This window comes from Burkholderia sp. Ed8, from assembly GCF_040761425.1.
Taxonomy (GTDB): Bacteria; Pseudomonadota; Gammaproteobacteria; order Burkholderiales; family Burkholderiaceae; genus Burkholderia; species Burkholderia seminalis.
Genome location: NZ_CP142886.1, coordinates 737,734 through 792,898 on the forward strand (window position 1 = coordinate 737,734; position 55,165 = coordinate 792,898).

The window sequence follows — 55,165 nt, forward strand, 5'->3', positions numbered from 1 at the left end:
CAAGCACGACCGCGAGCGTCGTCAGCACGAGCCGGCGCGCGGGCAGCAGCGTCTCGCCGATGATCACGGCGGCCAGCCCGATCACGATCGTGCCGATCCCCATCGAGATGTCCGAGCCGCCCTGCGTCTGCGCGAACAGCGCGCCGGCGAGCGCGACGAGCGCGTTCGACAGCGCCATCCCGGCGAGCGTCGCGCGGCCGGTCGCGATGCCTTGCGCGCGCGCCATCCGCGGGTTCGCGCCGGTCGCGCGCATCGCGAGGCCGAGCTGCGACGAGAAGAACCAGTCGAGGCCGAGCTTCGCGACCACGACGACGATCGCGAGCAGCGCCGGGCGCAGCACGTAGTCGGGCATCCAGTCCGGCTGCAGCACGGTGAACAGCGTCGGCTCGGAGATCAGCGGCACGTTCGGGCGGCCCATGATCCGCAGGTTCACCGAGTAGAGCGCGATCATCATCAGGATGCTGGCGAGCAGATCCATGATCTTCAGGCGCACGTTCAGCCAGCCGGTGACGAAGCCGGCCAGCGCACCCGCGACGATCGCGAGCAGCGTCGACGTGAACGGGTCGTAGCCGGCCGAGATCAGCGTCGCGGCGACGGCGCCGCCGAGCGGAAAGCTGCCGTCGACGGTGAGGTCGGGGAAGTTGAGGATGCGGAACGAGATCAGCACCCCGAGGGCGACGAGGCTGAAGATCAGGCCGATCTCCAGTGCGCCCAGAAACGAGAACAGAGACATGGTGGGGAAATCCTGTTGCTTCCCGGCCGGACGTGTACGGCCGGGCGAAGCGAACGGGCGGCCCCGGGTGGGAGCCGCCCGTCCGGCGATGTCGTCGAGGCCCGGATCGGGCCGGCAAGCGCGGCGCGCGTGCCGCGGCTTACTTGATGACCGTCTTCGCTTCCTTGACGAGATCCGGCGACAGCGTGACGCCCTGCTTCGCGGCCGCGCCCGTGTTCGCGAACAGTTCGAGGTTGCTGCTCGTCTCCGACGCGATCGCGCCCGGCTTCTCGCCCTTCAGGATGCGCGCGACGACCTTGCCCGTCTGCCGGCCGAGATCGCCGTAGTTGATGCCGAGCGCCGCGATGCCGCCGCGCTTCACGCTGTCGGTGTCGCCGGCGACGAGCGGGATCTTCGCTTCGTTCGCGACCTTCACGAGCGCTTCGTACGCGGACACGACGTTGTTGTCGGTATTCGTGTAGATCACGTCGACCTTGCCGACCAGGCTCTTCGCGGCCGGGCCGATGTCGACGGTACGCGGGGCGGCGGCTTCCTTCAGCGCCATCCCCTGCTTCGCGAGGATCTCCTTGAGCGCCTTCACGACGACGACCGAATTCGCCTCGCCCGGGTTGTAGACCATGCCGACCGTCTTCGCATTCGGCACGACGCGCTTGATCAGCGCGACCTGACGATCGAGCGGCAGCTTGTCGGACACGCCCGTCACGTTGGTGCCCGACGGGCCCCAGCCCTTCACGAGCTGCGCGGCGACCGGATCGGTGACGCCCGAATAGACGACCGGCACGCTCTTCGTCGCGGCGACGACCGCCTGCGCGGCCGGCGTCGCGATCGCGACGATCACGTCCGGCTGGTCGCCGACGAACTTGCGCGCGATCTGCGCGGCCGTGCCCGTGTTGCCCTGCGCGCTCTGGTATTCCCACTTGAGCTTGTCGTCGCCGTAACCTTCCGCCTTCAGTTCGGCACGCACGCCGTCGCGGATCGCATCGAGCGCCGGATGATCGACGATCGACAGCACCTTGACGGTCTGCGCATGCGCGGCGCCGGCCAGCGCGAATGCGGCGACGCCGGCCGCGATCGAACGGATCGCGAAAGTCTTGAATCGCTTCATGGGTGAGTCTCCCCCGTATTGTGTCGGTTCTGGATGATGGATTCCCGCCGCCGTCGGGCGGGCGCCGCCGCGCGTACGACACGCCGGCGATCGGCCCGCGCACGCTCCGGGAAAGCGTGCAGCGGCGAACGCACGAGCATACCATTTCCGCAGACCACCGCCTGACTAAGAGCTTTCGCCCGGTACGCCGGATGGCGGCACGCGCCGGAGCCCGAAAATGCGCGCGAAGCCCGGCCGGCGGCGGTGCCGGCCGGTGTCGGCCAACGCGTCAGCCGCGCGCGCGGCTTTACGTTATGCTGTCGGCCGACCCAATCCACGCCATGGAGGGCAGATGAAACGGGGGATCCGAACCATCGCATGCGTGGCCGTCGCGCTGGCGCTGCCCGGTACGGCATGCGCGCTGACCGACGGCAGCGCGCAATACGACGACTGCATGCTCAATGCGCTGCGCGAAAGCCGCAACGGCGCGGCAGCGCAGCTGATCCAGCGCTCGTGCGACGCGCTGTACCGCAACAACGCGATGCTGTTGCCGCGTGAGCGGCGCTTTCACGAGTGCGTCGTGCAGTCGCTGCCGGGCGTGCGCGACAACTACGCGATCCAGCAGATCATGTCGATCTGCTCGCGGCGCGGCGAGATGTGAACGGGCGCCGCGCGCCGGACGCCCATGAAAAAAGGGCCTGCGCGATGCAGGCCCTTTTCGTTCAGCGGTACCGGTGCGCGGCGTTCAGAACGACGCGACCATCGAGCCCTTGAACTGCTTCTTGATGAATTCCCGCACTTCCTGCGACTGGTACGCCTTGACCAGCTTCTTCACCCACGGCTGATCCTTGTCCTTCGCGCGCACGGCGATCAGGTTCGCGTACGGGCTCGTCAGCGATTCGAGCGCGATCGCGTCCTTGGTCGGCTGCAGGTTCGCGGCCAGCGCGTAGTTCGTGTTGATCACGGCGGCATCGACGTCCGACAGCACGCGCGGCAGTTGCGCGGCGTCGAGTTCGGAGATCTTCAGCTTCTTCGGGTTCTCGGCGATGTCGAGCACCGTCGCGTTGTTGCCGCCCGTGCCGGCGCCCGCCTTCAGCTTGATCACGCCTTGCGTCTGCAGCAGCAGCAGCGCGCGGTTCTCGTTCGACGGATCGTTCGGCACCGCGAGCTTCGCGCCTTGCGGCAGGTCCTTCAGCGACTTGTACTTCTTCGAGTACACGCCGATCGGCGAGATGTAGGTCAGGCCCGCGCTGACGATCTTGTAGCCGCGCTGCTTCACCTGGCTGTCGAGGTAGGGCTGGTGCTGGAAGCTGTTCGCGTCGAGGTCGCCCGCGTCGAGCGCCGCGTTCGGCTGCACGTAGTCGTTGAACTCGATGACCTTCACGTTCAGGCCTTCCTTCTCCTTCGCGACCTTCTGCACGACTTGCCACACTTCCGCATCCGGGCCGGCGACCGTGCCGACCTTGATCACCTTGTCGTCGGCGCGCGCGCCTGCCGACAGCGTCAGCGCGGCACCGGTGGCCAGTACGGAAAATACCTTCAGGAGACTGCGACGCTTCATCTGTTTCTCGCTTTCTTGCTTGCTAAAAAATGGGGCGCGATACGGGTAAGCCCCGACTCGCAGGAAGGGGCAAATGGTGTCACAGGATCGGCGGGAAGTGAAATACATCCCGCTCATATGGGTATGCACCGGTACAGTGCCGGCGGCAGGTGCGGGGTTCGGCCGTTAGTTGCGTTCATGACGCATCGCACGTCGGCCGGCACGCTTTACCTCATCGCCGTCTCGCCGGCCGTGTTCGCCCCGAACGCCGGCTCGGCCGCCCGCTCGCCGGCCCGGCGCGGCGCCCGCCCGCCGGCGTCGCCGACCCGGAACGCGCCGACCGCGTCGCGCAGCCGTGCGGCCTGTTCCTGCAGCGACGCGGCAGCCGCGGCGGCTTCCTCGACGAGCGCCGCGTTCTGCTGCGTCACCTGGTCCATCTGCGTGACCGCGCGGCCGACCTGCGTGATGCCGCTCGCCTGCTCCTCGGACGCGGCCGCGATCTCGCCCATGATGTCGGTCACGCGCGCGACGGCCTGCAGGATCTCGCCCATCGTCGTGCCAGCCTGGCCGACCAGCGTCGAGCCGTTGCGTACGCGCTCGACCGAGTCGACGATCAGTTCGCGGATTTCCTTCGCGGCCGTCGCGCTGCGCTGCGCGAGCGAACGCACTTCGCCCGCGACCACCGCGAAACCACGCCCCTGCTCGCCCGCGCGCGCGGCCTCGACCGCCGCGTTCAGCGCGAGGATGTTGGTCTGGAACGCGATGCCCTCGATCACGCCGATGATGTCGGCGATCTTGCGCGAGCTGTCGTCGATCTCGCCCATCGTGCCGATCACGCGGCTCACGACATCGCTCCCGGTGCGCGCGATGTCCGACGCGTTGTTCGCGAGCCCGCTCGCCTGCCGCGCGTTGTCGGCGTTCTGCTTCACCGTCGCGGTGAGCTGCTCCATGCTCGCGGCCGTTTCCTCGAGCGACGCGGCCTGCTCCTCGGTACGCTGCGACAGGTCGTCGTTGCCGGCCGAGATCTGGCGGCTCGCCGACGCGATCGACTCCGCCGACTGGCGGATCCCGCCGAGCGTCGCCTGCAGCCGCGCCTGCATGTCGTGCATCGCGGCCATCATGCTCGTGCGGTCGCCCGCACGCACCGGTACCGGCTGCGTCAGGTCGCCCCGCGCGATGCGCGCCGCGAGCGCGGCCGCTTCGTCGGGCTCGCCGCCCAGGCTGCCGCGCACGTTGCGAATGATCACCAGCATCGCCGCGCTGATCACGAAGCCGATCACGAGCACCACCGCGAGGTGGCCCAGCAGCGTCCGGTAATAGAGGGTGTCGATGTCCTTCAGGAACACCCCGCTCGAGATGTTCCAGTCCCACGGCGCGAACCGCGTGACGTAGCTGATCTTCGGCACGGCCGTCTCGCTGTGCGGCAGCCGCCCGCGATATTCGGCGAAGCCGCTGCCGGTCGCCTTCGCGGCGTTCAGGATCGTCACGAACAGCGGCTTGCCGTCCGGATCGAGATAGTCGCCGACCTGCGTGCCGACGAGCTTCGGCAGCGTCGGATGCATCAGCACGACCGGCTTCGAGTCCATCACGAACACGTAGCCCGAATCGCCGTAGCGCATCGCGGCGAGGCTCGCGAGCGCGTCGCGCTTCGCGTCGGCCTCGGGCAGCGTGCCGCTCTGCGCGAGCGCGTGATACGCGTTCACGATGCCGGCCGCCGAGTCGACGAGATTCGCGATGCCCGCCTTGCGTTCGTCCAGCATCGTCGCGCGCGTCTCGTACGCGCTCCATGCGCCGACGCCCAGCAGACCGACCCATACCAGCGCAAGCGCGAGCCACAGCTTGCGGTTCAAACTCATTCTGCTCATCTGCGTGCCTTTGTCGATGTCGATGCGCCGATGCGCGCGAACGGCCTGTCCCGCGCAAACGGTTGCTCCTTCAATTACGGCAACGAGGCTTACAACTTGAATACGCGCCGGCGCGACAGCCCGCATCCGCTGTGCTACAAAGACCGCCTGACCGGCGCGCAACGCGCCGGCACCATTCCAGGGCCATCCATGTACGTCATCGACATCCACTACACCGCGTCGCTCGAACGCATCGACGACGCGCTCGAACGCCATCGCGCGTATCTGCAGCCGCAATTCGACAAGGGCATCTTCATCGCGGCGGGACCGAAGGTGCCGCGCGAAGGCGGCATGATCCTCGCGGCCCGCATCGATCGCGACGCACTCGACGCGATCCTCGAGACCGATCCGTTCGTCACCGAGGGGCTCGCCACCTATCGCGTGACCGAATTCCGGATCACGCGTGCCGCGTCCGGCTTCAACGTGCCGGCGCTGCCGTAACGCGCGCGCCGCCCGGCGCTCAGCGCAGGCGGACAGCGGGGAAAGAGGAAAAGCGTGACGGCGCGGGACGGCCGTCACGTGATCGCCGGGCAGGACGCCCGGCGGCGGCCGGTCAGTCGACCAGCAGCTTCAGGTCGTGGACCCACGGGCCGGGGCCCTGGCCGTCGCGCACGAACAGGCGCAGCTTGCCGTCGCGGTCGAACACGTAGCTCGCGGCCGTGTGATCCATCGTGTAGCTGCCGGGCGTCTTGCCGGGTACCTTCGCGTAGTACACGCGGAAATCCTTCGTCACCTTCTTCAGCGCCGCTTCGTCGGCCGGCCGCAGGCCGATGAACGACGGATCGAACGCGGGCACGTACTGGCCGAGCAGCGCCGGCGTGTCGCGTTCCGGGTCGACGGTGACGAACAGCACCTGCACGCGCTTCGCGGCATCGGGCCCGAGCTGCTTCAATGCTTCGGACAGCTCGGCCATCGTGGTCGGGCACACGTCCGGGCAATGCGTATAGCCGAAGAACATCACGACGGCCTTGCCCTTGAAATCGGCGAGCGTACGCACCTTGCCGGCCGTATCGGGCAGCGAGAAATCACTGCCGAACTGCGTGTTGCCGGTGATGTCGAGATTCTGGAATTTCGGCGCGTTGTCGCATCCGGCGAGCAGCAGCGCCGCCGCGAATGCGCACGCGAACATCCAGCCTTGGCGCGCGCGGCGCCCGAACCTTGATTGGAGCATTGCGTTCAACCGTGCGGTTACACGCCGAGCAGCGGGCGTGCGTAGTGATCGACGAGCAGCGCGGCGAACAGCAGCGACAGGTAGACGATCGAGTAGCGGAAGGCCTTGCGGGCGAGTTCGTCCGAATAGTCGCGATGGATCTTCCACGCATACGCGAGGAACACCGCGCCGAGCAGCACCGCGCTCGTCAGGTAGACGGCCCCGCTCATCCCGGAGATGAACGGCATCAGCGTGACCGCGAACAGGATCACCGTATACAGCAGGATGTGCAGCCGCGTGAATTTCTCGCCGTGCGTGACCGGCAGCATCGGCAGCCCCGCGTTCTCGTAATCCTTGCGGCGATAGAGCGCGAGCACCCAGAAATGCGGCGGCGTCCATACGAAGATGATCAGCACGAGGATCCACGCGTCGCCCGGCACCGCGCCGGTGACGGCGGCCCAGCCGAGCGCCGGCGGCATCGCGCCCGACGCGCCGCCAATCACGATGTTCTGCGGCGTCATCGGCTTGAGCAGCAGCGTGTAGATCACCGCGTAGCCGACGAACGTCGCGATCGTCAGCCACATCGTCAGCGGGTTCGTGAACGTATAGAGCGTCCATGCGCCGACACTGCCGAGCACGGCCGAGAACAGCAGGATCTGCGGCGTCGTGATCTCGCCGCGCGCGGACGGGCGCCACGCGGTACGGCGCATCATCGCATCGATCTTCTGTTCGACGAGGCAGTTGATCGCGAACGCGGCACCGGCCAGCAGCCAGATGCCGATCGTGCCGCCGATCAGCACATGCCACGGCACCATGCCCGGCGTCGCGAGGAACATGCCGATCACCGCGCAGAACACCGCGAGCTGCGTGACACGCGGCTTCGTCAGCGCCATGTACTGGGAAAAGCGGCTACCGGGCGATTGGGAGAGGGTGCTTTGCATGGGGACGGTCACGCCGGGGCGGCGTCGCGCGCAGGCTGCGCGACACGGCCGGGGCGGCTTGAAAGGATGCGAAAGTTTAACATGACGACGAGCAGCAGCAGGATCGCGGCCCCGCCGTTGTGCGCGACGGCGACCGGCAGCGGCCACTGCAGCACGATGTTGGTCAGGCCCGTCACGAACTGCAGCAGCACGACCAGCAGCACGCCGTTCGCGGGCCGCCGCAGCGACTCGAAGCGGCGCATCTTCAGCGCGAACGCGACGAGGTACGCGACCACGACGAACGCGAACGTGCGGTGCGTCCAGTGGATCGCGACCAGCGCGTCCTGCGTGATCGCCTCGCCGTCCTTCGTCATCCCGAGCGCGCGCCACAGGTGGAAGCCATGCTGGAAGTCCATCGGCGGGATCCACTGGCCGTTGCAGGTCGGGAAGTCGGTGCAGGCGAGCACCGCGTAGTTGGTGCTCACCCAGCCGCCGAGCGCGATCTGCACGACCAGCAACACGAGCGCCGCGAGCGCGGCCGCGCGGTAGCGTCCGGCCTCGGGGTCATACGACGGCAGCGGCGTCTGCCGCGCCGCGAGCCAGCCGAGCGTGCCGAGCAGCGTGAGGCCGAGCAGCAGGTGGATCGTGACGATCACCGGCTGCAGCTTCATCGTGACCGTCCACGCGCCGAACGCGCCCTGCACGAGGATCAGCAGCAGCAGGCTCGTCGGCCACCACGGCGACACGTGCAGCGGGCGGCGGCGCAGCCGCGCGGCCCACGCGATCACGACCTGCGCGATGATCAGCACGCCGATCGCCATCGCGAAATAGCGGTGGATCATCTCGATCCACGCCTTCGTCATGCTGACGGGGCCCGTCGGCATCGCCTGGTGCGCGGCCGTGATCGCGGCGTGCGCGATGAACGGCGACGACGTGCCGTAACAGCCGGGCCAGTCGGGGCAGCCGAGCCCCGAATCGGTCAGCCGCGTGAAGCCGCCGAACATCACGAGGTCGAGCGTCAGGAAGGTGGTGATCCACACGAGCTTGCGGAACTTGTCGTCGTCGGCCTTCACCCACACGTACGACAGCGGCAGCAGCGCGATGCACAAGCCGATCAGGCCGAGTTGCAGTAGATACGACATCGGAATGGTGCCTCGTTCTCTTGCCTTAACCGATGCTCGACCACTTCAGCAGCTTCGTCACGTCCGACTTGATCTTGCTGGGATTCGGGTCCTTCGGGAAACGCATCATCAGGTTGCCGTTCGGGTCGACCAGGTAAATGTGGTCGCTGTCCTTCGTGCCGGCATCGGCCGGCAGCCATGCGGCCACCGCGGCCGGATCGGCGACGAGCCGGCGCGTGTCGGGGTACGCGTCGAGCACCTTCTGCGGCATCGCGCCCGCGTCGCTGCGCAGCCACACCATCGTGATCCGGTGCCGCTCGCCCGCCTGCGTGACGCGGATCTGGCGCATGAAATAAAGCTTCTGCGCGCACGCGTCGTCGCACGCGCTGCGGTCGGTCATCACGAACAGCCACACGCCGCGCAGCGACGCCAGCGGCACGGTCTTGCCGGTTTCGTCGGTCACCTGCAGACCGGCCGGGATCGGGCGCTGCGGCTCGATCAGCGTGCCGTAGTTCGTCGACCCGCCCTTCGGCTTGATCACGTAATAGGTGAAGTACGACGCGATCATCGGCGCGGCGCACACGAGACCCAGCAGCACGAGCATCCAGCGGCCGCGCTTGCGGGCCGCCGGCGAGATCGGCGCGGCGGCCGGACCCTGACGGGAAGATTGCATGGACAAATCAGACCTCTCGAAACGAACCCGCGGCGCCGGCGCCGCGTCCTGGGATGGCGCTCATGCGCCGGCCGACTTCTTCGCCGCACGCCGCGCGGCGTACAGGCCGAAGCCGAGCGCGGCCGCCGCCATCGCCCACCACTGAAACATGTAACCGTAATTGCGCTCGACGCCGGTCGTTGCCGCCGGCCAGTCGCGCACGAGCCTGTCGCCGTCGTCGCTCGTCTGCTGGATCACGAACGGCTGCAGCGGCAGCCCCGTTTCCTTCGCATACTCGGCGACGTCCAGGTTCTGCCGGATCTTCTGGTGCGCGGCCGACCCGCCCTCGCCAAGCTCGAACGCACGCGATGCGTCGGCACGCGCGATGCCGACGATCTCGACGTCGCCCGCCGGCGTCGCGAACGGCTCGATCGCGGTGCGATCGGCGATATTGCGCGGCAGCCAGCCGCGGTTCACGAGCACGACACCGCCGCCCGTGAGTTTAAACGGCATCACGACGTAAAAACCCGGCTGGTCGTTATACGGCCGATTGTCGAGAAACACCGCCTGCTCCGGCAGGAAACGGCCCCTGGCCCGCACGCGATGGAACTCGATCGACGCAAGCGGCATCGGCTGCGCGCCGACGTCGACGGGCGCCGCCTGCTCGTAGCGCGCGATGCTCGCCTGCAGCGCTTCCTTCTGGTGCGCGCGATCGCGCTGCCAGAAACCGAGCCGGATCGTCACGGCGACGACGACGAGGATCAGGAGCGCGGGCAGCCAGCGGATCTTCATCATGCGGCCCGCCGGGCACATGCGCGAAAGCGAAGTGCGATAATTATCCCCTTCCTTTCGAATGGCCGTCGTCCGGTTCGTGTCATGCACATCCTCGTTCCCATCGCCTTCGTCCTCATCATTGCCAGCATGGGCTCGGCGCTCTACTTCATGATGCACGACCGCGGCCACACGAAACGCATGGTCTGGTCGCTCGCCACCCGTGTCGGGCTGTCGGTGTCGCTGTTCCTGCTCATCCTGATCGCGAACTGGATGGGCTGGATCCATTCGACCGGCCTGCCGATCGGGCGTTGATGCCGTTGCCGCGGCGGCCGCTGTGACATTTCGCCGCACGGTCGCGCCACCAAGCAAAAGCGCCGCCTGACTGAGTCGCGGCGGCGCCAGGGTGGTGTCGGCAGGCAGCGGCGCTACCCGGTCGGCACCAATGAAAACGGCCCGCGCATTGCTGCGCGGGCCGTTTTTCCATTTACAGCCAGTAGACGACGACGTACAGGCCGAGCCAGACGACGTCGACGAAGTGCCAGTACCACGCGGCGCCTTCGAATGCGAAGTGATGATCGGGCTTGAAGTGGCCGCGGATCATCCGCACCAGCACCACCGCGAGCATCGTGCCGCCGAGGAACACGTGGAAACCGTGGAAGCCCGTCAGCAGGAAGAACGTCGAGCCGTACACGCCGGAGTTCAGCGTCAGGTTCAGTTCGTTGTACGCGTGGTAGTACTCGAAGCCCTGCAAGAACAGGAAGCAGATACCGAACACGAGCGTCGCGGCCAGCCATGCGATCGCCTTCTTGCGATGATCGTCACGCAGCGCATGGTGCGAGATCGTCAGCGTCACACCCGACGACAGCAGGAATGCGGTGTTCAGCGTCGGGATCGGCCACGGGCCCATCGTCTTGAAGTGCCCGGCGAGCGCGGCGGGGCCTTCGTTCGGCCACACGGCGGAGAAGTCCGGCCAGATCAGCTTGTAGTCGAGGCTGCCGAGCTGGTGCAGCGCGATTTCACGCGCATAGAACAGCGCGCCGAAGAACGCGCCGAAGAACATCACTTCCGAGAAGATGAACCAGCTCATGCTCCAGCGGTACGACTTGTCGACGTTCTTGCCGTAATGACCGCCTTCCGATTCGGCGATCGCGTCGCCGAACCAGTGATACAGCGTGAAGAGCAACCACAGCAGGCCGAGCAGCGCCGTAAACGGCGCCCAGTCGTGACCGTTGATCCACAGCGCTACCGAGCCGAGCATGACCAGCAGGCCGATGGCCGCGCTGATCGGATGCTGCGACGGATGCGGCACGAAATAGTACGGGGTCTGGTTTTGACCGCTCATGCTTGATTCTCCACTTCAGTCCAATTTGTGTACCGGAAACCGCTCCGGCTTTATTTCTTGCGCGGCGCGACTGCCACCGCTCTTTCCCGCACGCCGCGCCGTGACGCCGCGCACTGCATTCTTTCGTGGCCGCGGGCCTCAGCCCACGACGGCACGCACGATCAGGATCAGCACGCCGATGAACACGCCGGCCGCGAGCAACGCGACGATCAGCACGTGCAGCGGATTCAGCTGCGTCGCATCGGCCTCCAGGTCGCGCCGCTTGCGCACGCCGAAGAACGACCACAGCACGGCTTTCAGCGCCTGGCCGAACGACCCGCCCCGCTTGACCTCCGTCATCGCCCCGCCTCCGTCGTCATGCGTCCGGCTTCGCCGTGCCCTGCGCCGCGGTACTGCGCTGCGCCGGTGCCGGCGTGGCCGGGGTATTCAGTTCGAAGAACGTGTACGACAGCGTGATCGTCTTCACGTCCTTCGGCAGTTTCGGATCGATCACGAACACCACCGGCATCTTGCGCGACTCGTTCGCGGCCAGCGTCTGCTGCGTAAAGCAAAAGCACTCGATCTTCTTGAAGAACTCCGTCGCCTGCTTCGGCGCGTAGCTCGGAATCGCCTGCGCCACGACCGGCCGGCCCTGCCCGTTCGTCACGTCGTACACGATCGTCATCAGTTCGCCCGGATGCACGTCGAGGCTGTTGTGCTCCGGCTTGAAACCGAGCGGCCCGCGCGCGTTCGCATCGAACTCGACCGACACCGTGCGGCTGTAGTCGACCTGCGAGTTCTTCACCTCGCGCTCGCTGACGTCGCGCTGCACCAGGTTGTTGATGCCGGTGATCTGGCAGATCGCCCGATACATCGGGATCAGCGCGAAGCCGAAACCGAACATCAGTCCGGCCACGACGAAGAGCTTCACCAGCATCGAACGATTGAACGCGCGATCGACGGCGCCCTCTTCCGGCTTCGACATACGACGACTTCCTCGCTACTGCGTCAGTTGCTGCATCAGTGAGTGGACAGCCACCACTGCTTGATCACGACACCCACAAAGAAAACGGCGGCGATGACGAGCAGGGTGAGGCCGAGCCGCTTGTTGCCCGCGCGAATCTGCTCGGGCGTTCGTCTTTCTTGTGGATTCCGGTTCATCTGAAACTTCGCTGAAACCTCAATGCGGCGCCCGCCGCGCCTGCCATCAAGGCAGGCAGCGGCCGGGCGCACCATGAAACTTACTCGACGTGCGGCGGTTGCTCGAACGTGTGGAACGGAGCCGGGCTCGGCACCGTCCACTCGAGGCCCGTCGCGCCGTCCCACGGCTTGTCCGACGCCTTTTCCAGCTCGCCGCCGCCACGGTAGGCCGGCAGCGCGACCGCGAACAGGAAGTACACCTGCGCGAGGCCGAAGCCGAATGCGCCGATCGTCGCCACCTGGTTGAAGTCCGTGAACTGCGCCGGGTAGTCCGCATAACGACGCGGCATGCCGGCCAGACCGACGAAGTGCATCGGGAAGAACGTCAGGTTGAAGAAGATCATCGACGCCCAGAAGTGGATCTTGCCGCGCGTCTCGTTGTACATCCAGCCCGTCCACTTCGGCGCCCAGTAGTACCAGCCCGAGAACAGCGCGAACAGCGAGCCGGCCACCAGCACGTAGTGGAAGTGCGCCACCACGAAGTAGGTGCCGTGATACTGGATGTCGAGCGGCGCCATCGCGAGCATCAGGCCCGTCAGGCCGCCGAACGTGAACACGAACAGGAAGCCGATCGCGAACAGCATCGGGGTTTCGAACGTCATCGAGCCGCGCCACATCGTCGCGAGCCAGTTGAACACCTTCACGCCCGTCGGCACGGCGATCAGCATCGTCGCGTACATGAAGAACAGCTGGCCGGTGACCGGCATGCCCGTCGCGAACATGTGGTGCGCCCAGACCATGAACGACAGGATCGCGATCGATGCCGTCGCGTACACCATCGAGCTATAGCCGAACAGCGTCTTGCGTGCGAACGCCGGGATCACCTGCGACACGATCCCGAACGCCGGCAGAATCATGATGTACACCTCGGGGTGGCCGAAGAACCAGAAGATGTGCTGGTACATCACCGGGTCGCCGCCGCCTGCCGCGTTGAAGAACGACGTGCCGAAGTGGCGGTCGAACAGCACCATCGTGATCGCGCCTGCCAGAACCGGCATCACCGCGATCAGCAGGTACGCCGTGATCAGCCACGTCCATGCGAACATCGGCATCTTCATCAGCGTCATGCCCGGTGCGCGCATGTTCAGGATCGTCACGACGATGTTGATCCCGCCCATGATCGACGACGCGCCCATGATGTGGACCGCGAAGATCGCGAAGTCCATGCCCGGGCCCATCTGCGTCGACAGCGGTGCGTACAGCGTCCAGCCGGCAGCCGTCGCGCCGCCCGGCGCGAAGAACGAACCGACCAGCAGCACGGCCGCGACCGGCAGCAGCCAGAAGCTGAAGTTGTTCATCCGCGCGAACGCCATGTCGGATGCGCCGATCTGCAGCGGAATCATCCAGTTCGCGAAGCCGACGAATGCCGGCATGATCGCGCCGAACACCATGATCAGGCCGTGCATCGTCGTGAGTTCGTTGAAGAACTCCGGACGCATGATCTGCAGGCCCGGCTCGAACAGCTCGGCACGGATGCCGAGCGCCATCACGCCGCCCGACAGGAACATGATGAACGAGAACAGCAGGTACAGCGTACCGATGTCCTTGTGGTTGGTGGCGAACAGCCAGCGACGCCAGCCGTGCGGCATTTCGTGCGCGTGGTCGTCGTGCGCGTGGTCCGCGGCTACGTCGTGCCCGATGCTAGACATGAGAATCTCCTAATGCGAATACGTCGACTAACTCAGCGACACGTCAAGCCGCCGGGCCGATCTCGACACGCCGGGCTTCCTTAGCGTCAGCCCCGCCCGTGATCGTTTCCGGCTTTTTCATGATGATGTGGTCTTCCGCCACGCCTGCTGCCTTCAGCGCGTCGCGCACGGCCTGTGCACGATGCTTCGCCAGTTCGGCGTTCGCGTCGGCCGAGCCCGTCTTGTCGGTGAAACCCGACAGCGCGAGCTTCGCGTCCGGATGTGCCTTCGCATAGTCGGCCGCGGCGGCGATCGCCGCTTTCGCGTCGGCCGGCAGCACGCTCTTGCCCGTTTCGAAGTAGATCGTCGACAGCGCGGCCGATGCCGCCGGCTGCTCGGCGGCGCCCGACGCGGCTTGCGCCGGTGCCGATGCCGCTTCCGCCGGTGCCGCTGCCGCGCCTGCCGCGTCTTCCGGCATCTTGCCGTTGCGCGCGTCGGCCACTTGCTTCGGCTGCAGCAGGTCGTTCTTGTGGTTGCCCCACGAGTTGCGTTCGTACGTGATGACCGACGCGATGTCGAGGTCCGACAGCGACGCCCACGACGGCATCGCGCCCTTGCCGTGCAGCACGCGCTCGACGTGGCCGGCGATCGGGCCGTTCACGATCGGGCTGCCGTCCATCGCCGGGAACGCGCCGAGGCCCTTGCCGCTCACCTGGTGGCAGGCCGCGCAGTTCGCCTTGTAGACTTCCTCGCCGTGCGCGACGAGTTCAGCCATCGTGTAGACCTTGTTCGGATCGACCGACGCGCTGGCCAGCTTGGCCTTCTGCGCCGTGACCCACTTCGCGTAGTCGTCTTCCGACAGCACTTCGACGACGACCGGCATGTACGCGTGTTCCTTGCCGCACAGCTCGGTACAGAAACCGCGGAACGTGCCGACCTTGTCGGCCTTGAACCACGTGTCGCGCACGAAGCCGGGGATCGCATCCTGCTTCACGCCGAACGCGGGCACGTACCACGAGTGGACGACGTCGTTCGCGGTCGTGATGATGCGGATCTTCTTGTTGACCGGCACGACGAGCGGGTTGTCGACTTCCTGCAGATAGGTGTCGGTGATCGGCTTCTTGCCCATCACTTCGTCGCGCGGGGTGGTCAGCGTCGACAGGAAGCCGATGCCCTCGCCCGGGCCCTTCACGTAGTCGTAGCCCCACTTCCACTGGTAGCCGGTGACCTTGATCGTGAGATCGGCGTTCGTCGTGTCCTTCATCGCGACGACGGCCTTCGTCGCCGGCAGCGCCATCAGCACGACGATGACGAACGGCACGATCGTCCAGATGATCTCGACGGTCGTGCTTTCATGGAAATTGGCGGCCTTGTGGCCTTTGGATTTGCGGTGCGCGAAGATCGAATAGAACATCACGCCGAACACGCCGACGAAGATCACCGTACACAGGATCAGCATCATCGTGTGGAGATCGTAGAGCTCCTCGGCGATTTTCGTGACCGGCGGCTGAAAGTTGATCTCGTTGACGCGGGGGCCGCCCGGGCTATCACCGACCGCCAGGGCGGCACCGGCAAAGAGCAATCCGCTGCATGCCAGCACGCCCGTGAGGGCTCGCTTGATTGTTTTCATAGCATCCTTACCCAAAATTTCCATTCAAACCCTCCCCCGTCGCAAGCCGCCGGCCCGTATCGGCCGGTGCCCGCGCCTCGTCAGCCGCAGCGCCTGAGCGACACGCGCAGTTCGTCGGCGAACTGCGCACGCTTGTACTGCGCGAGATGCTGCCCGATCACGACGGTCTGCCCGCGCGATACCAGTCGAATCGGATCGCGTGGCGTCGCACCCGGCTCGACCCGCACCCAGCGCGGGTTGAATTCGATCTGCGTGAGCCGCTCCGCATCCATCCGCTCGATCACGAGCCGATGCGGAAACAGCCTGATGCGCTCGTAATCGACCGCATGACGAGCATGGATCGCAAATGCGACACCCACTGCCAGCAACTCGATTCCGGTAAAGGGCATGACGAGCCAGGCCCCTCTCCACATCAGCAACGACGCGATCACCAGCGAGAAGCCCGCGAGCGACGCATAAAACAGCACGAACTGGCGTGGCGACACCGAACAGTTGCGTTTGATCAGCCAGTCTTCGAGGACCGGCTCGCCGTTCGTCGTCTCCGCCAAAACCCTCGCTGCTTCCATCGCCGCCTCACGCGAATGGCATGCGATGCATGCCTGCATCGGACTCGTCGCCCCGTATTGCGGGGACCCCGGGACGACAAGCTGACGCATTATAGGCGGGTTCAATGGCATCCACAAGCAAGCGCCTATCGCCCGCCAAGCCAAGCGCGACAAGCTTTTCGGCCATTTTTCGCGCCAATTCGACCCCGCTTTGCGCCGCTAATTTCAGACATAACAAAACCCCTCTTTACCGCTTTACCGATTCTTCGGACGCCCCTTGCCGATATCCTCGATGCGCACGATCCCGTGCCCCTCGGCGGTCGTGCGCGGGACGGCCTTCCATGCGTGGCCGTAGATCACCTCGAAGGTCAGCGGAATCGTGCCGTCCTCGCGCCGGCGCGCCGCCAGCGCATCGCCGAGCGCCGCGCGAAAGCGCCGCGTCGCGTGCCGCGGCGCCGTGCGCTCGAACGGATAGGCGCCCCAGCGGCGCACGTCGGCCAGCAGGGAATCGGGGGATTTGTAGGTGACGGTCAGCACTTCCTGATCCATCACGGGAATCTCGAAGCCGCTCTCGACGAGCATGTCGCCGAGGTCGTGCATGTCGACGAAATCGATCACGCGCGCGGCGGGCGGCGCCATGCCCAGCGCCGCTTCGGCGTCCGCGCAGGCCGCCCGCAGCTCGCGCAGCGTGTCGGGCCCGAGCGTGCTGAACATCAGCAGGCCGTTCACGCGCAGCACGCGCTGCCATTCGGGCAGCACCGCGTCGGGACGCGAATGCCAGTGGAGAGCGAGATTCGACCAGATCAGGTCGAACGCGCCGCCCGGGAACGGCAGCGCGGCGAAATCGGCCTGCGCGACGCGCGGCCCGCGCTGGCCCAGCGCGCGGCCGAGCGACGCCGGCAGCCAGCGGCGCCAGTTGGTTTGTTCGACCTCGCGCTGACCGGCCCGCGCGAGCATCGCGCCGGACAGGTCGACGCCGAACACGGGCGCTTCCGGAAAGCGCGCGCGCAGCGCCGGCAGATCGTCGCCCGGGCCGCAGCCGGCATCGAGCACGGCCGTGGGGCTCACCTTGATGTATTCGAGACGCTCGTTCATCCGCTGCGCGATCTCGCGCGGCAGGAACGCGACCGCGTCGAAGGTGGCGGCACGGCGGTCGAAGATCCGCCGCAGGCGCCTGGCGTCATTGGCCGGACGGCCGGTTGGAGTCGAAGCTGGGGACATGTCGGGCACACTGGCGAAGAGCCCGAAGTATACTCGCTCGCCCCGGAAGCTTCATTGAGACGGGGTGGCAGGAGTGTTGCGATGACCTGCAGTTCCGCCGGACGCACGATGCGCGTCGTTTTGTCGCAGGTTCGCATGCTGGCGGCGAAAGTCGCCGCGGTCGCGCTGCCGAATCGCTGCGCGCTGTGCGGCAATTTGTCACACGCCGTGATCTGCGACGCTTGCGACGCCGCGTACTGGAATGAAGCGCGATTGCGCTGCGACGCCTGCGCGCTGCCGCTGGGTGTCGGGCAGCCGCGTTCGCGCGACGGCCGCCGCACCGGTGCCGGCCACCCGGCCGCGTATCGATGCGATGCGTGCCGCACTGCCCCGCCGCCGTTCGACGCGACGCTCGCGCTCGCGGATTACCGCGCGCCGCTCGACGGGCTGGCACGCGGCCTGAAGTTTCACGCGCGGCTCGCACTCGGCGCCGAATTCGCGGCGCGGCTCGCGCGGCTGGTCGACGATACGCGCGGCGCGGGCCGTTTCGACCGGGTCGCGCCGGTGCCGCTGTCGCACCGGCGGCTCGTCGCGCGCGGCTACAACCAGGCGTGGGCGATCGCACGTCCGCTCGCGCGCCGGCTCGGCGTGCGCGCGGATGCGGCGCTGCTCGCGCGCGTCGCCCACACCGCGCCGCAGTCGCGGCTCGACCGGCAGGCGCGGCGCGACAACGTGATGGCGGCGTTCGTGGTGGCCGGTGACGTCGCCGGCCGCCACATCGCGCTCGTCGACGACGTGATGACGTCCGGCGCGACGCTCGCGGCCGCCGCGCACGCGCTGAAGGCGGCGGGCGCCGCGCGCGTGACGAATCTGGTTGCGCTGCGCACCGCCAGGGATTAATTAGATAGAGAGGCCGGCCACACCTGCGTGGCCGCGGCCGCCACGAACCGGCCGGCCGGGAACGCGCACGTTGCGCGGCCCCGGGCGGCCCAGCCAAACCGAAACATGTTCAACGTCGTCCTCGTCGCTCCCGAAATTCCGCCGAACACCGGCAACGTGATCCGCCTGTGCGCCAATACGGGCGCGCACCTGCACCTGATCGAGCCGCTCGGCTTCCCGCTCGACGACGCACGGATGCGCCGCGCCGGCCTCGACTATCACGAGTATGCGCAGATGCGCGTGCACCGCGACTGGGATGCGTTCGTCGCATCCGAAGCACCCGATCCCGCGCGGATGTTCGCGTTCACGACCCGCGGCTCGGGCCGCTTCCACGATCACGCGTTCCTGCCGGGCGACTGGTTCGTGTTCGGCTCGGAGACCCGCGGCCTGCCCGCCGAGCTGCTCGAGCGCTTTCCGGACGAACAGCGCGTCCGCCTGCCGATGCGGCCGGACAACCGCAGCCTGAACCTGTCCAACACGGTCGCGGTGGTCGTGTTCGAGGCGTGGCGCCAGGCCGGCTTCGAAGGCGGCGCCTGACCCACCGGGCACGCCACCCGCGGCGCGCGATGCGTCAGGTCCGCGTGAGCCGCACGCGATACAGGTCGTAGATGTCGGGGGAAAAGCACGCGAACACCACGCGTGCGAGGTTCGGCGCCTGCGGCAGCATTTCGGCGACGGTGCCGACCGCGATGCCGACGGCCTCCTCGACCGGATAACGATAGATTCCGCAGCTGATTGCCGGGAACGCGATCGACGTCGCGGCGACCTCCTCGGCCAGCTCGATCGCCCGCCGGTAGCACGACGCGAGCAGGTCGGCCTCGCCGCGCCCGCCGCCGTGCCATACGGGGCCGACCGCATGGATCACGTAGCGCGCCGGCAGCCCGTGGCCGCGCGTGAGCTTTGCGTCGCCCGTGTCGCAGCCGCCGAGCGTGCGGCACTCGGCGAGCAGGCCGGGGCCGGCCGCGCGATGGATGGCGCCGTCGACGCCGCCCCCGCCGAGCAGCGAGCCGTTCGCCGCGTTGATGATCGCGTCGACCTCGAGCGTCGTGATGTCGACGACCCGCGCGTCGAGCGTGGTGGAACCGATCTGCAGCATGACACCCTCCCGGAACGCCGGAGACGGTTCAAGCGTAGTCCGCTTTGGTGCCGCGCGCCCGGCGCAACCGCACCGGGAAGCGCCGGTTCGCGCTACTCCGCGCGCGCGTCGCGCCGCAGCAGGCCGCTGACCGCGTCGCGCGGTGCGATGCCGTCGAACAGCACGCCGCACACGGCCTCGGTAATCGGCATTTCGATCGACTGCGCGCGCGCGAGCGCCAGCACGGCCTGCGCGCAGCGCACGCCTTCGGCCACGTGGCCGAGCGCGCCGAGGATGTCGTTCAGCGTGCGGCCGGCCGCCAGTTGCAGGCCGACCGTACGGTTGCGCGACAGGTCGCCCGTCGCGGTGAGGATCAGGTCGCCGAGGCCCGTGAGGCCCGTGAAGGTTTCCGCGCGGCCGCCGAGCGCGACGCCGAGCCGCGACATTTCGGCGAGGCCGCGCGTGATCAGCGCGGCGCGCGCGTTCAGCCCGAGGCCCAGGCCGTCCGAGATGCCGGTCGCGATCGCCAGCACGTTCTTCACCGCGCCGCCGACCTCGACGCCGACCACGTCGTCGCCCGTGTAGATCCGCATGGCGCCGTGATGGAACGCGGCGAGCGTGCGCTCGCGGCATGCGGCCGACGTGCTCGCCACCGTCAGCGCGACGGGCAGCGACTGGCCGACCTCGCGCGCGAAGCTCGGGCCCGACAGCACGCCGTTGCTCTGCTGCTCGGGCAGCTCGGCCGCGATCACCTGGTGCGGCAGCAGATGCGTGTCGGCCTCGAAGCCCTTGCAGACCCAGACGATATGCGCGGGCACGCAGCCTGCGTCGCGCATCGCGCGGCACAGCGTGCGCAGCCCGGCCACGGGCGCGGCGATCACGCACAGCGCGTCGTCCGCGGCGCCGTGCGCGAGCGCGGCGCCGAGATCGGCGTCGTAGCGCAACGCGTCGGGCAGCGCGATGCCGCCCAGATAGCGGGCGTTTTCGTGCCGGGCCTGCAGCCCGGCGATGAGCGCGGCGTCGCGCGCCCACAGAAGCGTATCGTGCCGCGCGGCCAGATGGCCCGCGAGCGCGGTGCCCCAGGCACCGGCACCGAGAACGGCTACTTTCATACCCAGCACCGGTCTGCGTTCAACGTCAGTTCAGCGTCGTGCCGTTCGGCGCGCCTGCCGCGGCGCCGGCCTGCTGCTGAAGCTGCGCGAGGCGCTGCTCGTACAGCGCCTGGAAGTTGATTTCCGCCAGGTGGATCGGCGGGAAGCCCGCGCGCGTGATCGCGTCGGCGATGTTCGAACGCAGGTACGGGAACAGGATCGTCGGGCAAGCGATGCCGACGAGCGGGTCGAGCTGTTCGTCCGGAATGTTGCGGATGTCGAAAATACCGGCCTGCTTCGCTTCGATCAGGAACGCGACCTTGTCCTTCACCTTCGCCGTGACGGTACCCGACACGACGACTTCGAACACGCTTTCCGCGAGACGGTCGGCCTTCACGTCGACTTCGACTTCAACCGACGGCATGTCCTGCTCGAGGAAGATCGCCGGCGAATTCGGCTGCTCGAGCGACATATCCTTCAGGTAGACGCGCTGGATGTTGAAGAACGGTTGGTTTTCGACGTCGGACATGGTGTTTCCCTAAAAGTGGTGACGGGGCGGCCCGGCTTCTCGCCGGCCGCCACGGATGAATCCTGCGCGCCCAAGCCGCGGCGCGGCCGGCGGCCATTCTGCCCTAATCAGGCCGCTTGCAGAAGCGGCACGAGCCCGCCTTCGCGGTCGAGCTTCGACAGATCGTCGTAACCGCCGACGTGCGTGTCGCCGATATAGATCTGCGGCACCGTGCGGCGCCCCGTGCGCGTCATCATTTCCTCGCGGCGGGCCGGATCGCGATCGATCAGCACCTTCTCGATCTGCTCGACCCCGCGCAGCTTCAGCAGGCGCTCGGCCTGCATGCAATACGGACACACCTGCGTGCTGTACATCAAAACCTTGTTCACTTCGCCACTCCTTGTTTGACGACCGGCATCCCGGCCTGCTGCCAGGCGGCCACGCCGCCCTCGAGCACGTGCACCTCGGCGTAACCGGCCGCCTCGACCTCGCGCGCCGCCTTCTGCGACTGCTGGCCGTTCTGGCAGACGAGCAGCACCGGCGTGCTCTTGTTCTTCGCGACTTGCGCAATTTTCGCGCCGATCTCGCCCGCAGCGACCTGGCGCGCCGACGGCAGGTGGCCGGCGGCGAAATCGGACGCGGCGCGCAGGTCGATCACGACCGCGTTGCGACGGTTGATGAGTTGCGTCGCCTCCGCGGCCGACAGGCCGCCACGGCCGCGGCGCAATGCGGGCCAGGCCAGCAGGCCGCCGGAGACCACCAGGATCGCGATGAGGGCCAGGTTCGTGTAATCGGTAAAGAACGTCACGGAATTCCGCCGGAAAAAGAGAAATCGGATGAGGACAATCCCGCCATTATAAAATAACCGTCTTGCGCGATGGCGGGCCCCGGTCGGGTCCCGTGCGACGCGCCCCGCTTCCCTATCACTACCGACCGCAAGATCCATGTACAAACTCGTTCTCATCCGCCACGGCGAATCGACGTGGAACAAGGAAAACCGCTTCACCGGCTGGGTCGACGTCGACCTGACCGAACAGGGTCGCAACGAGGCCTACCAGGCCGGCGAATTGCTCAAGGAGGCCGGCTACACGTTCGACATCGCGTACACGTCGGTGCTCAAGCGCGCGATCCGCACGCTGTGGCACGTGCAGGACCGGATGGACCTGATGTACCTGCCGGTCGTCCATTCGTGGCGCCTGAACGAGCGCCACTACGGTGCGCTGTCGGGCCTGAACAAGGCGGAAACGGCCGCGAAGTTCGGCGACGAGCAGGTGCTCGTGTGGCGCCGCAGCTACGACACGCCGCCGCCCGCGCTCGAGCCGACCGACGAGCGCGCGCCGTTCAACGACCCGCGCTACGCGAAGGTGCCGCGCGAGCAGCTGCCGCTCACCGAGTGCCTGAAGGACACGGTCGCGCGCGTGCTGCCGCTGTGGAACGAATCGATCGCGCCGGCCGTCCGTGCCGGCAAGCAGGTGCTGATCGCCGCGCACGGCAACTCGCTGCGCGCGCTGATCAAGTACCTCGACGGCATCTCGGACAGCGACATCGTCGGCCTGAACATCCCGAACGGCGTGCCGCTCGTGTATGAACTCGACGAGAACCTGAAGCCGATCCAGCACTATTACCTCGGCGACCAGGACGCGATCGCGCAGGCGCAGGCCGCCGTCGCGAAGCAGGGCAAGGCGGGCTGACGCCCGTCGCGCCGGGCGGGCCGCGTCCGGCGCGGGGTGCCCGGCCGCGGCCCGCACCCCGCGCGAACCTTCTCGGCCCCGCTGCTGTCGAATCCGCTTTCGAACCCGCAGCGCGGCCGGCGGGGCCCAGCCAGGCCGGCTCCGGGCCGTTTGCGGCGCTTTTCGCGCCGTTCCACTGAGTCTTCGGACGAACAGTTATACTTGTCCGCTACATCCCCGCTACCGCCACGCGCTTCCCGACCGCACCAGATCTCTATGCGAATGAAATTGAAGAACATCGGCCTGATTGCCGCGGGCCTCGCCACGGGCGTGTTCGCCACGCTGCAGGTTTCCGCATCGGCCGAGCAGACCGCCACGGCGCCGCTTCCCCTGGACCAGCTCCGCCTGTTCGCGGAAGTCTTCGGCCAGATCAAGCGCGAGTACGTCGAACCGGTCGACGACAAGAAGCTGCTGACGGCGGCGATCAAGGGCATGGTGTCGAGCCTCGACCCGCACTCGTCGTTCCTCGACAAGACCGACTATGACGAGCTGCAGGAGCAGACGAAGGGCCGCTTCGCGGGTCTCGGCATCGAGATCTCGCAGGAAGACGGCCTCGTCAAGGTGATCTCGCCGATCGAGGATACGCCCGCGTTCCGCGCCGGCATCCGTCCGGGCGACCTGATCACGCGCATCAACGACAAGCCGGTGCGCGGCATGACGCTCGACAAGGCCGTCAAGCAGATGCGCGGCGAGCCGGGCACCAAGGTCACGCTGACGATCTTCCGCAAGAGCGACGACCGCACGTTCCCGGTCACGGTCACGCGCGCGATCATCAAGGTCCAGAGCGTGAAGATGAAGATCCTCGATCCGGGCTACGCGTATGTCCGCATCACGAGCTTCCAGGAACGCACGACGCCCGACCTCGCGCAGAAGCTGCAGGACATCGCGCGCCAGCAGCCGAACCTGAAGGGCCTCATCCTCGACCTGCGCAACAACGGCGGCGGCCTGCTGCAGAGCGCGGTCGGCGTGGCCGGCGCGTTCCTGCCGCCCGACTCGGTCGTCGTGTCGACCAACGGCCAGATCCCCGATTCGAAGCAGGTCTACCGCGATACGTACGACAACTATCGCCTGCCGTCCTTCGACGGCGATCCGCTGAAGAACCTGCCGCCGGTCTTCAAGACCGTGCCGATGATCGTGCTGACGAACGCCTATTCGGCATCCGCGTCGGAAATCGTCGCGGGTGCGCTGCAGGATTCGAAGCGCGCGCAGATCATGGGCAAGACGACGTTCGGCAAGGGTTCGGTGCAGACGGTCCGCCCGATGACGGCCGACACCGCGCTGCGCCTGACCACCGCGTACTACTACACGCCGAGCGGCCGTTCGATCCAGAACAAGGGCATCACGCCGGACGTGCCGGTCGATCAGTACGCGGACGGCGATCCCGACGACGTGCTCGTGACGCGCGAGGTCGACTACACGAACCACCTCGCGAACACGCAGGACCCGAACGAGAAGAAGGAACAGGAAGAGCGCGAGCAGCGCCGGATGGATCAGCTGCGCATCCTCGAAGAGCAGAACGACAAGAAGACGCCGGAGCAACGCCAGAAGGATCGCGATCGCAAGCCGATCGAGTTCGGCAGCGCCGACGACTTCATGATGCAGCAGGCGCTCAACAAGCTCGAGGGCAAGCCGGTCCAGGAATCGAAGTCGCTGCTCGCCGAGAGCACGAAGAGCCCGACCGGCAAGGCTGCCGCCGTATCGAAGGCATCGGGCGCCAGCGCAAAGCCGGCGTCCGCACCGAAGCCCGCGTCGGCGCCGAAGTAAGCGCCGGCCGGCATCCGACGGGCCATCGCGGGAAGACCGCGATGGCCCGTTTTTCATGCGCGCCTAAAATAACGAAACGTCCGCCCGCCTCGCCCCACGACTCCCCATGAACGACGATCAACTCCTGCGCTACTCCCGACACATCCTCGTCGACGAAATCGGCATCGACGCGCAGCAGCGCTTTCTCGACGCGCATGCGATCGTCGTCGGCGCGGGCGGCCTCGGCTCGCCCGCCGCGATGTACCTCGCGGCATCGGGTGTCGGCACGATCACGCTCGTCGACGCCGATACGGTCGACCTCACGAACCTGCAGCGGCAGATCCTGCACGTGACGGCATCGGTCGGCCGCAGCAAGGTCGAATCGGGGCGCGACGCACTCGCGCAGCTGAACCCCGAGGTGAAGGTGAACGCGGTCGCGGCACGCGTCGACGATGCGTGGCTCGACACGCACGTCCCGCGGGCGACCGTCGTGCTCGACTGCACCGACAACTTCGCGACGCGCCACGCGATCAACCGCGCGTGCGTCGCGCACGGCGTGCCGCTCGTGTCGGGCGCCGCACTGCGTTTCGACGGCCAGATCAGCACGTTCGACTTCCGCGATCCGGCCGCGCCCTGCTATGCGTGCGTGTTCCCGGAAGACCAGCCGTTTGAGGAAGTCGCGTGCGCGACGATGGGCGTGTTCGCACCGACGGTCGGGATCATCGGCGCGATGCAGGCGGCCGAAGCGCTGCGCGTGATCGGCGGCATCGGCAAGACGCTCAACGGGCGGCTGATGATGCTCGATTCGCTGCGAATGGAGTGGACGACGATGAAAATCGCGCGCCAGGCCGACTGCCCCGTGTGCGGGGGCCGGCATTGACGCGCGACGGGCAGGCGCCGAGCGGCGCCTGCGCGACACGGCGACAGCGAGCGGCGACCTGGCCGCCTAGGCGGCCGCATCCGCCCGCGGCTCGGCGACCGACAACCGCTGCAACGCCGCCTGCACCTCTTCCGGCTCGAACGCCGTGAGCACGTCGGCCGTCGGCTTCTCGAGCGCCTTCAGATGCGCGCGCAGGATCTCCTGCTTCACGACGAGCAGCTGGCTCGGGTGCATCGAGAACTCGGTGAGCCCCATCCCGAGCAACAGGCGCGTGAGCGCCGGATCGCCCGCCATCTCCCCGCACACCGACACCGACACGCCCGCGCGCTTCGCTTCGCGCAGCGTATAGGCGATCAGGTGCAGCACGGCCGGATGCAGCGGGTCGTACAGGTGCGCGACCGCGTTGTCGGCGCGGTCGATCGCGAGCGTGTACTGGATCAGGTCGTTCGTGCCGATCGACAGGAAATCGAACCGCTTCAGGAACAGCGGCAGCGCGATCGCCGCGGCCGGAATCTCGATCATCGCGCCGATGCGCACGTTCCGGTCGTACGCGAGCCCCGCATCGTCGAGCTGGCGCTTCGCCTCGCGGATCAGGTCGAGCGTCTGGTCGATTTCCTGCGCGTGCGCGAGCATCGGGATCAGGATCTTCACCTGGCCGAACGCGGACGCGCGCAGGATCGCCCGCAGCTGCGTGAGGAACATCTGCGGCTCGGACAGGCTCCAGCGGATCGCGCGCAGGCCGAGCGCCGGGTTCGGCGCGGTTTCGTAGCCTTCGTCGAGCGCCTCGAGCGGCTTGTCCGCGCCGACGTCGATCGTGCGGATCGTCACCGGCATGCCCTTCATCCACTCGACGGCGCGCTTGTACGCGGCGAACTGCTCCTCCTCTTCCGGCATCTCCTTCTGATGCATGAACAGGAACTCGGAGCGGAACAGGCCGACGCCGACCGCACCGGCCTCGACGGCCGCCTTCGCGTCGTCGGGCAGCTCGATGTTCGCGTACAGCTCGATCTTGGTGCCGCACAACGTTTGCGTCGGCGAGAACTTCAGCCGCTGCAGCTTGCGCTGCTCCAGCTGCTTCTCGGACTGGCGGTACGAATATTCCTCGAGGACGATCGGCGCGGGATCGACGATCACGATGCCCTGGTCGCCGTCGACGATGATCAGGTCGTCCTGGCGGATCAGCGCGCTCGCGTGCTGCACGCCGACCGCGGCCGGAATGCCGAGACTGCGCGCGACGATCGCCGTGTGCGACGTGCGCCCGCCGAGATCGGTGACGAACGCCTGGAACGACTGCGTCTTGAACTGCATCATGTCGGCCGGCGCGATGTCGTGCGCGACGACGATCATCTCGTTCGTGCCGTTCTTGGCCGCGCGGTCGAGCGCCTGCGACGCGGACGGCGCACCGGCCAAGGCCTTCAGCACGCGCTCGACCACCTGCTCGATGTCGGCCTTGCGCTCGCGCAGGTATTCGTCCTCGATGTCGTCGAAGTGGCGCGTGAGCAGCTCGAGCTGCTCGGTCAGTGCCCATTCGACGTTGTAGCGGCGCGTGCGGATCAGGTCGATGGTTTCCTGCACGAGCATCTCGTCGCTCAGGATCATCGTGTGGACGTCGATGAATGCGCCGACTTCGCTCGGGGTGTCGTCGGTCAGGTCGGCGCGCAGCGCCTCGAGTTCGTGATGCACGACGTCGAGCGCCGTGCGGAATCGCTCGACCTCGGCGTCGATCTGGGGTGCCTCGACCAGGTAATGGGCGACGTCGAGCGCCGCCGGCGCGATCAGATACGCTCGCCCGATCGCGATACCACGTGAGACGGGAATGCCATGCAGCGTGAAGGACACGCGCACCTCCTCTGTACAAGTAAAGCCGCGGCACACTGCTGCGATGCGCTTATGACCCCGGTTAGCGATTATAAATTCCGCGCCCCCCCGCTGACTGCATGCACCGCAGCATTGCGCATTCCGCATCAATGCTGCCGACGAAAAAAATGCCGCGAAATCCGCGGCATTCTGACTGGAAACGGCAACGATCGCGCGTGGCGATCACTGGCCTTCGCCGAACTTGTCGGCGATCAGCTTCAGCAGCGCGTCCATCGCTTCCTGCTCGTCGGACCCTTCGGTCTCGATCGTCACGGTGCTGCCGATCCCCGCCGCCAGCATCATCACGCCCATGATGCTCTTCGCATTGATCTTGCGCCCGTTGCGCGTCATCCAGACTTCCGACTGGAAGTTGCCGGCCAGTTGCGTGAGCTTGGCCGATGCGCGCGCATGGAGCCCCAATTTATTGACGATGGTGGTTTCTTGTTGAAGCATGATTCTCGGTCGGGTCGGTCGAGGCCGCCGGCGGCGCACGCCGGCGGTGTGGTCTAAAACGGAAAACGGGAAATCAGTGCGACTCGGTGCGCGGCTGCGGTTCCGGCGGAATCGGCGCGCATTGGCCGCAGCCGGTTTCCGTCGGCGGCGGCGGTGTGCCGGCCGACACCTCGTGGACGCCCTTCGCGCCGCCGGACAGCGCCTTGTCGACGAGCTTGTCGAGCGGCACGGTACGGTAGCAGACGGCCCGCACGAGCATCGGCAGGTTCACGCCCGCCAGCACGCGCACGTTGTCGAGCTTCGCGAGCTGGCCGGCGATGTTCGCCGGCGTCGCGCCGTACATGTCGGTCAGCACGACCACGCCGTTGTCTTCCCGGAGCCGCGCGAGTTCCGCGTGCGCGAACGCCATCACCTGGGCCGGGTCGCTGTCCGCCATCACGTCGATACAGCCGATGCGGGCAGGCACGCCGCCATAGATGTGCGCGATGCAGTCCCGCAGCGCGGTGGCGAGCGGAGCGTGCGCGATGATCAGGATCCCGGCCATGTCAGATCGCTCCCGGCCGCCCCTGGCGGGCCGACGCCCCGCGGCGGGGCAATGAGCGTAGCGAGTGTGGGAAACGTTTCATGTTCAGCCTTGCAACAGTATCGGCCCGACCGCCGGGCCTTCGGTGCGCCGAAAACGGCACCTGGCAAGCGGGCATTGTAGCAGGCCGGTCAAGCGGCTCCGGCGACGGGGGGCCTGCGCGACCGCCGCCGGGGTTGCGCGGAAAGCGGCCTACGCGGCCGCACGCTCCAGCGCGTCGATGAACATCGCGGCGACGTCGAAGCCCGTTTGCTCCATGATCTCGCGGAAGCACGTCGGACTCGTGACGTTCACCTCGGTCAGCCAGTCGCCGATCGCATCGAGGCCGACCAGCAGCAGCCCGCGCGACGCGAGCACGGGCCCGAGCGTGGCCGCGATCTCGCGATCGCGGGCCGTCAGCGGCTGCGCGACGCCGAGCCCGCCCGCGGCGAGATTGCCGCGCACCTCGCTGCCCTGCGGAATCCGCGCGAGCGAATACGGCACGGGCTCGCCGGCGATCAACAGGATGCGCTTGTCGCCCGCCTTGATCTCCGGAATGAACTTCTGGATCATCAGCGAGCGCGTGCCGTCATGGCCGAGCATCTCGATGATCGCGCCGAGATTCATCCCGTCGGCCTTCACGCGGAACACGCCCATCCCGCCCATCCCGTCGAGCGGCTTCACGATCACGTCGCCATGCTCGGCGTGGAATGCACGCAAGCGCGCCGCGTCGCGCGTGACGAGCGTCGGCGCGACGAACTGCGGAAACTCGCCGATCGCCAGCTTCTCCGAGTGATCGCGGATCGACTGCGGCTTGTTGAACACGCGTGCGCCCGCGCGTTCGGCCAGCTCCAGCATCCAGGTGGCCGTCACGTACTCCATGTCGAACGGCGGATCCTTGCGCATCAGCACCGCGCCGAACGACGTCAGTTGACGCGACTCGTGCGCGGCCGCCTCGTACCACGGACGGCGATGCAGGTCGGTCGTGTCGCCGACGATCGTCACGCGCTGCACGTCCGCCTCGACGCCCGAGCCCGTCCACGCGAGCTGGTGCGGCTGGCACGTGTACACCGCATGCCCGCGCCGGGCGGCCTCCGCCATCATCGCGTAGGTCGAATCCTTGTAGATCTTGAAATGCTCGAGCGGGTCGGCGATAAAAAGAATGTCCATGCGGGTCCTGTACGTAGCGAAGGTCCGTTACACCTGGATGGCTTCGGGATCGGTCTTTTCCAGTTCGATCGACGACGCGATCAGCGACAGCCGCGCGACGACGCCGTACATGTAGAAACGGTTCGGCGGCGCGGCGCCGGGCTTCGCGCCGGCATCCGGCAGCGCGGTGTGCTCGAAGCCGAGCGGCACGTAGTGCATGCCGGGCGCGTTCAGGTTCTGGTCGCGCTCGCGGCCGCCGTGCGTGCGGTAGAAGCCGCCGACCACGTAGCGGTCGATCATGTACACGACGGGCTCGGCCACTTCGTCGCCGACGCGCTCGAACGTATAGACGCCTTCCTGCACGATCACGTCGCGCACCGCGAGGCCGGCCTTCGACTCGGCCATCTGCGCGCGCTCGGCCTTCGACATCCGGCCGATCTCGGCCGCGTCGTGCACGGTCATCACGCCGCGCCCCGCCGTGCCCGCGTCGGCCTTCACGACGACGTACGGCTTCTCGCTGATCCCGTATTCGCGATACTTGCGCGCGATCTTCTTCAGCACGCCGTCGATCGCGTCGGCGAGCGCCTGCTCGCCTTCATGCGCCTGCCAGTCGACGCCTTCCACGTGCGCGAAATACGGATTCACCATCCACGGATCGACGCCGACCATCTTCGCGAACTTCTTCGCGACGTCGTCGTAGCACGCGAAGTGCGTCGACTTGCGGCGCACGGCCCAGCCCGCGTGCAGCGGCGGCAGCAGGTACTGCTCGTGCAGGTTTTCCAGCACGGCCGGGATGCCGGCCGACAGGTCGTTGTTCAGCAGGATCGAGCACGGATCGAAATTCTTCAGGCCAAGGCGGCGCGGCGAACGCTCGAGCGGCTCGAGCACGATCTTCTGGCCGTCGGCCAGCGTGATCGGCGTCATGTCGGTGATGCTCGGGTCGAGCGAGCCGAAGCGCACGTTCAGGCCGGCCTGACGCATGATCGTCGCGAGGCGCGCGACGTTTTCGAGGTAGAACGCGTTGCGGGTCGGCAGCTCGGGGATCACGAGCAGGTTCTTCGCGTCCGGGCAGATCTTCTCGATCGCGGCCATCGCGGCCTGCACGGCCAGCGGCAGCACTTCGGACGGCAGGTTGTTGAACGCGCCGGGAAACAGGTTCGCGTCGACGGGCGCCAGCTTGAAGCCGGCATTGCGCAGGTCCACCGAACAATAGAACGGCGGGGTGTGTTCCTGCCATTCGAGCCTGAACCAGCGTTCGATCGCAGGCGTCGCGTCGAGGATCTTCTGCTCGAGTTCGAGCAGCGGACCGTTCAACGCGGTAACGAGGTGGGGAACCATGAATCACTCGCGAGCGGGAGAATGAAGATTGTAGAGCAATTGCCTTGCCCATTTGGGGATTGTTCCCGGCTTCACAAGGATAAGGAGGAAGTTTTCGGCTATTGACCCGATAGAGTGAAGGGTTATCCGCTACGGCAGTGAGTGGCGGGAGAAAAAAAGCCCGCCGGGTAGGCGGGCCGAAGTCGCTGCGCTCATTCGGAGCGGGCGCCGTCGTCGCGGCGGCCCGCTGTTGATTCGTGAGACTTATTCCACGTGCTCGCCGTGCAGGATCACGTCGAGACCTTCGCGCTCTTCCTCTTCGGTCACGCGCAGGCCCATCGTCAGGTCGATCAGCTTCAGCAGCACGAAGCTCAGCACGCCGCTGTAGACCAGCGTGATCAGCACGCCCTTCGCCTGCAGCAGCAGGCTGCCGTCGGCGCCGCCGATGTCCTTGACCGCGAACACACCCGTCAGCAGCGCGCCGAGAATCCCGCCGATGCCGTGCACGCCGAACGCGTCGAGCGAATCGTCGTAGCCGAGCTTCGACTTGAGCCAGGTCGCCGACCAGAAGCAGACGACGCCGGCGGCGATACCGATCACCAGTGCGCCCGCCACGCCGACGAAACCGGCGGCCGGCGTGATCGCCACGAGACCCGCGACCGCGCCCGACACGATGCCGAGCACCGACGGCTTGCCCTTCGCGATCCACTCGGCAAACATCCAGCCGAGCGCCGCGCAGGCGGTTGCCACTTGCGTGGTCAGCATCGCGAAGCCGGCACGGCCGTCGGCCGCGACCGCGGAACCCGCGTTGAAGCCGAACCAGCCGACCCACAGCATCGAGCCGCCGATCATCGTCAGCACGAGGTTGTGCGGCGCCATCGATTCGCGACCGTAGCCGACACGCTTGCCGAGCACGAGGCACGACACGAGGCCCGCGATACCGGCGTTGATGTGCACCACCGTGCCGCCCGCGAAGTCGAGCACGCCGTCGGCCGACAGCCAGCCGGTCGGCTCCCACACCATGTGCGCGATCGGCACGTAGACGATCAGCGACCAGAGCGTCATGAACACGAGCATCGCCGAGAACTTCATGCGATCGGCGAACGCGCCGCAGATCAGCGCCGGCGTGATGATCGCGAACGTCATCTGGTAGACGAAGTAGACCGATTCCGGAATCGTCGTCGCGAGATGGCTGACGGTCAGCGTCGTCGCCTTGTCGCCCTTGATGTAGTTCATGCCGTGCAGGAACGCGCGCGACAGGCCGCCGATGAAGCCGTTGCCCGGCGTGAACGCGAGGCTGTAGCCGACCACCGTCCACAGCACCGTGATCACCGCGGTGATCGCGAAGCTCTGCATCACGGTCGCGAGCACGTTCTTCTTGCGGACCATGCCCGCGTAGAACAGCGCGAGGCCCGGGATCGTCATGAACAGCACGAGCGCGGTGGAGGTCAGCATCCACGCGGTGTCGCCCGCGCTGATCTTCGACGAATCGACCGAGAACGGGGCGGTCGGCGCAGCCGGTGCGGCCGGCGCGGACGCGGCGGCGGCGGCCGATGCGTCGGCGGCGCCCGAAGCCGGTGTGGCGGCAGCGGCGGTGGCGGATGCGTCGGCGGCCGGCGCCGAAGCGGCCGGCGCGGCGGCGGCCGATGCGTCGGAAGCCGTGGCGGCGGGCGCGGATGCGGCCGCGGCGGACGCCGCGTCGTCGGCAAGCGCGGAGCCGACGCCGGCCGCCATCAGCGAACCGGCCATCAGCAGGGACATCAGAAGTTTGCGCATCTTGGGTTTCCTCTTGTCGCTTGTCTTGTCTGTTCTGTTACAGCGCGTCGGCGCCGGTCTCCCCGGTGCGAATCCGGATCACTTGCTCGATCGGCGTGACGAAAATCTTGCCGTCGCCGATTTTCCCGGTGCGCGCGGCCCGCTCGATCGCTTCCACCGCCTGGTCGACGAGATCGTCGGACACGGCCGCCTCGATCTTCATCTTCGGCAGGAAATCGACCACGTATTCGGCGCCGCGATACAGCTCGGTATGCCCCTTCTGGCGGCCGAACCCTTTTACCTCCGTCACCGTGATGCCCGAGACGCCAAGCGCCGACAGCGCCTCGCGCGTCTCATCGAGCTTGAACGGCTTGATGATTGCGGTAATGAGTTTCATGAAGTCCTCTCGCTGAGTTGTCCCGTCGAATTGGTTGGAATGTTGTAACGGACTCTCCTCAGCAACTCGCATGCCATGTTGATCCGAGCACCGTCTCGAAGGGCTCGGGAACGGGGTCGCATCCCCCGATGTAAGGCGCCGAAGCCCGGCCGAATGGCCAACGCGGGCCGGTTTGCTGGCGCGGCGAAAGGAACGTTGCTAGAGTGCACGCACGTCCCGGATTACCGGGCCATTCACCCATGCCGGCGCCATGCCCGGAATTCGCGCCCCCGGCGCACCATTTCCGGTCATGCGTGCATCATGGGCACGTACGCAACTGAAGATGCACAATTTTTGTGCAAGGAAGGGGAATCACATGAAGCAACCCAGCGACGTTTTCAACGATCTGCAGTCGCGCGTCAGCGACCTGCTGAAAAACTCGCCGGCCAAGGACGTCGAGCGCAACGTGAAGGCCATGCTGTCGCAAGGCTTCTCGAAGCTCGATCTCGTCACGCGCGAGGAATTCGACACGCAGGCCCAGGTGCTCGCCCGCACCCGCGTGCGCCTCGAGGAACTCGAAAAGCGCGTCGCGGAACTCGAGCAGAAGCTCGCCGCACCGCAGGCCTGACGCCGCACCCGGCCGCAAGGTCCGGGCGCGGGCCGCCTCGCGCGGCCCGCGCCCGCCACCGCCGAGCCTCCGTTTTCGTCGTAGTTCGTCGTCCGTCGTTCTCCGCAGCACCCCGCTCTTCGCAGTCCATCGCTCTTCGCAGTTCGTCGTTTCGCAGCCCCTCGTTCTTTCCCCGCGCCACGCCGGCACGCGCGCACCGATTTCTCCGATTCCCGCGGCATGCGGCCCCGAACGGCCGTCGTCCGCCTGCTTACAGGAGCCTCGCCATGTCGCTCGCCGTGGTGCGCAGTCGCGCGCCCGCCTCCGGCCGCGCGCCGGACGTTACCGTCGAAGTCCATCTCGCCAACGGGCTGCCGTCGTTCTCGATCGTCGGCCTGCCCGATCTCGAAGTCCGCGAGAGCCGCGAGCGCGTGCGCGCCGCGCTGCAGAACTGCGGCTTCGAATTTCCCGTGCGCCGCATCACCGTGAATCTCGCGCCGGCCGACCTGCCCAAGGAGTCGGGCCGGTTCGACCTGCCGATCGCGCTCGGCATCCTCGCCGCGAACGGCCAGATCCCGGCCGACGCGCTGGCCGGCCGCGAATTCGCCGGCGAACTGTCGCTGACGGGCGCGCTGCGGCCGATGCGCGGCGCGTTCGCGATGGCGTGCGGTGCCGCGCGGGACTGGCGGGCGGGCGAAACCGGATCGGAACCGGGCTCGGGCCCGGACGCCGTCGCGACGCCGGGCTCCGCGGCGGCCTCACGCGCGCCGGAGTTGTACCTGCCGTTCGACAGCGCGGCCGAGGCCGCGCTCGTGCCGGGCGTGACCGTGTTCGGCGCGCGCGACCTGCCCGCGCTGTGCGCGCACCTCGCCGATGCGCCGGACGGGCGGCTCACGCCGGTCGCGGCGCCCTGCCTCGACGGCCTGCCGGCGCCGGCCGCGCCCGACCTCGCGGATGTGGTCGGCCAGCGCGGGGCGCGGCGTGCGCTCGAAGTCGCCGCCGCGGGCGGCCATCACATGCTGATGGTCGGGCCGCCGGGGGCCGGCAAGTCGATGCTGGCCGCGCGGCTGGCCGGCCTGCTGCCGCCGCTGACCGACGACGAGGCGCTGACGTCGGCCGCGCTGCTTTCCGCGAGCCGCCTCGGCTTCTCGCCCGCGCAGTGGCGCCGGCGGCCGTTCCGTTCGCCACATCACTCGTCGAGCGCCGCCGCGCTGGTCGGCGGCCGCAATCCGCCACAGCCGGGCGAAATCACGCTCGCGCATCTCGGCGTGCTGTTTCTCGACGAGCTGCCGGAATTCGACCGGCACGTGCTCGAAATGCTGCGCGAGCCGCTCGAAGCCGGCCGCATCACGATTTCGCGCGCGGCCCAGCAGGCCGACTTCCCGGCCGCGTGCCAGTTGATCGCCGCGATGAATCCGTGCCCGTGCGGCTGGCACGGCGATCCGTCCGGGCGCTGCCGCTGCTCGCCGGACGTCGCCGCGCGCTACCTGCGCAAGCTGTCGGGGCCGCTGCTCGATCGCATCGACATCCAGATCGACCTGCCCGCGCTGTCGCCGGCCGAGCTCGCGTCGCGCACGACGGCGCCCGGCGAGCCGAGCGCGGCGGTGGCCGCGCGCGTCGCGCAGGCGCGGGCGCTGCAGCTCGACCGGCAGGGCAAGACGAATCACATGCTGAGCGGCCGCGAGACCGACGACCTGTGCCGGCCGACCGACGAAGGCGAGCGGCTGTTGCGCGAGGCCGGCGAGCGCTTCGGCTGGTCGGCGCGCGCGTATTTCCGCGTGCTGAAAGTGGCGCGGACGATCGCCGACCTGGCCGGCGACCCGCTGCCGACGGCCGCGCAGATCGCCGAGGCGATCCGCTACCGGCGCGCGCTCACGGCGCTCTGAGTGCCCTCTTAGGACAAAATCCGGCTGTCAAGACTTGACTTATGCACAATTTAGCGAATCCGGCCCCGGATCGCGGCTCGCCGGGGCCGTTGCGTGACGGAATCCGTATCCCTTTGTTTTCATTGATCTTTCCCAAACGGCACGTGCACGGCCAAATGAGCCGGAAGGCCGTCCGGTGAGGCTCGGCGGGAAATCCGGGTGACTTTTCAACAAAGTTATCCACATGCGCTGTGGATAGTCGAAAAAACCTCGCAAAATCCGGTCACTAGCGTCGAAAGCTGCGAATGAACTTTCAGTTGTCACAGCGTGTCCGGGGCGCTCGCGGGCCGCGATCAATCGAGTTTGAACGAGCCGAAAAACTGGTCGAGCTGCTCCTGCGCGAGCGGCCGGTCGGCGATCACGACGGCCTGGTACGCGTGCCGGCCGCGCGCGGCGAGCCGGGCGACGATCGTCTTGCGCGCGCGATCCCCGCCGGCGGCGGCCCCCGCGATACGCAGCTCGATCCCGTCCACCGCGCCGCCGGCCGCGAGCGGCACCGGCACCGATGCCGTCCGCGGCGCGCCTTCGAGGTTGCGCGACAGCCCTGCGCGCAGGAAGTCGAGCGCCGCGCGGCGCGTGTCGTCACGGTCGTCCGGCAACGTCAGCGTGCCGACCGCGAACACCGCGCCGTCGACATGCGCGGCCTGCATCCGCATCGGCATCGACGTGCCGCCGATCGCCACCGGCTGCTCCTCGACGGTCGGCTTCGCCGGCAGGTCGATCGTATAGCCGGCATCGTTGTGCAGCGTGCGCCAGTCGAACGATGGGGAGCACGCGGCCAGCGCGGCGCTGATGCATGCGAGCGCGGCGAAGTGTCGCAGCGGGCGAAAAAGGGGGCGCAACGAATCGATGACTTCCTTCGGCATGGCGTGGATCGGGGACAGGCAAAACCGGCATTATCCGCCGAACCTGACAACCGGAATGCGTGGTGGCCGCCGGTGCGCGCGCCGCATTCGCGCTAAAATGGGCGCCGAATTTCGACGTCCTTTGCATCGACCCGCGTCATCGACCGACTCCGAGAGCACCTGATGAACACCACGCCTCCCGCCCGCCGCAGTGCCGGCCCCGTCCGCTACCTCGTCGCGGCCGCCGTCGTCGCGGCCATCGCCGTCGCCGGTTTCTTCGCGTTCAACGGCAAGTCCAGCGTGCCGGACGCGACGTTCACGCTGCTGTCGGGCCAGAAGGTCTCGACCGCCGGCGACCTGAAGGGCAAGGTCTATCTGGTGAACTTCTGGGCGACGAGCTGCGCGACTTGCATGCAGGAAATGCCGCAGATGGTCGATACCTACAACCGTTTCAAGGGTCAGGGTCTGGAATTCGTCGCGGTCGCGATGAACTACGATCCGCCGATGTACGTCGCGAACTACGCGCAGACGCGCCAGCTGCCGTTCAAGGTCGCGCTCGACGACGGCAGCGTCGCGAAGCAGTTCGGCAACGTGCAGCTCACGCCGACGACCTTCGTCGTCGACAAGGACGGCAAGATCCTCAAGCGCTACGTCGGCGCGCCGCAGTTCGCGGAGCTCGACGCGCTGCTCAAGAAGGCGCTCGACGGCAACGCGGCCTGAGCGCCGCAAGATCCGGCTCGACGGGCCGCGCGCAGCGCCCTTCCCGCCTACACGGACCGTACGGCCGGGCAACCCGGTTCCGCGGTCCGTTTGCTTTTCAGCGCTCGGTTTCGCCTTTCGCCGACAGCCCGTAGCGCTTCATCTTCTCGTACAGCGTCGCCTTGCCGACGTGCAGCCGGTCGGCCGTCGCGGCGACCGCGCCGCCCGTCTGGTTCAGCGCCTCTGCGATCACCGCGCGCTCGAACTGCTCGATGCGCTCCTTCAGCGTCTGGTCGTTGTCCGCGCCGTCGCCGCCCGCGCCCGTTTCCTGCGGCATGTCGGCCACGCCGAGCACGAACCGGTCGGCCGCGTTGCGCAGCTCGCGCACGTTGCCGGGCCAGTCGCGCTGCATCAGGCTCGCGCGCTGGCGGTCGGTCAGCACCGGCGCGGGCCGCCCGTAGCGCACGGCCGCGTCGAGCATGAAGTGCTCGAACAGCGGCACGATGTCCTCGCGGCGCTCGGCGAGCGGCGGCAGCGCGATCGTCACGACGTTGAGCCGGTACAGCAGGTCGCGCCGGAACGTGCCGGCCGCGACGAGCTCGCTCATGTCGCCCTTCGCGGCCGCGACGACGCGGCAATTCACGCGGATCGGCTGGTTCGAGCCGAGCCGCTCCAGCACGCCGTCCTGCAGCACGCGCAGCAGCTTCACCTGCAGCGCGAGCGGCATGCTTTCGATTTCGTCGAGGAACAGCGTGCCACCGGACGCATATTCGAGCTTGCCGACGCGGCGCTTCGCGGCGCCCGTGAAGGCGCCGGGCTCGTAGCCGAACATCTCCGATTCGAACATCGGCTCGGGCAGCGCGCCGCAATTCACCGCGATGAAGGGCTTGTCGCGGCGCGGCGACAGTTCGTGCAGGCTGCGCGCGATCAGCTCCTTGCCGGCGCCGGTGTCGCCGTTGATCAGCACCGACGCGTCGGTCGGCGCGACGTTCGCGATCAGCTTGCGCACCTGCTCGATCGCGGGGCTGCGGCCGATGATGCGCGGCGCGACGACGTCCTTCCCGGCCAGCTCGCGCCGCAGCGCGTGATTCTCGAGCACGAGCTCGCGGCGCTCGAGCGCGCGGCGCACCGTCTCGATCAGGCGCTCGGCCGCGAACGGTTTTTCGATGAAGTCGTACGCGCCGTCGCGCATCGCCTGCACGGCCATCGAGATGTCGCCGTGCCCGGTGACGAGGATCACCGGCACGTCGGGCACGCGCTCGCGGCACTGCGCGAGCACGTCGAGCCCGCTCGCACCGGGCAGCCGGATGTCGCTGACGATCGCGCCGGCGGTGTCCGCGACGATCGCCTTCTCGGCCGCTTCGGCCGACTCGAAGCCGGCGACGTCGAAGCCCGCCAGCTGGAGGCTCTGCACGCTCGCCCGGCGAACGAGCGCATCGTCTTCGATATAGATCACTTGCAGCCGGTTGGCCATCGTACTCACTTGCTCCTGACAGGCCGCGCGGCTGTGTCGCGCGCGGCTGCGTTGATGCCGGTCGTGCGCCGACCGGGCCTGCGACGGGTCTAGTGCGAACCCGCCGGCTCGGACACGGAGTCCGGATGATGCGTGCGTGCGCGCCGCAGCGTCAAGACGAACAGCGCGCCGCCCGACGGCGCGTTGCGCGCGGTCAGCGCACCGCCCGCGTCGCTCGCGATCGACGACGAGATCGCGAGGCCGAGCCCGAGCCCGCGCCCCATTTCCTTCGTCGTGAAGAACGGTTCGAACAGGCGCGGCAGCAGGTCGGGCGCGATGCCGGAGCCGTTGTCGCGCACTTCGACCGCGAGCGTCGCGGCCGACACCGCGATCGTCACCTCGATCGCCGGCGCCGCGACGCCGGCCACCGCGTCAAGCGCATTGCCGAGCAGGTTGATCAGCACCTGTTCGAGGCGCAAATCCTCGCAGCGCGCGACGAGCGCCGGATAGTCGCGCGCCAGGTCGAGCGGTTCATCGTGCGCGGGCGACACGGTCGCGTCCTGCAGCGTCAGCGTGAGCGCGACGCCGCTCAGGCGCTCGCCCAGCAGCGACAGCACGCTGCGCAGTGCGCGCACGACGAGCGCCTGCTCGTTGCGCGGCTTCGCCCGGCCGACGAACAGCTTCAGCTGGTTCGTGATCTTGCCCATTCGCTCGGTGAGCGCCGCGATCGCCTCGAGGTTCTCGCGCGCGGCCGCCTGCTCGCCGCGATCGAGCAGCACGCGCGTGTTGTCCGAGAAGCTGCGCAGCGCCGCGAGCGGCTGGTTCAGTTCGTGCGTGATACCGGCCGCCATCTGGCCGAGCGCGGCGAGCTTGCTCGCCTGGATCAGTTCGTCGTGCGCGGCGCGCAGCTCCTGCTCCGCGCGGATCCGGTCGCCGACTTCCTTCTGCAACTGCGCGTTCGCTTCCGACAGGTCGGCCGTACGCTCCTCGACGCGCCGGTTCAGCTCCGCGTACGCCTGCTGCAGCAGCGCGCGGCCGCGGATCATTTCGCGCACGCGCGCGCGGCGCATCCGCCAGTAGAACGCGAGCAGCGCCACCGACACGAAGCCGAAGCCCGTGACGATCGTCGCGTTGCGCGCATCGGTGTCGATGGGCGCGATCGGCGCGAGCGTGACGAGCAGCCAGTCGGGCTCGCCGATCCGGCGCTTGCTGGCAAGGAAACGCGGCGCGCGCCGGCCGGGGCCGAGGCGCACGATCTCCGCATCGGCGCCGAGCGTCTGCTCGATGCGCAGCGGCAGCGGCGTGACCGGTTGCTGCGCGTACTGGCGCGTCTCGTAGATCGACGCGGCCACGGGGCCCGTGAGCGGGCGCAGCGTGTGGTACTTCCACGCGGGCACCGACGACAGGAACACGACGCCGTGATCGTCCGCGACGACGAGCGGCTCGGACGCATCGGCGCCCTGGAACCATTCGAGATTGAGCTTCACGACGACGACGCCCGCGATCCTGCCGTCGCGCCACACGGGCTGCGAGATGTAGTAACCGGGGTCGCGCGAGATCGTGCCGATACCGAAGAAGCGGCCGACCTGGCCGTTCATCGCGTCGACGAAATACGGGCGGAAACGGTATTCGATCCCGACGAAGCTGTCGGGCGCGCGCCAGTTGCTGGCCGCGACGCACAGGCCGTCCGCGCCGATCACGTAGGTGACGGTCGCGTGCGCGTGTTCGTTGAGATCTTCGAGATAACGGTTGACGCGCGCGGTGTAGTCGCCCCGCTTCGGCTCGGCGAGCAGGTCCTGCACGTATGGATGGCTGCCCAGCAGGTAAGGCAGCGACTCGTAGCGGTCGAGCGTGCTCTTGAGCGCGTTGGTGGTGCGATCGACGCGCACCGCGGCATTGCGCTGCAGCTCGGCGACGCCGCGCTGCCAGGTGACCGTCCAGGTCAGCGCGCATGCCGCGACGAGCGCGGCGGCAAGCACGACGAGGATGAGCAGGCGGCGCGTCACGGTCGAGGCTTCCTGGCGATGCGGATCGCCTATTGTGTCATAGGCCTCCGCATCCACGGGTCGAGCGCCGCGCCCCGCGCCGCCGGCGGCGGGCGCCGCCGCCTGCTCCTTCATGACGTCAGACGCCGGCCGTCTCGGTCGGCGTGACCTCGCCGCCGCCCTTCAGCGCCTGGCGCAGCTTGTTGCGGTCAAGCTCCTTCTCCCACGCGGACACGACGATCGTCGCGACGCCGTTGCCGACGATGTTGGTCAGCGCGCGGCATTCGCTCATGAAGCGGTCGATGCCGAGGATCAGCACCATGCCCGACAGCGGGATCGTCGGCACGACGGCCAGCGTCGCGGCGAGCGTGATGAAGCCCGCGCCCGTCACGCCGCTCGCGCCCTTCGACGTCAGCATCGCGACGGCCAGCAGCGTGAGCTGCTGCATCCACGTCAGTTCGATGTTGGTCGCCTGCGCGATGAACAGCACGGCCATCGTCATGTAGATGTTGGTGCCGTCGAGGTTGAACGAATAGCCGGTCGGCACGACGAGGCCGACGACCGAACGCGAGCAGCCCGCCTTCTCGAGCTTTTCCATCAGCTGCGGCAGCGCGGCTTCCGACGAGCTGGTGCCGAGCACGATCAGCAGCTCTTCCTTGATGTAGGACACGAAGCGGATGATCGAGAAGCCCGTGAAGCGGGCGATCGCGCCGAGCACGACGAGCACGAACACGACCGACGTCAGGTAGAACGTGCCGATCAGCTTGAGCAGCGGCACCAGCGAGCCGACGCCGTATTTGCCGATCGTGAACGCCATCGCGCCGAACGCGCCGATCGGGGCCAGCTTCGTGACGATGTGCACGATGCCGAACAGCACGCGCGTGAGCCCGTCGATGAAGTCGGTCACGACCTTGCCGCGCTCGCCGAGGTGCGCGAGCACGCTGCCGAACAGCAGCGCGATCAGCAGGATCTGCAGGATTTCGCCCTGCGCGAACGCATCGACCATCGTGTTCGGGATGATGTGCATCAGGAAGTCGACCGTCGACTGCCCGTGCGCCTTCGCCGCGTACGACGCGACGGCCTTGCCGTCGAGCGTCGCCGGGTCGATGTTGAAGCCGACGCCCGGACGCAGCAGGTGCGTGGCCGCGAGGCCCAGCAGCAGCGCGAAGGTCGACACGATCTCGAAGTACAGCAGCGCCTTGCCGCCGACGCGGCCCACCTTCTTCATGTCCTCCATGCCGGCAATGCCGGTGACGACCGTACAGAAGATGATCGGACCGATCACCATCTTGATCAGCTTGATGAAGCCGTCGCCGAGCGGCTTCATGTCGGTGGCGAGCGCCGGGTAATAGTGGCCGAGGATCACGCCGACGATGATGGCGAAGATCACTTGCACATAGAGCACTTTGTAGAAGGGTTTCTTCTTCACGATGGTTCCTGCTGAAGTAGATGAGCCGGTGGATACGGCGTCACGCGCGCAGGCGAATGTCTCAGGGGAAAGGCCACTCGCCCGCGCGGCTGCCGTGCCGCAACAAGCGATGCCTCAGGACATCCGGAGGGGGAGGAAGGCGTCGGTCATCGTTGTCTCCTTGCTTGCTGTAGTAGTTCGGCCGGGGGGAATGGCCGTGCGTTTTATATCGCAAGGTCGATGCCAGGTTTCCGGAACCCCTCAAACCGTTGTTTTCATTGTATTTCCCATAATGCGGCAGGCAAGGAAATCCGGGATTCCGGATTTCCGGAAAATATCCGTCCGGCGATCCGGACGGATTCCCCCATTCTTCAGACGAATCAGTGCTGCACGGCGCGGCCGGCCAGCAGGCCCGTCTGCGCATAGAACTCCTGCTGCGCGAACGCGTCGCGCTCGCGCCGGGCGCGCTCGCCGCGATCCGCGAGCGAGCCGACGACGATCCCGACGAACGCGAGCGGCACCGATACAAGCGCCGGGTTGTCGAGGAACACCGGCGCGTGCGCGTGATGCAGCACATCGACCCACACCGATTTCGACAGCACCGTGAGCACCACCGCCGACGCGAGGCCGAGGCCGCCGCCGAGCACCGCGCCGCGCGTCGTCATCCCGCGCCAGAAGATCGACATCGCGAGCACCGGGAAATTCGCGCTCGCGGCCACCGCCGCGACGAGCCCGACCATGAACGCGACGTTCACGTGCTCGAACAGGATCGACAACCCGATCGCGACGGCCGACAGCACGATCGTCGACGCGCGCGAGATGCGCATCTCCAGCCGCTCGTCGGGCTTGCCGCGCGCCCACATCTGCGCATACAGGTCGTGCGAGATCGTCGTCGCGCCGGCGAGCGTCAGGCCCGCGACCACCGCGAGGATCGTCGCGAACGTGACGGCGGCGATGAATCCGTAGAACCAGTTCCCGCCGACCGCCTGCGCGAGCTTCACCGCGACCATGTTCGAGCCGCCGAGCAGGTCGTGCGTCAGGTTGAACGTGCCGTTCGCGCCGAGCCTGAAGAACTCCGGATGCTGCGCGAGCAGCACGATCGCCGAGAAGCCGATCACGAAGGTCAGCAGGTAGAAGTAGCCGATGAAGCCGGTCGCGTAGAGCACCGACTTGCGCGCCTCCTTCGCGTTCGGCACCGTGAAGAAGCGCATCAGGATGTGCGGGAAGCCGGCCGTGCCGAACATCAGCGCGATGCCGAGCGACAGCGCGTTGGCCGGGTCGCGGATCAGCTTGCCCGGCCCCATGATCGACAGCGCACCTGGATGCACGGCCACCGCGCGGCGGAACATCTCGTCGACGCTGAAGCCGAATTCGCCGAGCGCGAGCAACGCCAGCAGCGTCGCGCCGCACAGCAGCAGCACGGCCTTGATCACCTGCACCCAGGTGGTCGCCGTCATGCCGCCGAAGAACACGTAGACGACCATCAGCACGCCGACGATCAGCTCGGCCGTGCCGTACGACAGCCCGAACAGCAGCTGGATCAGCTTGCCCGCGCCGACCATCTGCACGACGAGGTACAGCACGACGATCGTCAGCGCGTTCGCGGACGTCAGCAGCCGGATCGGCCGCTGCGCGAAGCGGTACGCGACGACATCGACGAACGTGAACTTGCCGAGGTTGCGCAAGGGCTCGGCGATCAGGAACATCACGAACGGCCAGCCGACCAGGAAGCCGATCGAGTAGATCAGCCCGTCGAAGCCGAACATGAACACCATGCCGGACAGCCCGAGGAACGACGCGGCCGACATGTAGTCGCCGGCGATCGCGAGCCCGTTCTGCAGCCCGGTGATGCCGCCGCCGGCCGTGTAGAAGTCGCGCGTCGAGCGCGTGCGCCGCGCGGCCCAGCGCGTGAGCGCGAGCGTCGCGAACACGAACGCGAAGAACATCCCGATCGCGACCGGGTTCAGTTCGACCTTGTCGGGCATCGGGCCCGCGACGGATACCGCTTGCGCGGTGGAGGAAACGAGAACGGCCAGCGCGCCGAGCGCGCTCGAAGTGCGTCGCATGTCGGCCTCCGTCACGAACGCTGCAGGATCGCGTCGACGCGGCGGTCGAACGCACGGTTCGCGCGCAGCACGTAGCACGCGGTCAGGCCGATCGCGACCAGGATGATCGCGACGCCCGCGGCGATGCCGACCGTCGTCGTCGCACCGCGGTACAGCGGCGCCGCGAGCACGTGCGGCGCGAGCGCGACGAGCAGGATGAAGCCGTAGTAGGTCGCGATCATCAGCGCCGTCAGCGTGAAGCTGAAGCGGCGCCGTGCGCGCACGAGCTGCTGGTAGTCGCGGCGCGCCGTGACCGATTCGATGACGGAAAGCTCCATGGTGTCTCCAATGTCCTCTCGTCGATGTGCGAGAAGTGTCTTGTGGATGGCCGGCGCGCCAATCGATCCGCCCGCGCCGTGGCGGCACATCGATGCGTTACACGACGCGATCCGCGCGCAGCCGCGCGACCTCGTCGGCCGACATCCCGAGCCAGCCGCCGAGCACCGCATCCGTATCGGCACCCAGTACCGGCGGCGCACCGCGCACCGGCAGCCGCGCGCCGTCGAAGCGGTACGGCGGCGCCAGCACGTCGACGCCGCCCGCGACCGGATGCGGCTGCCGCGTGACGAGCCCGGCGCGGGTCGCGCGTTCGGACGTCAGTGCCTCGTGCAACCCGAGCACTTCGCCACATGGAATACCGGCATCGGCGAGCGCGGCGAGCAGTGTCGCGCGCGAGCGTCGAGCGAGTTCTCGGCGAATCTCCGGCAGCAGGTCGGCGCGGTTTTCCGAACGGCCGAGGTTGGTCCCGTAACGCGCGTCGGCCGCGAGATCGGGGCGCTCGATCGCGTCGCAGAAGCGTGCGAACTGCGTGTTGTTGCCGACCGTGATCACGAGCGGGCCGTCGGCCGCGTCGAACACGCCGTACGGCACGATCGACGGATGCGCATTGCCGTAGCGCGGCGGGTCCTCGCCCATCAACAGCGCGTCGAGCCCGTAGTACGCGGTGATCATCAGCCCGCAGTCGAACAGCGCCATCTCGATGCGCCGCCCGCGCCCGGTCGCATGGCGTTCGTAGAGCGCGGCGAGGATCGCCTGCGCCGAGTACATGCCGGTGAACAGGTCGACCGCCGCGACGCCGAACTTCAGCGGCGGCTGGCCGGCCTCGCCGTTCAGCGCCATCAGCCCGGCCTCGCCCTGCACGACGAGGTCGTAGCCCGGCCGCGCGGCCTCGGCGCCCGACCGGTCGTAGCCGGAGATCGCGCAATGCACGAGGCGCGGATTCAGTTCGGCCAGCGCGTCGTAGCCGAGGCCGAGCTTCTCCGCGCCGCCGAACTTGAAGTTGTGGATCACCACGTCGGCCTGCGCGGCCAGTTCGCGCGCGATGCGCTGGCCCGCTTCCGTCTGCAGGTCGAGGCAGATCGAGCGCTTGCTGCGGTTCACGCTGTTGAAATACGTGGTTTCGGTGTCGCCGATCCGCAGCCCCCAGTCGCGCGTGTCGTCGCCGCGCACCGGATGCTCGACCTTGATCACTTCCGCACCGAAATCCGCGAGCACCATCGCGCACCACGGGCCGGCCAGCACGCGCGAGAAATCGAGCACCTTCACGCCGGCCAGCGGCAGCGCGCGCGGGTCGTTCGTCATTCTTGTCTCCTCCATTCGCGTGCTCGTCCTTATTGTTTCGACAGCGCGATGTAGCGCGCGAGATGGTGATCCTCGTCGCCGAGCTGGTGATCGATCATCACGAGCCGCTTCGCGTAATGCGACAGCGGCAGCTCCCAGGTCATCCCGATCCCGCCGTGCAGCTGGATGCTTTCCTCGGCGACCAGCGTGCCGATCCGGCCGATGCTGTACTTGGCCGCGGCCAGCGCGCGTTCGCGCACCGCGCGCGGCGCGTCGAGCTGCGCGGCCGCGTTGATCACGGCCGAGCGCGCCTGCTCGACCTCGAGCAGCAGGTCGGCCATCCGGTGCTGCAGCGCCTGGAAGCTGCCGATCGGCAGCCCGAACTGCTTGCGCGTGCGCAGGTAGTCGAGCGTGTGCTCCTTCGCGACATCCATCGCGCCGAGCGCTTCCGCCGACAGCGCGAGCAGCCCGTAGCCGAGTACGCGTTCGAGCAGCTCGGCGCCCGCTTCGCCGTCGTGCGCGCCGAGCGCCGCATCGGCCGCCAGCGCGACGCGTTCGAAGCGCACCTCGGCCGCGCGGCCGCCGTCGATCTTCCGGTAGTCGCGCAGCGACACGCCCGGCGCATCGGCCGGCACGACGAACAGGCCGATGCCGGCCGCGTCGTCGTCCTGCCCCGACACGCGTGCGCTGACGACGAAGAACGCCGCCTGCGCGGCCTGGTCGACGACGCCCTTCGCGCCCGTCAGCACCCAGCCGTCGCCGGTGCGTTCGGCGCGCGTGCGCACGGTCGTCAGCTCGTAGTGCGAGCCCGGTTCGTCGTGCGCGAACGCGGCGCTCGCGCTGCCGTCGATCAGCGCGGCGAGCCTGTCGCGATGCGTATCGCCGCCGGCGAGCGACAACGCGCGGCCCGCGAGCAGCGCGCCGAGGAACGGCTCGACGACGAGCCCGCGCCCCAGGCATTCGAACACCACGGCGATGTCGAAGCCCGCGCCGCCGAAACCGCCGTCGGCTTCGGGAAACAGCGCGCCGACCGTGCCGAGTTCGGCAAGGCGCTGCCACATCGCGCGATCGAAGCCTTCGGCCGACTGCGCGATGCGGTCGCGCACCGGGAACGGGTACTGTTCGGCGATGAAGCGGTTCAACGTGTCCGCCAGCATCCGGCGGTCTTCTGTGTGCTGGAAATCCATCGTCGCGTCCCTCGTTACAGCCCGAGCATCATCTTCGCGATGATGTTCTTCTGGATCTCGTTCGAGCCGCCGAAGATCGACAGCTTCCGGTTGTTGAAGTACTGCTGCGCGGCGCTCGCGGCTTCGTCCGGGCCGACCGGCTCGCCGTCGTAATCGGCAGCGAGCGCGTCGTCGACGAACGGCAGCGCGTACGGCCCCATCGCACGCCGCATCAGCGCGGTGATTTCCTGGCGGATCTGCGTGCCGCGAATCTTCAGCATCGAGCTTTCCGCGCCCGGCACGCCGCCGCCCGCGACCGCGGCCAGCACGCGCAGGTTGGTCGTGCGCATGTTCTCGAGTTCGATCTCGACGCGCGCGACGCGCGCCGCGAAGAACGGATCGTCGGCGAGCGGCCGCCCGTTCTTCGTGACCTTCGCGGCAACCGCGCGGAGCCGGTCGAGCGCGGCCGTCGAGAAGCCGATCCCCGCGATATTGGTGCGCTCGTAAGTGAGCAGGTATTTCGCGTAGGTCCAGCCGCGGTTCTCCTCGCCGACGAGGTTCTCCACCGGCACGCGCACGTCGGTGAAGAACACCTCGTTCACTTCGTGCTCGCCGTCGAGCGTGATGATCGGGCGGACCTCGACGCCCGGCGTGTTCATGTCGATCAGCAGGAAGCTGATGCCTTCCTGCTTGCGCACGTCGGTCGCGGTGCGCACGAGGCAGAAGATCATGTTCGCGTAGTGGCCGAGCGTGGTCCAGGTCTTCTGGCCGTTCACGACGTAGTGATCGCCATGGCGTACCGCGCTCGTCTTCACCGCCGCGAGATCGGAGCCGGCGCCCGGCTCCGAGTAGCCCTGGCACCACCAGTCGGTGCCGTCGAGAATGCGCGGCAGCCAGTGACGTTTCTGCGCTTCGTCGCCGTACTTGATCAGCACGGGGCCGAGCATGTTCACGCCGAACGGCACGATACGGGGCGCGCCCGCGAGCGCGCATTCGTTGTCGAACAGGAACTTCTGCGCGACGCTCCAGCCGGGGCCGCCGTATTCGCGCGGCCAGTGGCTCGCGAGCCAGCCGCGCGCGTTGAGTGTCGCGTGCCATTCGCGCATGTCGTCGCGCGTGAGATGCAGGCCGCCCTTCACCTTGCGCGCGATGCGCTCGGGCAGTTCGGCTTGCAGGAAGCGCTGCACTTCCGTGCGGAAGGCTTCCTCTTCGGGCGTGAAATTGAGGTCCATCTTCGTTCCGTTGCGAATGCGGTGGGCGTTCAGTCGACGCGGTTCAGGCTCGCGAAATCCGCGCCGCGCGCGACGAGATCGACGAGCAGCGGCGACGGCTTCCAGAACAGCGGATCGTCCTTCGCGAACGCGCGGATATCGGCGAGCACGTTCGCGAGGCCAATCGTGTCCGCGTAGTGCATCGGGCCGCCGCGATAGCGCGGGAAGCCGTAGCCGTACAGGAACACCGCGTCGACGTCGAGCGGGCGCAGCGCGATCTTCTCGTGCACGACGTTCGCGCCTTCGTTGATCATCGCGGCGAGGTAGCGGCGCAGGATTTCGTCGTCGGTGAACGTGCGCGGCGTGATGCCCTTCCTCGCACGCTCGGCCGCGACGATCGCGTCGACTTCCGGGTCCGGCGTGCCGACACGCGCGCCGTCCGGGTACAGGTAGTAGCCGCGCGCGGTCTTCTGCCCGAACCAGCCGCGCTCGCACAGCCGGTCGGAAATCTCGACGTAGCGTGCGCGCGGGTCGCGCGTCGCCGCGCGACGCTTGCGGGTGGCCCAGCCGATGTCGCCGCCCGCGAGGTCGACGACCTGGAACGGGCCCATCGGGAAGCCGAAGTCGCGCACCGCGCGATCGATCTGGTACGGCGACGCGCCGTCTTCCATCAGGTAGTCGGCCGCCGTGCGATAGACGGCGAGGATCCGGTTGCCGATGAAGCCGTCGCACACGCCCGCGCGCACCGGCGTCTTCCTCAGTTGCTTCGCCAGCGCGAACGCAGTCGCGACGACGTCCGCGCTCACGCGCGCCGGCACGACGATCTCGAGCAGCTTCATCACGTTGGCCGGCGAGAAGAAATGCAGGCCGATCACGTCGGCCGGCCGGTCGATGCTCGCGGCCAGCGCGTCGATGTCGAGATACGACGTGTTGGTCGCGAGCACCGCGCCCGGCTTGCACACGCGTGCGAGTTCGGCGAACACGGCCTGCTTCACCGCCATGTCCTCGAACACGGCCTCGATCACGACGTCGGCCTGCGCGAGCGCGTCGTACGACGTGCTGCCCTTGAAGCGCGCGAGCCGCGCCGCGTGCGCGGCCGGCGTCATGCGCCCTTTCGCGACGAGGCCGTCGTACACCTTCTCGACGTGCGCACGGCCGCGCGCGAGCGATGCTTCGTCGCGCTCGATCATCGTTACCGGCAAACCCGCGTCGAGCGCCGCGACCGCGATGCCCGCGCCCATCGTGCCGCCGCCGACCACGCCGATCCGCTCGACCGGCCGCGCGCTCGCGCGCCGCGCCTCGGGCGCCTTCGCCGCTTCACGCTCGGCGAAGAACGCATGCACGAGGCCCGCGCGCTGCGGACTGTCGAGGCATTGCAGGAACAGGCCGCGTTCGAACTTCATCCCCACGTCGAACGACTGCGTGAGCGCGGCCTCGACCGCGTCGACGATCTTCGCCGGCGAGAACAGCCCGCGCGATTTCTTCGGCAACTCCGCACGCGCCGCGTCGATCGCGGCCTGCGCGGCCGCACGGTCGGCAAGGCCCCGCGCATCGCGCGTGCGGCGCACCGGCGCGCCGAGCGACACGAGTTCCTGCGCGTAGGCGAGCCCTTCGGCGAGCGTGTCGTCGCTGTGCGCGACGCGGTCGACCAGGCCGAGCGTGAGCGCTTCCTCGGCGCTCGCATGGCGGCCCGTCAGCATCAGGTCGAGCGCGGCCTTCGCGCCGATCAGGCGCGGCGCACGCTGCGTGCCGCCCGCGCCGGGCAGCAGGCCGAGCGTGACTTCGGGCAGCCCGAGCTTCGCGCCGGGCACCGCGAGCCGGTAATGCGCGGCGAGCGCGACTTCGAGGCCGCCGCCGAGCGTCGCGCCGTGCAGCGCGACCACGACCGGCTTCGTGCCCGATTCGATCCGCTCGCAGACGTCGGGGAGCGACGGCGGCACCGGCGGCTTGCCGAATTCGCGGATGTCGGCGCCCGCGATGAAGTTGCGGCCGGCGCCGACGATCAGCACCGCGCGGATCGCGTCGTCGGCCTGCGCGGCGTCGATCGCGTCGGCCAGGCCGCGCCGCACGTCGGCGGACAGGGCATTGACGGGCGGATGGTCGATCGTGACGACGAGCACCTTGTCGCGGCGCTCGCGCGTGACCGTGCCGGCTTGGGGGGTGGCGGGGGCATTCATGGCGTCTCCAGTCTGTGCACGAGGCATGACCCGATTCTCGATTGATCGAGATTCATTGACAATTCCCTCTTGTCTTTACAAGCTGTCAAGTCTGACTTGACACTGGATGCATTCCGACCGTTAAACGGGACGGATCAGGAGCGAAAACATGGACCTGAACGCGCTGACGCTGCTCGTCGAGATCCTCGACGCCGGCAATCTCAGCAAGGCCGCCCAGCGGCTCAAGATGAGCCGCGCGAACGTCAGCTACCGGCTGAACCAGCTGGAACGCTCGATCGGCCAGCAATTGGTGCGGCGTACGACGCGGCGCATCGAGCCGACCGAGATCGGGCTGAAGCTGTACGAGCACGGCCGGCGCATCCGCAACGAACTGCTCGCCGCGCAGGAATCGGTGACGACGCTCGGCCAGGACCTGCAGGGCCGCGTGCGGCTGTCGGTGCCGAGCGGCTACGGGCAGATGGTGATGTCCGACTGGCTGCTCGCGTTCAAGCGGCTGCACCCGGGCATCGTGCTCGACGTCGTGTTCGAGAATCGCGTCGAAGACCTGATGCGCGACGAAGTCGACATCGCGATCCGCGTGATGTCCGAGCCGCCGCAGAACCTCGTCGCGCGCGACATGGGCGCGGTGCGCTACGTCGCGTGCGCGTCGCCGGCGTTCGCGGCCGCGCACGGGATGCCGTCGAGCCTCGGCGCGCTGGCCGCCGCGCCGGTCGTCACCGCGACGGTGATGGGCCGGCAGCTCCGGATCGCCGCGTATCTCGGCGACGAGCGCCACGAGGTGCTGCTCGAACCCACGTTGATTTCGGAGAACTTCCTGTTCCTGCGCCAGGCGATCCTCGCGGGCATCGGCGTCGGCATCGTGCCCGACTACGTGATGCAGGACGACATGCGGCGCGGCACCGTCGTCACGTCGCTCGACGCGTACCGGCTCAGCATCTTCGGCACGCACATGTACATGCTGTACATGCCGAACCGGCATCACACGCGCGCGACGTCGACGTTCATAGAGTTCATCCTCGAACAGGCCGGAAAGACCGGCCGGGGCGGGCCCGCCGCGATTCGTCAGGGTTTTCTGTCGGATGACAATCCGCTGGCGGCGCGGCGACAATAGCGCGCCGGGCCGGCAGCCGCGTTGCGCCGGCGCCGTCGCCTCATTCGCATTCACTGCTGCCGAGGGTTCAATGTTCGACCGGATTCGCCCGCACCCGCGTCCCTGGACGCTGCTTGCCGCCGTCGCGCTCGTCGCGTTCAACGCCGGCTGCACGTCCCCGTCCGCGCCGTCGGGCGCCGTCGCCCCGGTCGCCGCCGCATCGGGCGCGGCCGTCCCGCTGCCCGGCGTTCACCCGCCCGAACTGTCGTCGGGATGGACCGACAAGCCGGGCTGGACCTCGCAGCACTTCATGATCGCGGCCGCGAACCCGCTTGCGACGCAGGCCGGCTACGACATGCTGAAGGCCGGCGGCACCGCGATCGACGCGGCGATCGCGACGCAGATGGTGCTCGCGCTCGTCGAGCCGCAATCGTCGGGGATCGGCGGCGGCGCGTTCATGCTGTACTTCGACGGCAAGACGGCGCAGGCGTACGACGGCCGCGAGACCGCGCCGGCCGCCGCGACCGACCGGCTGTTCTACGGGCCGACCGGCCAGCCGATGAGCTTCTACGAAGGTGTCGTCGGCGGCCGCTCGGTCGGCACGCCGGGCGTGCTGCGCATGCTCGACGCCGCGCACCGCGCGCACGGCAAGCTGCCGTGGCGCCGGCTGTTCCAGCCGGCCATCCGGCTCGCCGAGCGGGGCTTCACGATCAGCCCGCGGCTCGCGACGCTGATCGCGAACGACCGGTACCTGAAGAACGACCCGGCCGCGCGCGCGTACTTCTACAACGCCGACGGCACGCCGAAGGCGGCCGGCACGGTGCTGAAGAACCCCGCGCTCGCGACCGTGCTGCGCCAGGTCGCCGAGCGCGGCGCGAATGCGTTCTACAGCGGCGCGATCGCGCGCGACATCGTCACGAAGGTGCGCAAGCGCCCGACCAACCCGGGCCTGCTGTCGCTGCAGGATCTCGCGCGCTACAAGGCGAAGGTGCGCACGCCGCTGTGCGCCGACTACCGGCGCTCGGTGGTGTGCGGGATGCCGCCGCCGTCGTCGGGCGGCCTCGCGATCGCGCAGATGCTCGGCATCCTCGAGGCGATGCCCGACTGGCAGCAGATCGGCGCGCAGAAGCCGGTGCGCAACGATGTCGGCTACGAGCCGACGCCGTTCGCCGCGCACCTGTTCAGCGAGGCCGGCCGCCTCGCGTATGCGGACCGCGCGCGTTACGTCGCCGATCCCGATTTCGTGCCGCTGCCGGGCGGCAGCTGGGCGAGCCTCACCGACAAGACCTATCTCGCGCAGCGCGCGCGGCTGATCGGCGACACCAGCATGGGCGTCGCGCAAGCCGGCACGCCGCAGGGCGCGACGCTCGCGATGGCCGACGATCGCAGCCCCGAACGGCCGTCGACGTCCGACATCGCGATCGTCGACCGCTACGGCCAGGCGCTGTCGATGACGACCAGCATCGAGGATGCGTTCGGCTCGCGGCTGATGGTGCGCGGCTTCATGCTGAACAACCAGCTCACCGATTTCTCGTTCGTGTCGAACGACAACGGCCGGCCGGTCGCGAACCGCGTGCAGCCGGGCAAGCGGCCGCGCTCGGCGATGTCGCCGGAACTCGTGTTCGACAAGAAGACGAAACAGGTGACGATGGTCGTCGGCTCGGCCGGCGGCCCCGCGATCATCAACCACGTCGCGAAGACGCTGGTCGGCGTGCTCGACTGGGGCATGACGATGCAGCAGGCGATCGCGCTGCCGAACTTCGGGTCGATGAACGGGCCGACGCAACTGGAGCGCGGCCGCGTGTCGGAGGCGCTCGCCGACGGGCTCAAGGGCCGCGGGCACGACGTGCAGGTCGTCGAGATGAACTCCGGGCTGCAGGGGATCCAGCGGCTGAACGTGCAGGGGCAGACGGTGTGGTTCGGCGGCGCGGATCCGCGTCGGGAAGGGGTGGCGATGGGCGAGTGAGGGCGATGAGCGACAACTTCACGTGGCTGATCGACCCGGCGGCTTCGCTCGACGCAGCGCCTGCGCAAGCGCAGAACATGAGCGCGTGATTGCAGGCGGCAGGCACCGCCGGTACGGCGATGCGCGTCGGTGCCCCGACTGCCGAGCGACGCATTCGTCGCCGAATTCACCGCCGCTTACGCCCGGCCGCTGACGGTCGTGCGCCAGCCGATCCGGGCGTGCCGCGCGCTGCTTCAGCCGCGCCCCTTCCACGGCACGATGCGCCGCTCGACCCACCGCATCGCGAGATCGAACAGCCACGCGATCGCGCCGATGATCAGGATGCCCATCACGACGATATCGGTGCGCAGGAAGCTCGACGCATTGAGCACCATCTGCCCGAGCCCGGCCGTCGCGGCGACCATCTCGGCCGCGACGAGCGTCGTCCAGCCGAAGCCGATCGCGATCCGCAGCCCGGTGAGGATTTCCGGCAGCGCGGCCGGCAGCACCACGTGGCGCACGATCTGCGCGAAGCTGCCGCCGAGCGAATATGCGGCGTTGATCTGCTCGACCGTCGCCGCGCGCACGCCGGCGCGTGCGGCCATCGCGATCGGCGCGAAGCAGGCGAGAAAGATCACGACGAGCTTCGCCGTCTCGTCGATGCCGAACCAGATCACGACGAGCGGCAGGTACGCGAGCGGCGGCAGCGGCCGGTAGAACTCCAGCAGCGGATCGAGCACGCCGCGCGCGACGCGGCTCACGCCCATCAGGATGCCGGCCGGCACGCCGATCGCGGTCGCGAGCAGGAACGCGCCGAACACGCGCGCGGCGCTCCACAGCAGATGGTCGGACAGCGGCAGGCCGCCCTGGATGCGCCCGTGCCACGCATCGACGAACGCCGCCCATACGGCTTCCGGCGCGGGCAGGAACAGCGGCGGCAGCCATTGGCGATGCGTCGCGACCCACCACAGCACCGCCAGCGCCGCGACCGTCGCCGCGCTCAGTCGCGCGGTCTTCCCTTCCCCCGGCAGCCGGTAGCGGCGCGACGACGGCGCACGACGCACCGCCGCCTCGTGTTCCGTGCGACCGCCCTGCTCGATACCCGCGGCCGTGCGATCGGCCGCCCACGAATCCTGCGTGCTCATGCTGTCCTGCCTGTGCAAAGTGCTGTTCCGGCCGCGCCCGACGGCCGCGCCGTGCCGCGCGAGTTCGCTCGTCATGCGTGCTCCGCGACGGCCTCGTCGCGATGCAGGTACGCGATCAGCCGCTCGCGCCACGCGATGAAATCCGGCGACGACTTCACCGCGCGCGCATCGCGCGATTCGACGTAGCGACGCGCGAACGGCAGCTCGAAGGTTTCCGCGATGCGCCCCGGGCCCGGTGTCATCACGACGAGACGCGTCGCGAGAAACAACGCCTCCTCGACATCGTGCGTGATGAAGAACACGGTCTTGCCGGTACGCGCCCACACGTCGAGCACGAGCGCCTGCATCGAGCCGCGCGTCATCGCGTCGAGCGCGCCCATCGGCTCGTCCATCAGCAGCACGCGCGGGTCGCTCGCGAGCGCACGCGCGATGCCGACACGCTGCTGCATCCCGCCCGACAGCTCGTACACGCGCGCATGCGCATGATGGTCGAGCCCGACGAGCGCGAGCATCTGTCGCGCCCGCGCCTCGCGTTCGGCCTTCTTCACGCGCGCGAAGCGCAGCCCGAGCGCGACGTTGTCGAGCACGTCGAGCCACGGCAGCAACGCGTATTTCTGGAACACGACGCCGCGATCGGCGCCCGGGCCCGTGACGGGCACGCCGTCGACGCGCACGTCGCCCGTCGTCGGCGCGACGAAGCCGGCCATGCAGTTCAGCAGCGTCGTCTTCCCGCACCCGGAGGCGCCGAGCGCGACGACGAATTCACCGGCATCGATACGCAGGTCGACGCGCGCGAGCGCCTGCGTCGTCGGCCTGCCACGCTCGCCCGGATAGGCAACCGATACCTGACGGACTTCCAGCGTGCTCATGCTCGTGACTCCGCGATGATCGCCGCGCTCAGCGCGCGGCCTTCTGCACGAACTGCGGATCGACGCCGGCCGAATAGTCGGACAGCACCGTCTGGATCGTGCCCTGCGATTTGAGGAACGTGGCCGTGGCCGCGAGCG

The 55,165-nt window shown here is 68.2% G+C and carries 55 protein-coding genes (2 of these 55 running past the window's edge); 13 read left to right on the plus strand and 42 right to left on the minus strand.

Annotated elements, in window-relative coordinates:
- Both VXM69_RS17335 and VXM69_RS17340 read right to left on the minus strand, forming a co-directional pair.
- A protein-coding gene (locus VXM69_RS17335; RefSeq protein WP_059558762.1) for an ABC transporter permease crosses the window boundary here: on the minus strand, positions 1-733 show its 5' portion. Its footprint begins 164 nt before the window's first position; 733 of the gene's 897 nt are visible here — the first part of the coding sequence; it begins with the start codon at positions 731-733; the stop codon falls past the left edge of the window.
- Positions 734-872: 139 nt separating this feature from the next.
- Positions 873-1,838, minus strand: a complete 966-nt coding sequence (locus VXM69_RS17340; RefSeq protein WP_049031917.1) for an ABC transporter substrate-binding protein — start codon at positions 1,836-1,838, stop codon at positions 873-875.
- A gap of 331 nt (positions 1,839-2,169) precedes the next feature.
- Between VXM69_RS17340 and VXM69_RS17345 the strand changes: the two genes are divergently transcribed.
- On the plus strand, positions 2,170-2,478 hold the full coding sequence (locus tag VXM69_RS17345) for a VF_A0006 family four-cysteine protein (protein ID WP_034189239.1): 309 nt from the start codon (positions 2,170-2,172) through the stop codon (positions 2,476-2,478).
- An 84-nt stretch (positions 2,479-2,562) separates the two neighbouring features.
- Here VXM69_RS17345 and VXM69_RS17350 read toward each other — a convergent pair whose 3' ends face one another.
- Together VXM69_RS17350 and VXM69_RS17355 are read right to left on the minus strand one after the other, a co-directional pair.
- On the minus strand, positions 2,563-3,378 hold the full coding sequence (locus tag VXM69_RS17350) for a MetQ/NlpA family ABC transporter substrate-binding protein (RefSeq protein WP_034189238.1): 816 nt from the start codon (positions 3,376-3,378) through the stop codon (positions 2,563-2,565).
- Positions 3,379-3,584: 206 nt separating this feature from the next.
- Positions 3,585-5,222: a methyl-accepting chemotaxis protein gene (locus VXM69_RS17355; protein WP_069245709.1), complete on the minus strand. Its 1,638-nt coding sequence runs from the start codon at positions 5,220-5,222 to the stop codon at positions 3,585-3,587.
- 189 nt (positions 5,223-5,411) lie between these two features.
- On the opposite strand from VXM69_RS17355, the gene VXM69_RS17360 reads away from it, so the two are divergent.
- Complete coding sequence (locus VXM69_RS17360; RefSeq protein ID WP_034189236.1) at positions 5,412-5,702, plus strand: YciI family protein; 291 nt, start codon at positions 5,412-5,414, stop codon at positions 5,700-5,702.
- A 112-nt stretch (positions 5,703-5,814) separates the two neighbouring features.
- Here VXM69_RS17360 and VXM69_RS17365 read toward each other — a convergent pair whose 3' ends face one another.
- From VXM69_RS17365 to VXM69_RS17385, 5 genes are read right to left on the minus strand one after another with little or no spacing between them, the layout of a single operon-like run.
- Positions 5,815-6,432, minus strand: a complete 618-nt coding sequence (locus tag VXM69_RS17365; RefSeq protein WP_049030543.1) for an SCO family protein — start codon at positions 6,430-6,432, stop codon at positions 5,815-5,817.
- 17 nt (positions 6,433-6,449) lie between these two features.
- Positions 6,450-7,352, minus strand: coding sequence for a heme o synthase (gene cyoE, locus VXM69_RS17370; RefSeq protein ID WP_034189234.1), 903 nt, complete (start codon positions 7,350-7,352; stop codon positions 6,450-6,452).
- A gap of 8 nt (positions 7,353-7,360) precedes the next feature.
- Positions 7,361-8,473: a heme A synthase gene (locus VXM69_RS17375; RefSeq protein WP_034189233.1), complete on the minus strand. Its 1,113-nt coding sequence runs from the start codon at positions 8,471-8,473 to the stop codon at positions 7,361-7,363.
- A 25-nt stretch (positions 8,474-8,498) separates the two neighbouring features.
- A complete protein-coding gene (locus VXM69_RS17380; RefSeq protein WP_034189232.1) occupies positions 8,499-9,125 on the minus strand; it encodes a cytochrome c oxidase subunit I in 627 nt (208 codons plus the stop codon).
- Between the two features lie 60 nt (positions 9,126-9,185).
- On the minus strand, positions 9,186-9,896 hold the full coding sequence (locus tag VXM69_RS17385; protein ID WP_233623211.1) for an SURF1 family protein: 711 nt from the start codon (positions 9,894-9,896) through the stop codon (positions 9,186-9,188).
- Positions 9,897-9,980: 84 nt separating this feature from the next.
- Between VXM69_RS17385 and VXM69_RS17390 the strand changes: the two genes are divergently transcribed.
- Positions 9,981-10,190 (plus strand): twin transmembrane helix small protein, encoded by a 210-nt coding sequence (locus VXM69_RS17390; protein WP_011353273.1) that lies wholly within the window; start codon positions 9,981-9,983, stop codon positions 10,188-10,190.
- Positions 10,191-10,362: 172 nt separating this feature from the next.
- On the opposite strand, the gene VXM69_RS17395 is transcribed toward VXM69_RS17390, so the two are convergent.
- The 8 genes from VXM69_RS17395 to VXM69_RS17430 form a co-directional block, all read right to left on the minus strand.
- Entirely contained in the window at positions 10,363-11,220 is an 858-nt protein-coding gene (locus VXM69_RS17395; RefSeq protein ID WP_027785504.1) for a cytochrome c oxidase subunit 3, read from the minus strand.
- Between the two features lie 138 nt (positions 11,221-11,358).
- Positions 11,359-11,559 carry a DUF2970 domain-containing protein gene (locus VXM69_RS17400; protein ID WP_021163748.1) on the minus strand — a complete coding sequence of 67 codons (201 nt, stop codon included), beginning with the start codon at positions 11,557-11,559 and terminating at the stop codon, positions 11,359-11,361.
- 16 nt (positions 11,560-11,575) lie between these two features.
- Positions 11,576-12,184, minus strand: a complete 609-nt coding sequence (locus VXM69_RS17405) for a cytochrome c oxidase assembly protein (RefSeq protein WP_034189231.1) — start codon at positions 12,182-12,184, stop codon at positions 11,576-11,578.
- A 35-nt stretch (positions 12,185-12,219) separates the two neighbouring features.
- Positions 12,220-12,360: a cytochrome oxidase small assembly protein gene (locus VXM69_RS17410; protein WP_006752059.1), complete on the minus strand. Its 141-nt coding sequence runs from the start codon at positions 12,358-12,360 to the stop codon at positions 12,220-12,222.
- Between the two features lie 80 nt (positions 12,361-12,440).
- Entirely contained in the window at positions 12,441-14,048 is a 1,608-nt protein-coding gene (gene ctaD / locus VXM69_RS17415; RefSeq protein ID WP_021163746.1) for a cytochrome c oxidase subunit I, read from the minus strand.
- Between the two features lie 43 nt (positions 14,049-14,091).
- Positions 14,092-15,681 (minus strand): cytochrome c oxidase subunit II, encoded by a 1,590-nt coding sequence (coxB, locus tag VXM69_RS17420; RefSeq protein WP_059558770.1) that lies wholly within the window; start codon positions 15,679-15,681, stop codon positions 14,092-14,094.
- Positions 15,682-15,737: 56 nt separating this feature from the next.
- Positions 15,738-16,262, minus strand: a complete 525-nt coding sequence (locus VXM69_RS17425) for a DUF2244 domain-containing protein (RefSeq protein WP_049030539.1) — start codon at positions 16,260-16,262, stop codon at positions 15,738-15,740.
- Positions 16,263-16,457: 195 nt separating this feature from the next.
- Positions 16,458-17,423: a methyltransferase domain-containing protein gene (locus tag VXM69_RS17430; protein WP_034189228.1), complete on the minus strand. Its 966-nt coding sequence runs from the start codon at positions 17,421-17,423 to the stop codon at positions 16,458-16,460.
- 81 nt (positions 17,424-17,504) lie between these two features.
- Between VXM69_RS17430 and VXM69_RS17435 the strand changes: the two genes are divergently transcribed.
- Positions 17,505-18,302, plus strand: coding sequence for a ComF family protein (locus VXM69_RS17435; protein WP_367189955.1), 798 nt, complete (start codon positions 17,505-17,507; stop codon positions 18,300-18,302).
- A 105-nt stretch (positions 18,303-18,407) separates the two neighbouring features.
- A complete protein-coding gene (gene trmL / locus VXM69_RS17440) occupies positions 18,408-18,878 on the plus strand; it encodes a tRNA (uridine(34)/cytosine(34)/5-carboxymethylaminomethyluridine(34)-2'-O)-methyltransferase TrmL (RefSeq protein ID WP_034189226.1) in 471 nt (156 codons plus the stop codon).
- A 34-nt stretch (positions 18,879-18,912) separates the two neighbouring features.
- On the opposite strand, the gene VXM69_RS17445 is transcribed toward trmL, so the two are convergent.
- From VXM69_RS17445 to VXM69_RS17465, 5 genes are all read right to left on the minus strand, one after another.
- Positions 18,913-19,437, minus strand: a complete 525-nt coding sequence (locus tag VXM69_RS17445) for an O-acetyl-ADP-ribose deacetylase (protein WP_367189956.1) — start codon at positions 19,435-19,437, stop codon at positions 18,913-18,915.
- A gap of 92 nt (positions 19,438-19,529) precedes the next feature.
- The gene (locus VXM69_RS17450) at positions 19,530-20,528 is read right to left on the minus strand and encodes an NAD(P)H-dependent glycerol-3-phosphate dehydrogenase (protein ID WP_367189957.1); all 999 of its coding nucleotides are present in this window, start codon (positions 20,526-20,528) and stop codon (positions 19,530-19,532) included.
- Positions 20,529-20,553: 25 nt separating this feature from the next.
- Positions 20,554-21,036: a protein-export chaperone SecB gene (gene secB / locus VXM69_RS17455; RefSeq protein ID WP_011353285.1), complete on the minus strand. Its 483-nt coding sequence runs from the start codon at positions 21,034-21,036 to the stop codon at positions 20,554-20,556.
- A 107-nt stretch (positions 21,037-21,143) separates the two neighbouring features.
- Positions 21,144-21,404, minus strand: coding sequence for a glutaredoxin 3 (grxC, locus tag VXM69_RS17460; RefSeq protein ID WP_006477722.1), 261 nt, complete (start codon positions 21,402-21,404; stop codon positions 21,144-21,146).
- Positions 21,401-21,823 carry a rhodanese-like domain-containing protein gene (locus VXM69_RS17465; RefSeq protein WP_034189223.1) on the minus strand — a complete coding sequence of 141 codons (423 nt, stop codon included), beginning with the start codon at positions 21,821-21,823 and terminating at the stop codon, positions 21,401-21,403. Before VXM69_RS17465 ends, grxC begins: the two co-directional genes overlap by 4 nt.
- A gap of 136 nt (positions 21,824-21,959) precedes the next feature.
- Here VXM69_RS17465 and gpmA point away from each other — a divergent pair, with 136 nt between their 5' ends.
- From gpmA to VXM69_RS17480, 3 genes are all read left to right on the plus strand, one after another.
- Positions 21,960-22,706: a 2,3-diphosphoglycerate-dependent phosphoglycerate mutase gene (gene gpmA, locus VXM69_RS17470; RefSeq protein ID WP_034189222.1), complete on the plus strand. Its 747-nt coding sequence runs from the start codon at positions 21,960-21,962 to the stop codon at positions 22,704-22,706.
- Positions 22,707-22,961: 255 nt separating this feature from the next.
- Entirely contained in the window at positions 22,962-24,509 is a 1,548-nt protein-coding gene (locus VXM69_RS17475; RefSeq protein WP_034189221.1) for a S41 family peptidase, read from the plus strand.
- 106 nt (positions 24,510-24,615) lie between these two features.
- Positions 24,616-25,368 carry a molybdopterin-synthase adenylyltransferase MoeB gene (locus VXM69_RS17480; RefSeq protein WP_034189220.1) on the plus strand — a complete coding sequence of 251 codons (753 nt, stop codon included), beginning with the start codon at positions 24,616-24,618 and terminating at the stop codon, positions 25,366-25,368.
- Between the two features lie 66 nt (positions 25,369-25,434).
- Here the strand turns inward: VXM69_RS17480 and ptsP are convergent, their stop codons facing one another.
- The 7 genes from ptsP to VXM69_RS17515 form a co-directional block, all read right to left on the minus strand.
- Positions 25,435-27,207 carry a phosphoenolpyruvate--protein phosphotransferase gene (gene ptsP, locus VXM69_RS17485; protein WP_367189958.1) on the minus strand — a complete coding sequence of 591 codons (1,773 nt, stop codon included), beginning with the start codon at positions 27,205-27,207 and terminating at the stop codon, positions 25,435-25,437.
- 201 nt (positions 27,208-27,408) lie between these two features.
- Entirely contained in the window at positions 27,409-27,678 is a 270-nt protein-coding gene (locus VXM69_RS17490) for an HPr family phosphocarrier protein (protein WP_011353292.1), read from the minus strand.
- Positions 27,679-27,751: 73 nt separating this feature from the next.
- A complete protein-coding gene (locus VXM69_RS17495) occupies positions 27,752-28,222 on the minus strand; it encodes a PTS sugar transporter subunit IIA (RefSeq protein ID WP_021163157.1) in 471 nt (156 codons plus the stop codon).
- A 231-nt stretch (positions 28,223-28,453) separates the two neighbouring features.
- Positions 28,454-29,410 carry a glutathione synthase gene (gshB, locus tag VXM69_RS17500; protein ID WP_034189219.1) on the minus strand — a complete coding sequence of 319 codons (957 nt, stop codon included), beginning with the start codon at positions 29,408-29,410 and terminating at the stop codon, positions 28,454-28,456.
- Between the two features lie 27 nt (positions 29,411-29,437).
- On the minus strand, positions 29,438-30,727 hold the full coding sequence (gene gshA / locus VXM69_RS17505) for a glutamate--cysteine ligase (protein ID WP_034189218.1): 1,290 nt from the start codon (positions 30,725-30,727) through the stop codon (positions 29,438-29,440).
- A gap of 243 nt (positions 30,728-30,970) precedes the next feature.
- On the minus strand, positions 30,971-32,482 hold the full coding sequence (locus VXM69_RS17510) for an ammonium transporter (RefSeq protein WP_124608974.1): 1,512 nt from the start codon (positions 32,480-32,482) through the stop codon (positions 30,971-30,973).
- Between the two features lie 37 nt (positions 32,483-32,519).
- Positions 32,520-32,858: a P-II family nitrogen regulator gene (locus tag VXM69_RS17515; protein WP_006398175.1), complete on the minus strand. Its 339-nt coding sequence runs from the start codon at positions 32,856-32,858 to the stop codon at positions 32,520-32,522.
- Between the two features lie 355 nt (positions 32,859-33,213).
- Here VXM69_RS17515 and VXM69_RS17520 point away from each other — a divergent pair, with 355 nt between their 5' ends.
- Positions 33,214-33,465 (plus strand): accessory factor UbiK family protein, encoded by a 252-nt coding sequence (locus VXM69_RS17520; protein ID WP_006489451.1) that lies wholly within the window; start codon positions 33,214-33,216, stop codon positions 33,463-33,465.
- A 266-nt stretch (positions 33,466-33,731) separates the two neighbouring features.
- Positions 33,732-35,330: a YifB family Mg chelatase-like AAA ATPase gene (locus tag VXM69_RS17525; protein WP_034189216.1), complete on the plus strand. Its 1,599-nt coding sequence runs from the start codon at positions 33,732-33,734 to the stop codon at positions 35,328-35,330.
- A gap of 332 nt (positions 35,331-35,662) precedes the next feature.
- Here VXM69_RS17525 and VXM69_RS17530 read toward each other — a convergent pair whose 3' ends face one another.
- Complete coding sequence (locus VXM69_RS17530) at positions 35,663-36,235, minus strand: hypothetical protein (protein WP_367189959.1); 573 nt, start codon at positions 36,233-36,235, stop codon at positions 35,663-35,665.
- A 162-nt stretch (positions 36,236-36,397) separates the two neighbouring features.
- Between VXM69_RS17530 and VXM69_RS17535 the strand changes: the two genes are divergently transcribed.
- The gene (locus tag VXM69_RS17535; protein WP_034189214.1) at positions 36,398-36,934 is read left to right on the plus strand and encodes a peroxiredoxin; all 537 of its coding nucleotides are present in this window, start codon (positions 36,398-36,400) and stop codon (positions 36,932-36,934) included.
- Between the two features lie 97 nt (positions 36,935-37,031).
- On the opposite strand, the gene VXM69_RS17540 is transcribed toward VXM69_RS17535, so the two are convergent.
- The 9 genes from VXM69_RS17540 to VXM69_RS17580 all read right to left on the minus strand — a co-directional run bounded on the left by VXM69_RS17540 (position 37,032) and on the right by VXM69_RS17580 (position 49,978).
- Entirely contained in the window at positions 37,032-38,387 is a 1,356-nt protein-coding gene (locus VXM69_RS17540) for a sigma-54 dependent transcriptional regulator (protein ID WP_034189213.1), read from the minus strand.
- Between the two features lie 89 nt (positions 38,388-38,476).
- Entirely contained in the window at positions 38,477-40,486 is a 2,010-nt protein-coding gene (locus VXM69_RS17545; protein WP_200086504.1) for an ATP-binding protein, read from the minus strand.
- Between the two features lie 4 nt (positions 40,487-40,490).
- Positions 40,491-41,780: a dicarboxylate/amino acid:cation symporter gene (locus VXM69_RS17550; protein WP_034189211.1), complete on the minus strand. Its 1,290-nt coding sequence runs from the start codon at positions 41,778-41,780 to the stop codon at positions 40,491-40,493.
- A gap of 359 nt (positions 41,781-42,139) precedes the next feature.
- On the minus strand, positions 42,140-43,825 hold the full coding sequence (locus VXM69_RS17555; RefSeq protein WP_124670223.1) for a cation acetate symporter: 1,686 nt from the start codon (positions 43,823-43,825) through the stop codon (positions 42,140-42,142).
- A gap of 11 nt (positions 43,826-43,836) precedes the next feature.
- Positions 43,837-44,142: a DUF485 domain-containing protein gene (locus tag VXM69_RS17560; RefSeq protein WP_014895931.1), complete on the minus strand. Its 306-nt coding sequence runs from the start codon at positions 44,140-44,142 to the stop codon at positions 43,837-43,839.
- Between the two features lie 97 nt (positions 44,143-44,239).
- Complete coding sequence (locus VXM69_RS17565) at positions 44,240-45,445, minus strand: CoA transferase (protein WP_049030258.1); 1,206 nt, start codon at positions 45,443-45,445, stop codon at positions 44,240-44,242.
- Between the two features lie 29 nt (positions 45,446-45,474).
- Positions 45,475-46,611 (minus strand): acyl-CoA dehydrogenase family protein, encoded by a 1,137-nt coding sequence (locus tag VXM69_RS17570; protein WP_124670225.1) that lies wholly within the window; start codon positions 46,609-46,611, stop codon positions 45,475-45,477.
- A 14-nt stretch (positions 46,612-46,625) separates the two neighbouring features.
- Entirely contained in the window at positions 46,626-47,822 is a 1,197-nt protein-coding gene (locus VXM69_RS17575; RefSeq protein WP_059558793.1) for an acyl-CoA dehydrogenase family protein, read from the minus strand.
- 29 nt (positions 47,823-47,851) lie between these two features.
- Complete coding sequence (locus VXM69_RS17580) at positions 47,852-49,978, minus strand: 3-hydroxyacyl-CoA dehydrogenase NAD-binding domain-containing protein (RefSeq protein WP_069706684.1); 2,127 nt, start codon at positions 49,976-49,978, stop codon at positions 47,852-47,854.
- A gap of 148 nt (positions 49,979-50,126) precedes the next feature.
- Between VXM69_RS17580 and VXM69_RS17585 the strand changes: the two genes are divergently transcribed.
- Together VXM69_RS17585 and ggt are read left to right on the plus strand one after the other, a co-directional pair.
- Positions 50,127-51,089 carry a LysR family transcriptional regulator gene (locus VXM69_RS17585; RefSeq protein WP_034189206.1) on the plus strand — a complete coding sequence of 321 codons (963 nt, stop codon included), beginning with the start codon at positions 50,127-50,129 and terminating at the stop codon, positions 51,087-51,089.
- 70 nt (positions 51,090-51,159) lie between these two features.
- Positions 51,160-53,034 carry a gamma-glutamyltransferase gene (gene ggt, locus VXM69_RS17590; RefSeq protein ID WP_367189960.1) on the plus strand — a complete coding sequence of 625 codons (1,875 nt, stop codon included), beginning with the start codon at positions 51,160-51,162 and terminating at the stop codon, positions 53,032-53,034.
- A gap of 233 nt (positions 53,035-53,267) precedes the next feature.
- On the opposite strand, the gene VXM69_RS17595 is transcribed toward ggt, so the two are convergent.
- The 3 genes in view from VXM69_RS17595 to tauA are tightly spaced (at most 28 nt apart) and all read right to left on the minus strand, a layout consistent with a single transcriptional unit that may run on beyond the window.
- A complete protein-coding gene (locus tag VXM69_RS17595; protein ID WP_226230169.1) occupies positions 53,268-54,233 on the minus strand; it encodes an ABC transporter permease subunit in 966 nt (321 codons plus the stop codon).
- Positions 54,230-55,027 carry a taurine ABC transporter ATP-binding protein gene (locus VXM69_RS17600; RefSeq protein WP_034189203.1) on the minus strand — a complete coding sequence of 266 codons (798 nt, stop codon included), beginning with the start codon at positions 55,025-55,027 and terminating at the stop codon, positions 54,230-54,232. Before VXM69_RS17600 ends, VXM69_RS17595 begins: the two co-directional genes overlap by 4 nt.
- A 28-nt stretch (positions 55,028-55,055) precedes the next feature.
- A protein-coding gene (gene tauA / locus VXM69_RS17605) for a taurine ABC transporter substrate-binding protein (RefSeq protein WP_034189202.1) crosses the window boundary here: on the minus strand, positions 55,056-55,165 show its 3' end. 907 nt of this gene lie beyond the right edge of the window; the window shows 110 of its 1,017 coding nt (coding positions 908-1,017); the start codon falls outside the window, past its right edge; it ends in the stop codon at positions 55,056-55,058.

Excerpts from the sequence above, each read along its gene's own strand:
- VXM69_RS17380 (WP_034189232.1), bottom strand. The coding sequence starts at position 9,125 with ATGCAATCTTCCCGTCAGGGTCCGGCCGCCGCGCCGATCTCGCCGGCG.
- VXM69_RS17450 (WP_367189957.1), bottom strand. The coding sequence starts at position 20,528 with ATGAAAGTAGCCGTTCTCGGTGCCGGTGCCTGGGGCACCGCGCTCGCG.
- VXM69_RS17375 (WP_034189233.1), bottom strand. The coding sequence starts at position 8,473 with ATGTCGTATCTACTGCAACTCGGCCTGATCGGCTTGTGCATCGCGCTG.
- VXM69_RS17525 (WP_034189216.1), top strand. The coding sequence starts at position 33,732 with ATGTCGCTCGCCGTGGTGCGCAGTCGCGCGCCCGCCTCCGGCCGCGCG.
- VXM69_RS17355 (WP_069245709.1), bottom strand. The coding sequence starts at position 5,222 with ATGAGCAGAATGAGTTTGAACCGCAAGCTGTGGCTCGCGCTTGCGCTG.
- secB (WP_011353285.1), bottom strand. The coding sequence starts at position 21,036 with ATGTCCGACGTCGAAAACCAACCGTTCTTCAACATCCAGCGCGTCTAC.
- VXM69_RS17365 (WP_049030543.1), bottom strand. The coding sequence starts at position 6,432 with ATGCTCCAATCAAGGTTCGGGCGCCGCGCGCGCCAAGGCTGGATGTTC.
- VXM69_RS17510 (WP_124608974.1), bottom strand. The coding sequence starts at position 32,482 with ATGCGCAAACTTCTGATGTCCCTGCTGATGGCCGGTTCGCTGATGGCG.
- VXM69_RS17425 (WP_049030539.1), bottom strand. The coding sequence starts at position 16,262 with ATGCAGGCATGCATCGCATGCCATTCGCGTGAGGCGGCGATGGAAGCA.
- trmL (WP_034189226.1), top strand. The coding sequence starts at position 18,408 with ATGTTCAACGTCGTCCTCGTCGCTCCCGAAATTCCGCCGAACACCGGC.
- VXM69_RS17520 (WP_006489451.1), top strand. The coding sequence starts at position 33,214 with ATGAAGCAACCCAGCGACGTTTTCAACGATCTGCAGTCGCGCGTCAGC.
- VXM69_RS17515 (WP_006398175.1), bottom strand. The coding sequence starts at position 32,858 with ATGAAACTCATTACCGCAATCATCAAGCCGTTCAAGCTCGATGAGACG.
- coxB (WP_059558770.1), bottom strand. The coding sequence starts at position 15,681 with ATGGAAATTTTGGGTAAGGATGCTATGAAAACAATCAAGCGAGCCCTC.
- gpmA (WP_034189222.1), top strand. The coding sequence starts at position 21,960 with ATGTACAAACTCGTTCTCATCCGCCACGGCGAATCGACGTGGAACAAG.
- VXM69_RS17350 (WP_034189238.1), bottom strand. The coding sequence starts at position 3,378 with ATGAAGCGTCGCAGTCTCCTGAAGGTATTTTCCGTACTGGCCACCGGT.
- VXM69_RS17400 (WP_021163748.1), bottom strand. The coding sequence starts at position 11,559 with ATGACGGAGGTCAAGCGGGGCGGGTCGTTCGGCCAGGCGCTGAAAGCC.
- VXM69_RS17475 (WP_034189221.1), top strand. The coding sequence starts at position 22,962 with ATGCGAATGAAATTGAAGAACATCGGCCTGATTGCCGCGGGCCTCGCC.
- VXM69_RS17545 (WP_200086504.1), bottom strand. The coding sequence starts at position 40,486 with ATGAAGGAGCAGGCGGCGGCGCCCGCCGCCGGCGGCGCGGGGCGCGGC.
- VXM69_RS17490 (WP_011353292.1), bottom strand. The coding sequence starts at position 27,678 with ATGCTTCAACAAGAAACCACCATCGTCAATAAATTGGGGCTCCATGCG.
- VXM69_RS17580 (WP_069706684.1), bottom strand. The coding sequence starts at position 49,978 with ATGAATGCCCCCGCCACCCCCCAAGCCGGCACGGTCACGCGCGAGCGC.
- cyoE (WP_034189234.1), bottom strand. The coding sequence starts at position 7,352 with ATGCAAAGCACCCTCTCCCAATCGCCCGGTAGCCGCTTTTCCCAGTAC.
- VXM69_RS17360 (WP_034189236.1), top strand. The coding sequence starts at position 5,412 with ATGTACGTCATCGACATCCACTACACCGCGTCGCTCGAACGCATCGAC.
- VXM69_RS17560 (WP_014895931.1), bottom strand. The coding sequence starts at position 44,142 with ATGGAGCTTTCCGTCATCGAATCGGTCACGGCGCGCCGCGACTACCAG.
- VXM69_RS17405 (WP_034189231.1), bottom strand. The coding sequence starts at position 12,184 with ATGTCGAAGCCGGAAGAGGGCGCCGTCGATCGCGCGTTCAATCGTTCG.
- VXM69_RS17410 (WP_006752059.1), bottom strand. The coding sequence starts at position 12,360 with ATGAACCGGAATCCACAAGAAAGACGAACGCCCGAGCAGATTCGCGCG.
- VXM69_RS17345 (WP_034189239.1), top strand. The coding sequence starts at position 2,170 with ATGAAACGGGGGATCCGAACCATCGCATGCGTGGCCGTCGCGCTGGCG.
- VXM69_RS17430 (WP_034189228.1), bottom strand. The coding sequence starts at position 17,423 with ATGTCCCCAGCTTCGACTCCAACCGGCCGTCCGGCCAATGACGCCAGG.
- VXM69_RS17390 (WP_011353273.1), top strand. The coding sequence starts at position 9,981 with ATGCACATCCTCGTTCCCATCGCCTTCGTCCTCATCATTGCCAGCATG.
- ctaD (WP_021163746.1), bottom strand. The coding sequence starts at position 14,048 with ATGTCTAGCATCGGGCACGACGTAGCCGCGGACCACGCGCACGACGAC.
- VXM69_RS17445 (WP_367189956.1), bottom strand. The coding sequence starts at position 19,437 with ATGCTGCAGATCGGTTCCACCACGCTCGACGCGCGGGTCGTCGACATC.
- VXM69_RS17495 (WP_021163157.1), bottom strand. The coding sequence starts at position 28,222 with ATGGCCGGGATCCTGATCATCGCGCACGCTCCGCTCGCCACCGCGCTG.
- VXM69_RS17530 (WP_367189959.1), bottom strand. The coding sequence starts at position 36,235 with ATGCCGAAGGAAGTCATCGATTCGTTGCGCCCCCTTTTTCGCCCGCTG.
- VXM69_RS17395 (WP_027785504.1), bottom strand. The coding sequence starts at position 11,220 with ATGAGCGGTCAAAACCAGACCCCGTACTATTTCGTGCCGCATCCGTCG.
- VXM69_RS17435 (WP_367189955.1), top strand. The coding sequence starts at position 17,505 with ATGACCTGCAGTTCCGCCGGACGCACGATGCGCGTCGTTTTGTCGCAG.
- VXM69_RS17585 (WP_034189206.1), top strand. The coding sequence starts at position 50,127 with ATGGACCTGAACGCGCTGACGCTGCTCGTCGAGATCCTCGACGCCGGC.
- VXM69_RS17340 (WP_049031917.1), bottom strand. The coding sequence starts at position 1,838 with ATGAAGCGATTCAAGACTTTCGCGATCCGTTCGATCGCGGCCGGCGTC.
- VXM69_RS17570 (WP_124670225.1), bottom strand. The coding sequence starts at position 46,611 with ATGGATTTCCAGCACACAGAAGACCGCCGGATGCTGGCGGACACGTTG.
- gshA (WP_034189218.1), bottom strand. The coding sequence starts at position 30,727 with ATGGTTCCCCACCTCGTTACCGCGTTGAACGGTCCGCTGCTCGAACTC.
- VXM69_RS17535 (WP_034189214.1), top strand. The coding sequence starts at position 36,398 with ATGAACACCACGCCTCCCGCCCGCCGCAGTGCCGGCCCCGTCCGCTAC.
- gshB (WP_034189219.1), bottom strand. The coding sequence starts at position 29,410 with ATGGACATTCTTTTTATCGCCGACCCGCTCGAGCATTTCAAGATCTAC.
- VXM69_RS17555 (WP_124670223.1), bottom strand. The coding sequence starts at position 43,825 with ATGCGACGCACTTCGAGCGCGCTCGGCGCGCTGGCCGTTCTCGTTTCC.
- VXM69_RS17595 (WP_226230169.1), bottom strand. The coding sequence starts at position 54,233 with ATGACGAGCGAACTCGCGCGGCACGGCGCGGCCGTCGGGCGCGGCCGG.
- VXM69_RS17565 (WP_049030258.1), bottom strand. The coding sequence starts at position 45,445 with ATGACGAACGACCCGCGCGCGCTGCCGCTGGCCGGCGTGAAGGTGCTC.
- VXM69_RS17600 (WP_034189203.1), bottom strand. The coding sequence starts at position 55,027 with ATGAGCACGCTGGAAGTCCGTCAGGTATCGGTTGCCTATCCGGGCGAG.
- VXM69_RS17540 (WP_034189213.1), bottom strand. The coding sequence starts at position 38,387 with ATGGCCAACCGGCTGCAAGTGATCTATATCGAAGACGATGCGCTCGTT.
- VXM69_RS17575 (WP_059558793.1), bottom strand. The coding sequence starts at position 47,822 with ATGGACCTCAATTTCACGCCCGAAGAGGAAGCCTTCCGCACGGAAGTG.
- VXM69_RS17480 (WP_034189220.1), top strand. The coding sequence starts at position 24,616 with ATGAACGACGATCAACTCCTGCGCTACTCCCGACACATCCTCGTCGAC.
- ggt (WP_367189960.1), top strand. The coding sequence starts at position 51,160 with ATGTTCGACCGGATTCGCCCGCACCCGCGTCCCTGGACGCTGCTTGCC.
- VXM69_RS17385 (WP_233623211.1), bottom strand. The coding sequence starts at position 9,896 with ATGAAGATCCGCTGGCTGCCCGCGCTCCTGATCCTCGTCGTCGTCGCC.